47 protein-coding genes and 1 pseudogene are annotated in these 57,345 nt (G+C 72.6%); 33 read left to right on the top strand and 15 right to left on the bottom strand.

The features are described from left to right. Positions 1–19 precede the first annotated feature (19 nt). Positions 20–418, bottom strand: a complete 399-nt coding sequence (locus tag ACWGSR_RS18505) for a DnaJ family domain-containing protein (RefSeq protein WP_453567524.1) — start codon at positions 416–418, stop codon at positions 20–22. A 154-nt stretch (positions 419–572) separates the two neighbouring features. On the opposite strand from ACWGSR_RS18505, the gene ACWGSR_RS18500 reads away from it, so the two are divergent. After that, positions 573–1,406 (top strand): M23 family metallopeptidase, encoded by an 834-nt coding sequence (locus ACWGSR_RS18500; protein WP_453567522.1) that lies wholly within the window; start codon positions 573–575, stop codon positions 1,404–1,406. Positions 1,407–1,533: 127 nt separating this feature from the next. On the opposite strand, the gene ACWGSR_RS18495 is transcribed toward ACWGSR_RS18500, so the two are convergent. Beyond that, the gene (locus ACWGSR_RS18495) at positions 1,534–1,737 is read right to left on the bottom strand and encodes a cold-shock protein (RefSeq protein WP_015035453.1); all 204 of its coding nucleotides are present in this window, start codon (positions 1,735–1,737) and stop codon (positions 1,534–1,536) included. A 260-nt stretch (positions 1,738–1,997) separates the two neighbouring features. Between ACWGSR_RS18495 and ACWGSR_RS18490 the strand changes: the two genes are divergently transcribed. From ACWGSR_RS18490 to ACWGSR_RS18470, 5 genes are all read left to right on the top strand, one after another. Next, positions 1,998–2,867, top strand: a complete 870-nt coding sequence (locus ACWGSR_RS18490) for a menaquinone biosynthetic enzyme MqnA/MqnD family protein (protein WP_366376340.1) — start codon at positions 1,998–2,000, stop codon at positions 2,865–2,867. Positions 2,868–3,157: 290 nt separating this feature from the next. Continuing rightward, entirely contained in the window at positions 3,158–4,357 is a 1,200-nt protein-coding gene (mqnC, locus tag ACWGSR_RS18485) for a cyclic dehypoxanthinyl futalosine synthase (protein WP_376232473.1), read from the top strand. 5 nt (positions 4,358–4,362) lie between these two features. Next, entirely contained in the window at positions 4,363–4,962 is a 600-nt protein-coding gene (locus ACWGSR_RS18480; protein ID WP_366376343.1) for a hypothetical protein, read from the top strand. Between the two features lie 110 nt (positions 4,963–5,072). Next, on the top strand, positions 5,073–5,765 hold the full coding sequence (locus ACWGSR_RS18475; RefSeq protein WP_376232472.1) for a demethylmenaquinone methyltransferase: 693 nt from the start codon (positions 5,073–5,075) through the stop codon (positions 5,763–5,765). A gap of 71 nt (positions 5,766–5,836) precedes the next feature. After that, positions 5,837–7,123 carry a geranylgeranyl reductase family protein gene (locus ACWGSR_RS18470; protein WP_376232470.1) on the top strand — a complete coding sequence of 429 codons (1,287 nt, stop codon included), beginning with the start codon at positions 5,837–5,839 and terminating at the stop codon, positions 7,121–7,123. 79 nt (positions 7,124–7,202) lie between these two features. Here the strand turns inward: ACWGSR_RS18470 and ACWGSR_RS18465 are convergent, their stop codons facing one another. Continuing rightward, on the bottom strand, positions 7,203–8,090 hold the full coding sequence (locus tag ACWGSR_RS18465) for a C40 family peptidase (protein ID WP_453567518.1): 888 nt from the start codon (positions 8,088–8,090) through the stop codon (positions 7,203–7,205). A 659-nt stretch (positions 8,091–8,749) separates the two neighbouring features. Here ACWGSR_RS18465 and ACWGSR_RS18460 point away from each other — a divergent pair. From ACWGSR_RS18460 to ACWGSR_RS18385, 16 genes are all read left to right on the top strand, one after another. Beyond that, positions 8,750–9,109 carry an NADH-quinone oxidoreductase subunit A gene (locus ACWGSR_RS18460; RefSeq protein WP_019888619.1) on the top strand — a complete coding sequence of 120 codons (360 nt, stop codon included), beginning with the start codon at positions 8,750–8,752 and terminating at the stop codon, positions 9,107–9,109. A 17-nt stretch (positions 9,110–9,126) separates the two neighbouring features. Then, a complete protein-coding gene (locus tag ACWGSR_RS18455) occupies positions 9,127–9,681 on the top strand; it encodes a NuoB/complex I 20 kDa subunit family protein (protein ID WP_365543107.1) in 555 nt (184 codons plus the stop codon). Next, positions 9,678–10,409, top strand: coding sequence for an NADH-quinone oxidoreductase subunit C (locus ACWGSR_RS18450; RefSeq protein WP_376232466.1), 732 nt, complete (start codon positions 9,678–9,680; stop codon positions 10,407–10,409). Before ACWGSR_RS18455 ends, ACWGSR_RS18450 begins: the two co-directional genes overlap by 4 nt. Next, the gene (locus ACWGSR_RS18445) at positions 10,406–11,728 is read left to right on the top strand and encodes an NADH-quinone oxidoreductase subunit D (protein WP_376232464.1); all 1,323 of its coding nucleotides are present in this window, start codon (positions 10,406–10,408) and stop codon (positions 11,726–11,728) included. The genes ACWGSR_RS18450 and ACWGSR_RS18445 overlap by 4 nt, the downstream gene beginning before the upstream one ends. Then, positions 11,725–12,465 carry an NADH-quinone oxidoreductase subunit NuoE gene (gene nuoE / locus ACWGSR_RS18440; protein WP_366376359.1) on the top strand — a complete coding sequence of 247 codons (741 nt, stop codon included), beginning with the start codon at positions 11,725–11,727 and terminating at the stop codon, positions 12,463–12,465. Before ACWGSR_RS18445 ends, nuoE begins: the two co-directional genes overlap by 4 nt. Next, positions 12,462–13,814 (top strand): NADH-quinone oxidoreductase subunit NuoF, encoded by a 1,353-nt coding sequence (gene nuoF, locus ACWGSR_RS18435; RefSeq protein WP_376232462.1) that lies wholly within the window; start codon positions 12,462–12,464, stop codon positions 13,812–13,814. The genes nuoE and nuoF overlap by 4 nt, the downstream gene beginning before the upstream one ends. Beyond that, positions 13,811–16,309: an NADH-quinone oxidoreductase subunit G gene (locus ACWGSR_RS18430; protein ID WP_453567516.1), complete on the top strand. Its 2,499-nt coding sequence runs from the start codon at positions 13,811–13,813 to the stop codon at positions 16,307–16,309. Before nuoF ends, ACWGSR_RS18430 begins: the two co-directional genes overlap by 4 nt. Then, positions 16,306–17,670 carry an NADH-quinone oxidoreductase subunit NuoH gene (nuoH, locus tag ACWGSR_RS18425; RefSeq protein WP_376232460.1) on the top strand — a complete coding sequence of 455 codons (1,365 nt, stop codon included), beginning with the start codon at positions 16,306–16,308 and terminating at the stop codon, positions 17,668–17,670. Before ACWGSR_RS18430 ends, nuoH begins: the two co-directional genes overlap by 4 nt. Continuing rightward, positions 17,645–18,244 carry an NADH-quinone oxidoreductase subunit NuoI gene (gene nuoI / locus ACWGSR_RS18420; RefSeq protein ID WP_376232459.1) on the top strand — a complete coding sequence of 200 codons (600 nt, stop codon included), beginning with the start codon at positions 17,645–17,647 and terminating at the stop codon, positions 18,242–18,244. Before nuoH ends, nuoI begins: the two co-directional genes overlap by 26 nt. Continuing rightward, positions 18,241–19,155 carry an NADH-quinone oxidoreductase subunit J gene (locus ACWGSR_RS18415; protein ID WP_376232458.1) on the top strand — a complete coding sequence of 305 codons (915 nt, stop codon included), beginning with the start codon at positions 18,241–18,243 and terminating at the stop codon, positions 19,153–19,155. The genes nuoI and ACWGSR_RS18415 overlap by 4 nt, the downstream gene beginning before the upstream one ends. After that, positions 19,152–19,451 (top strand): NADH-quinone oxidoreductase subunit NuoK, encoded by a 300-nt coding sequence (nuoK, locus tag ACWGSR_RS18410; RefSeq protein WP_030208826.1) that lies wholly within the window; start codon positions 19,152–19,154, stop codon positions 19,449–19,451. The genes ACWGSR_RS18415 and nuoK overlap by 4 nt, the downstream gene beginning before the upstream one ends. 10 nt (positions 19,452–19,461) lie before the next feature. Next, complete coding sequence (gene nuoL, locus ACWGSR_RS18405) at positions 19,462–21,354, top strand: NADH-quinone oxidoreductase subunit L (RefSeq protein ID WP_453567513.1); 1,893 nt, start codon at positions 19,462–19,464, stop codon at positions 21,352–21,354. A gap of 5 nt (positions 21,355–21,359) precedes the next feature. Beyond that, entirely contained in the window at positions 21,360–22,931 is a 1,572-nt protein-coding gene (locus tag ACWGSR_RS18400; RefSeq protein WP_453567511.1) for an NADH-quinone oxidoreductase subunit M, read from the top strand. Further along, entirely contained in the window at positions 22,928–24,589 is a 1,662-nt protein-coding gene (gene nuoN / locus ACWGSR_RS18395) for an NADH-quinone oxidoreductase subunit NuoN (RefSeq protein ID WP_453567509.1), read from the top strand. Before ACWGSR_RS18400 ends, nuoN begins: the two co-directional genes overlap by 4 nt. A 138-nt stretch (positions 24,590–24,727) precedes the next feature. Continuing rightward, entirely contained in the window at positions 24,728–25,651 is a 924-nt protein-coding gene (locus ACWGSR_RS18390) for an AraC family transcriptional regulator (RefSeq protein ID WP_453567507.1), read from the top strand. A 42-nt stretch (positions 25,652–25,693) separates the two neighbouring features. Next, the gene (locus tag ACWGSR_RS18385; protein ID WP_453567505.1) at positions 25,694–26,524 is read left to right on the top strand and encodes a dioxygenase family protein; all 831 of its coding nucleotides are present in this window, start codon (positions 25,694–25,696) and stop codon (positions 26,522–26,524) included. A 3-nt stretch (positions 26,525–26,527) separates the two neighbouring features. Here the strand turns inward: ACWGSR_RS18385 and fahA are convergent, their stop codons facing one another. Then, positions 26,528–27,754, bottom strand: coding sequence for a fumarylacetoacetase (gene fahA / locus ACWGSR_RS18380; protein ID WP_376232449.1), 1,227 nt, complete (start codon positions 27,752–27,754; stop codon positions 26,528–26,530). Between the two features lie 287 nt (positions 27,755–28,041). Between fahA and ACWGSR_RS18375 the strand changes: the two genes are divergently transcribed. After that, positions 28,042–29,352 (top strand): LAETG motif-containing sortase-dependent surface protein, encoded by a 1,311-nt coding sequence (locus ACWGSR_RS18375; protein ID WP_453567503.1) that lies wholly within the window; start codon positions 28,042–28,044, stop codon positions 29,350–29,352. A gap of 29 nt (positions 29,353–29,381) precedes the next feature. Here ACWGSR_RS18375 and ACWGSR_RS18370 read toward each other — a convergent pair whose 3' ends face one another. Next, the gene (locus ACWGSR_RS18370; protein WP_453567501.1) at positions 29,382–31,382 is read right to left on the bottom strand and encodes a CocE/NonD family hydrolase; all 2,001 of its coding nucleotides are present in this window, start codon (positions 31,380–31,382) and stop codon (positions 29,382–29,384) included. A gap of 35 nt (positions 31,383–31,417) precedes the next feature. Then, positions 31,418–32,923, bottom strand: coding sequence for a peptide MFS transporter (locus ACWGSR_RS18365; RefSeq protein ID WP_376232445.1), 1,506 nt, complete (start codon positions 32,921–32,923; stop codon positions 31,418–31,420). A gap of 197 nt (positions 32,924–33,120) precedes the next feature. Between ACWGSR_RS18365 and ACWGSR_RS18360 the strand changes: the two genes are divergently transcribed. Next, positions 33,121–34,131, top strand: coding sequence for a polyprenyl synthetase family protein (locus ACWGSR_RS18360; RefSeq protein WP_062752885.1), 1,011 nt, complete (start codon positions 33,121–33,123; stop codon positions 34,129–34,131). Here the strand turns inward: ACWGSR_RS18360 and ACWGSR_RS18355 are convergent. Beyond that, positions 34,128–36,389 (bottom strand): FUSC family protein, encoded by a 2,262-nt coding sequence (locus tag ACWGSR_RS18355; RefSeq protein WP_453567499.1) that lies wholly within the window; start codon positions 36,387–36,389, stop codon positions 34,128–34,130. The genes ACWGSR_RS18360 and ACWGSR_RS18355 overlap by 4 nt on opposite strands. A gap of 245 nt (positions 36,390–36,634) precedes the next feature. Between ACWGSR_RS18355 and ACWGSR_RS18350 the strand changes: the two genes are divergently transcribed. Continuing rightward, positions 36,635–37,861 carry a LolA family protein gene (locus ACWGSR_RS18350; protein WP_453567497.1) on the top strand — a complete coding sequence of 409 codons (1,227 nt, stop codon included), beginning with the start codon at positions 36,635–36,637 and terminating at the stop codon, positions 37,859–37,861. 96 nt (positions 37,862–37,957) lie between these two features. Here ACWGSR_RS18350 and ACWGSR_RS18345 read toward each other — a convergent pair whose 3' ends face one another. Continuing rightward, positions 37,958–39,274 carry a M28 family metallopeptidase gene (locus ACWGSR_RS18345; RefSeq protein ID WP_376232440.1) on the bottom strand — a complete coding sequence of 439 codons (1,317 nt, stop codon included), beginning with the start codon at positions 39,272–39,274 and terminating at the stop codon, positions 37,958–37,960. 423 nt (positions 39,275–39,697) lie between these two features. Between ACWGSR_RS18345 and ACWGSR_RS18340 the strand changes: the two genes are divergently transcribed. The 3 genes from ACWGSR_RS18340 to pcaB all read left to right on the top strand — a co-directional run bounded on the left by ACWGSR_RS18340 (position 39,698) and on the right by pcaB (position 44,024). Next, entirely contained in the window at positions 39,698–40,207 is a 510-nt protein-coding gene (locus ACWGSR_RS18340) for a DUF1203 domain-containing protein (protein WP_376232438.1), read from the top strand. Between the two features lie 365 nt (positions 40,208–40,572). Beyond that, positions 40,573–42,540, top strand: coding sequence for an FAD/NAD(P)-binding protein (locus ACWGSR_RS18335; RefSeq protein WP_453567494.1), 1,968 nt, complete (start codon positions 40,573–40,575; stop codon positions 42,538–42,540). After that, positions 42,537–44,024 carry a 3-carboxy-cis,cis-muconate cycloisomerase gene (gene pcaB, locus ACWGSR_RS18330; RefSeq protein WP_453567492.1) on the top strand — a complete coding sequence of 496 codons (1,488 nt, stop codon included), beginning with the start codon at positions 42,537–42,539 and terminating at the stop codon, positions 44,022–44,024. Before ACWGSR_RS18335 ends, pcaB begins: the two co-directional genes overlap by 4 nt. Before the next feature lie 161 nt (positions 44,025–44,185). Here pcaB and ACWGSR_RS18325 read toward each other — a convergent pair whose 3' ends face one another. From ACWGSR_RS18325 to ACWGSR_RS18315, 3 genes are read right to left on the bottom strand one after another with little or no spacing between them, the layout of a single operon-like run. Next, positions 44,186–44,653: a VOC family protein gene (locus ACWGSR_RS18325; protein ID WP_453567490.1), complete on the bottom strand. Its 468-nt coding sequence runs from the start codon at positions 44,651–44,653 to the stop codon at positions 44,186–44,188. Between the two features lie 10 nt (positions 44,654–44,663). Beyond that, entirely contained in the window at positions 44,664–45,317 is a 654-nt protein-coding gene (locus ACWGSR_RS18320) for a DUF4291 domain-containing protein (RefSeq protein WP_453567488.1), read from the bottom strand. Between the two features lie 51 nt (positions 45,318–45,368). Continuing rightward, positions 45,369–46,181 carry a nucleotidyltransferase domain-containing protein gene (locus ACWGSR_RS18315; RefSeq protein ID WP_376232430.1) on the bottom strand — a complete coding sequence of 271 codons (813 nt, stop codon included), beginning with the start codon at positions 46,179–46,181 and terminating at the stop codon, positions 45,369–45,371. 193 nt (positions 46,182–46,374) lie between these two features. Between ACWGSR_RS18315 and ACWGSR_RS18310 the strand changes: the two genes are divergently transcribed. Further along, complete coding sequence (locus ACWGSR_RS18310; protein ID WP_453567486.1) at positions 46,375–46,956, top strand: dihydrofolate reductase family protein; 582 nt, start codon at positions 46,375–46,377, stop codon at positions 46,954–46,956. Positions 46,957–47,015: 59 nt separating this feature from the next. On the opposite strand, the gene rarD is transcribed toward ACWGSR_RS18310, so the two are convergent. Further along, on the bottom strand, positions 47,016–48,044 hold the full coding sequence (rarD, locus tag ACWGSR_RS18305) for an EamA family transporter RarD (protein ID WP_453567484.1): 1,029 nt from the start codon (positions 48,042–48,044) through the stop codon (positions 47,016–47,018). A 147-nt stretch (positions 48,045–48,191) separates the two neighbouring features. Continuing rightward, a complete protein-coding gene (locus tag ACWGSR_RS18300) occupies positions 48,192–49,058 on the bottom strand; it encodes an NAD(P)H-binding protein (protein ID WP_453567482.1) in 867 nt (288 codons plus the stop codon). A 96-nt stretch (positions 49,059–49,154) separates the two neighbouring features. Here ACWGSR_RS18300 and ACWGSR_RS18295 point away from each other — a divergent pair, with 96 nt between their 5' ends. The 4 genes from ACWGSR_RS18295 (at position 49,155) to ACWGSR_RS18280 (ending at position 55,522) form a co-directional block, all read left to right on the top strand. Beyond that, positions 49,155–49,571 (top strand): winged helix-turn-helix transcriptional regulator, encoded by a 417-nt coding sequence (locus ACWGSR_RS18295; RefSeq protein ID WP_453567480.1) that lies wholly within the window; start codon positions 49,155–49,157, stop codon positions 49,569–49,571. 132 nt (positions 49,572–49,703) lie between these two features. Then, positions 49,704–50,510, top strand: a complete 807-nt coding sequence (locus ACWGSR_RS18290; RefSeq protein WP_453567478.1) for a hypothetical protein — start codon at positions 49,704–49,706, stop codon at positions 50,508–50,510. Between the two features lie 620 nt (positions 50,511–51,130). After that, positions 51,131–53,314: a protein kinase domain-containing protein gene (locus tag ACWGSR_RS18285; RefSeq protein ID WP_453567675.1), complete on the top strand. Its 2,184-nt coding sequence runs from the start codon at positions 51,131–51,133 to the stop codon at positions 53,312–53,314. Positions 53,315–53,320: 6 nt separating this feature from the next. Then, complete coding sequence (locus ACWGSR_RS18280) at positions 53,321–55,522, top strand: bifunctional serine/threonine-protein kinase/ABC transporter substrate-binding protein (protein WP_376232421.1); 2,202 nt, start codon at positions 53,321–53,323, stop codon at positions 55,520–55,522. A 46-nt stretch (positions 55,523–55,568) separates the two neighbouring features. Here the strand turns inward: ACWGSR_RS18280 and ACWGSR_RS18275 are convergent, their stop codons facing one another. Continuing rightward, positions 55,569–56,630, bottom strand: a complete 1,062-nt coding sequence (locus tag ACWGSR_RS18275; protein ID WP_453567476.1) for a 2-oxoacid:ferredoxin oxidoreductase subunit beta — start codon at positions 56,628–56,630, stop codon at positions 55,569–55,571. Then, positions 56,623–57,345: pseudogene (locus tag ACWGSR_RS18270) on the bottom strand (2-oxoacid:acceptor oxidoreductase subunit alpha); the annotation flags it as partial. The pseudogene ACWGSR_RS18270 and the gene ACWGSR_RS18275, both read right to left, overlap by 8 nt.

Raw genomic sequence — 57,345 nt, 5'->3', positions numbered from 1 at the left:
TGAGGGGTCGCGGCGGGGATCAGGAACGGCCCGCCCGCCACCGTTCCACCATCGCCTCCACGTCGAACGGCCGCAGGTTCAGCGGCGGCCCGGGCGGCGGGCGCAGCAGGGCCTCGGCGATCTTGGTGTTGACCTCGCCGAGGACGCGGCGGACCTGGCTCTCGGAGACGGCCCCGGCCACCGCCGCCTCCGCGTCCTCGGCCTCCTTGCGCAGGGCGAGCGCCGGCGGCAGCACGGACGCGCCCTCGCGGTGCATCTTGCCCTTGATCCACCACAGCTCGTCGTACGGCGCCGAGTCGTCGGGGAGGGGCTTCCCGAAGCCCGGCAGGCTCCGGAACTCGCCCCGTTCCGCCGCCTCGCGGATCTGCTTGTCCACGAACGACTCGAAGCTCACTCCCGGCGGCTTGCGTTCGGTCATGTGTCCAGACTACGTAACCGGCCCGGTCCGGGTGTGGCCCACGCGGTCTACTGCGACACGCGATCTTCCGGCACGCTGAGGTCCGTTCAACGCGCGTCGACCCTTGTCCCACCACGCTCCACCACGTCCCGCCACCCCACGTACCGGAGGACGCATGCGTGCACGGATCACCCCCCTCGGCACCCTGCTCGCGCTCGTCGCGGGCCTGCTCACCGCGCTCGTCACCACGACCCCGGCCCAGGCCGCGCCGCTCTTCAAGGCGCCCTTCGCCTGCGGCCAGAAATGGACCTACAGCCACCACTCGGCCGAGGTCCGCCAGGCGCTCGACTTCGTCCGCTCCGACGGCGGCGGCACCGCCGGGGCCCCGGTCCTCGCCTCGGCGTCCGGCACCGCCTACCGCTACTCCCAGCCGTCCGGCGCCGGGAACTACATCGTGATCGAGCACGGCGGCGGCTGGAAGACGTACTACTTCCACCTCAACGCCTACTCGGTCGCCCACGGCGCCGCCGTCTCCCAGGGCCAGCAGATCGGCACCACCGGCTCCACCGGCAACAGCTCCGGTGCCCACATCCACTACGAGCAGCTCTACAACGGCGTCGGCCAGCCCATCGTGATCAACGGCGCCTCCCTCGCGCCCTACCCCGGCTCCTACGGCTCCCGGCACCTGACCAGCGACAACGGCTGCTCCGGCGGGGGCGGGAAGTACTGGGTCGACACCTTCGCCAACGCCGTCGGCTACGCCCAGGCCAACACGGGCGACGCCCAGGGCGTGCTGAACGCCGGCACGAACTACGTCTACTGCAAGGTCTGGGGCCAGGAGATCCGCGACGCCTCCGGCAACTACAACCACTGGTGGCTGCGGACCGACCTCGACACGGTGTACGCGGGGAAGAACGGGCGGAACGCCCACGTCTCCGCCTACTACCTGTCCCGCTGGGGCAACGACGAGGCCCGCGACAACAACGGGACCGTGATCCCCACCTGCTGATCCGCCCGGCGGGCCCGGAGAGCCGGCGGGCCCCGGAAAAGGGCAGGAGCCCCGCTCGTGCCGCGAGGCACGGAGCGGGGCTCCTTGGGTACTGCTCTAGTCGTGCGCGATCGCCGACCCGGGCAACTTAGGCCGGGGAGACGTTCTCCGCCTGCGGGCCCTTCGGGCCCTGCGTGACGTCGAAGGTCACGAGCTGGTTCTCCTCGAGCGAACGGAAGCCGTTCGCGTTGATCGCGGAGTAGTGGACGAAGACATCCGGGCCGCCGCCGTCCTGGGCGATGAAGCCGAAGCCCTTTTCAGCGTTGAACCACTTGACGGTTCCGGTAGCCATAAGCCCTCCTTGGGCCAAAGGGTTGCCCTGCTCCAGAACCTGCAAACAAGTCTGAAAACTACAAAAGCCTGCGGGTCACATGCTCCGCAGGCTCTGTACTGCAAGGGAAACCAAACTGCAACTTGCGTTGAGCGTAGCACGCAGAACCCTCGGGGGGGTAGAGGGAAAGATCACGTCACCCGAGTGTTTGAACGTCTCTTCCGTGCTGACGCGCGTGCCCCGGCGATGCCCGGTCCGTGAGACGGGTCTAGCCTCACGATGTGGACAAAGCAACCGACGACCAGCGCAGCCGGCCCCGCGTCGGGCACATCCAGTTCCTGAACTGCCTCCCCCTCTACTGGGGCCTGGCGCGCACGGGGACGCTCCTGGACCTGGAGCTCACCAAGGACACCCCGGAGAAGCTCAGCGAGCGGCTCGTCCGGGGCGACCTGGACATCGGCCCCGTCACCCTCGTCGAGTTCCTCCGCAACGCGGACGGCCTGGTGGCCCTCCCCGACATCGCCGTCGGCTGCGACGGCCCCGTGATGTCCTGCGTGATCGTGTCCCAGCGGCCCCTGGAGGAGCTCGACGGCGCCCGCGTGGCGCTCGGCTCCACCTCCCGCACCTCCGTGCGCCTCGCCCAGCTCCTCCTGGCCGAGCGGTACGGGGTGTCGCCCGACTACTACACCTGCCCGCCGGACCTCGGCCTGATGATGCAGGAGGCCGAGGCGGCCGTCCTCATCGGCGACGCCGCGCTCCGGGCCTCGCTGCACGACGCGCCCCGGCTCGGCCTCCAGGTCCACGACCTGGGCCTGATGTGGAAGGAGTGGACGGGCCTGCCGTTCGTCTTCGCCGTGTGGGCGGTGCGGAAGGACTACCTGGCGCGCGAGCCGGAGACCGTCCACGAGGTCCACCAGGCGTTCCTGGCCTCCCGTGACCTCTCCCTGGAAGAGGTCACCAAGGTGGCCGAGCAGGCGGCCCGCTGGGAGGCCTTCGACGCCGAACTCCTGGAGCGGTACTTCCGCACCCTCGACTTCCGCTTCGGCCCCGAACAACTCGCGGGAGCCCGTGAGTTCGCCCGCCGCACCGGCCCCTCGACCGGTTTTCCGGCGGACGTCGAGGTGGAACTCCTCCGGCCCCCGCGCGGCTGACCGCGCGGCCCCCGGACGGGCGCCCGGATATTCACACGAATGCAATTCCCGTCGTGCCCCGGTCCCATTCCGGAGGCGCGCGCAAACGGCCGGACGGAATGCGGACGCCCCGAAGACGCCCCGAAGACGTCCGAAAGGGGAGAACGGTTTCCCGCCCGTTCATTCCGCCGTCCGCTTCCCGGGCCGTCCGCTTCCCGGCGACTCCCCGGCCGCTCCCCGCCGGAGGCGCCCCGGGCCCCTGGCGTACGCTGGTTCGGTCTGTCAGTACCCCTCCGAAAGGGACGAACCCGGTGACCGAGAAGGCCGAACTGCAGTCCGTTCTGGACCGCGCCGCCGCGGGCGGCCGGATCACCCCCGAGGAGGCGCTCGACCTCTACCGCTCGGCGCCCCTGCACGCCCTCGGCGCCGCCGCCGACGCCGTGCGCCGCCGCCGGTACGCGGGGACCGAGCACATCGCGACGTACATCATCGAGCGGAACATCAACTACACGAACGTCTGCGTGACAGCGTGCCGGTTCTGCGCGTTCTACGCCGCGCCGAAGGACACCGAGAAGGGCTGGACCCGGGACCTCGACGACATCCTGCGCCGCTGCGCGGAGACCGTGGAGCTCGGCGGCACCCAGATCATGTTCCAGGGCGGCCACCACCCGGACTACGGCGTCGAGTACTACGAGAAGCACTTCGCCGCGATCAAGGCCGAGTTCCCGCAGCTGGTCATCCACTCCCTCGGCGCCTCCGAGATCGAGCACATGGCCCGCATCTCCGGCGTCCCCGTCGAGGAGGCGATCGGCCGCATCCACGCCGCCGGTCTCGACTCCTTCGCCGGCGCGGGCGCCGAGCTGCTGCCCGCGCGCCCCCGCAAGGCCATCGCGCCCCTGAAGGAGTCCGGCGAGCGCTGGCTGGAGATCATGGAGATCGCGCACGGCCTGGGAGTGGAGTCCACCTCCACCATGCTCATGGGCACCGGCGAGACCAACGCCGAGCGCATCGAGCACCTGCGCATGATCCGCGACACGCAGGACCGGACGGGCGGCTTCCGGGCCTTCATCCCGTACACGTACCAGCCCGAGAACAACCACCTCAAGGGCCGCACGCAGGCCACGCTCTTCGAGTACCTGCGCATGATCGCGATCGCCCGGCTGTTCCTGGACAACGTCGCCCACATCCAGGGCTCCTGGCTGACCACGGGCAAGGAGGTCGGCCAGCTCTCCCTGCACTACGGCGCCGACGACCTCGGCTCGATCATGCTGGAGGAGAACGTCGTCTCCTCCGCCGGCGCCAGGCACCGCTCCAACCGCCTGGAGATCATCGACCTGATCCGCAAGGCGGGCCGGGTCCCGGCGCAGCGCTCCACCACGTACGAGCACCTGGTCGTCCACGACGACCCGGCGAACGACCCGGTCGACGAGCGCGTCGCCTCCCACATCTCGTCCATCGCGATCGAGGGCGGCACGGCCCACCCGGAGCTGAAGCTCCTCGACGCGAACTGAGATCCGTGCTGACGATCCACGTCGCCGAGGCGACTCCCGAGAGCGCCGTCCTGGTCGACGGCGCCCTCGTCGCCGCCGTCGGCCCCTACGAGGACCTGGCCGCCGTCCGCCCCGGGGCACGGGTGCGGCGGTGGCCCGGCATCCTCACCCCGGGCCTGCTCAACCCCTACGCCCCCGAGCTGCTCGAAGGCATGTACCACCCGGACCCCCGGGAGGCCGAGGGGTTCGGCACCGAGCCGATCACCGGGGAGCGGGCGCAGCGGATCTTCCGGGCCGACCCCGCGCGGCGCGGCGCCTCCGCGCGCCGGGGCGTGCAGCGGCTCCTGGCCCACGGGACGGTCGCGGTCGCGGGCGAGCTGCGCGGCCGGGCCGCCGCGGACGCCGTGCGCCGGGCCGGTCTCGCCGTCGGCCGCCGCCCGGAGCGGCTGCCCGGCCCGCCGTCGTTCTCCCCGGTCCCGCTGGTGCTGCTGCCCGCGCCGGTCCCGGGCGGCCCCGCCCGCTTCGCCGTCTTCGACGTCCCCGACCGGGCCTCCCTGGTCCGCCTCGGCGCGTCGACCTGCGTTGCCACCGTCCTCGGCGGGCGCCTGGTCCACCGGGCCCGCTGAACGCCCGGCGCGCCCCGGCGCCGTCGTGCGCGCCCTGCCGACCGGGGCGCGAGGGGCCCTGAGACAATGGGACCGCCCGCCCGTCTCCGATTCTGCGAGGCCGAACACCCGTGACCCGCGCCACCCTGGACAAGCAGCCGCACGAAGTCGCGTCGATGTTCGACGACGTGGCGGCCAACTACGACCTCACCAACGACGTGCTCTCGCTCGGCCAGGACCGCCGCTGGCGCAAGGAGGTCGCGAAGGCGGTCGACGCCCGCCCCGCGCAGAAGATCCTCGACCTCGCCGCCGGCACGGCCACCTCCTCGCAGCCCTTCGCGCGGGCGGGCGCGTACGTCGTCCCGTGCGACTTCTCCCTCGGGATGCTGCGGGTCGGCAAGAAGAACCACCCGTGGATGCCGTTCACGGCCGGCGACGGCACGAAGCTGCCCTTCCGCGACGACGTGTTCGACGCCGTCACGATCTCCTTCGGGCTGCGGAACATCCAGGACACCGAGCAGGCGCTGCGCGAGCTGTACCGGGTGACGAAGCCCGGCGGCCGGGTCGTCATCTGCGAGTTCTCGCACCCGACCTGGACGCCGTTCCGCACGGTGTACGAGGAGTACCTGATGCGCGCGCTGCCGCCGGTGGCCCGCGCCGTCTCCTCCAACCCCGACGCGTACGTGTACCTGGCCGAGTCCATCCAGTCCTGGCCGGACCAGCCGACCCTGGCGGGCCTGCTCCAGAAGGCCGGCTGGTCGAAGGTCGCCTGGCGGAACCTGTCGGGCGGCATCGTCGCCCTGCACCGGGGCTTCAAGCCGTAACCACCCGCCGCCCGCGCCCCCACCCCTAGACTCCCCTCCATCCTTCCCTCGACCCCTTAGGGAGATCCGTCGTGACCGAGCAGCCCCTCTCCGAGCACAGCGCAGATGTGATCGTCGTCGGAGCGGGCCCGGCCGGCTCGACCACCGCCTACTACCTGGCGAAGGCGGGCCTGGACGTCCTCCTCCTGGAGAAGACCGCGTTCCCGCGCGAGAAGGTCTGCGGCGACGGCCTCACCCCCCGCGCCACCAAGCAGCTCGTCGCCATGGGCATTGACATCTCCGAAGAGGCCGGCTGGCTGCGGAACAAGGGCCTGCGGATCATCGGCGGCGGCGTCCGCCTGGAGCTGGACTGGCCGGAGCTCGCCTCGTACCCGGACTACGGACTCGTCCGCAAGCGCGACGACTTCGACGAGCAGCTCGCCCGGCAGGCGCAGAAGGCCGGCGCCCGCCTGTACGAGCGCTGCAACGTCGGCGCCCCGATCCTCGACGACCGCACGGGCCGGATCACCGGCGTCCACGCCAAGCTGGGCGAGGAGAAGCGCGAGGTCACCTTCCACGCCCCGCTGGTCGTCGCCGCCGACGGCAACTCCAGCCGCATCTCCCTCGCCATGGGCCTGCACCGGCGTGACGACCGGCCGATGGGCGTCGCGGTCCGCACGTACTTCACCACCCCCCGGCACGAGGACGACTACCTGGAGTCCTGGCTGGAGCTGTGGGACCGGCGCGGCCCGCAGGACCGGCTGCTGCCCGGCTACGGCTGGATCTTCGGCATGGGCGACGGCACCTCGAACGTCGGCCTCGGCATCCTCGACTCCTCCTCCGCGTTCAAGGAGCTGGACTGGCGCGAGGTGCTCAAGGCCTGGTGCGCCTCGATGCCGGAGGACTGGGGCTTCACCCCGGAGAACATGACGACCACCATCCGGGGCGCCGCCCTGCCGATGGCGTTCAACCGGCAGCCGCACTACACCAAGGGCCTGCTGCTCGTCGGCGACGCGGGCGGCCTGGTCAACCCGTTCAACGGCGAGGGCATCGCGTACGCCATGGAGTCGGGCCAGATCGCGGCCGACGTCATCGTCCAGGCGCACGCCCGCGCGACCCCGGCCCAGCGCGAACTGGCCCTGCGGAACTACCCGCAGGTCCTCAAGGACACCTACGGCGGCTACTACACGCTCGGCCGCGCCTTCGTGAAGCTCATCGGCAACCCGAAGGTCATGAAGATCGCGACCCAGCGCGGCCTGACCCACCCGCTCCTGATGAAGTTCACCCTGAAGATGCTGGCGAACCTGACCGACCCGACGGGCGGCGACGCGATGGACCGCATCATCAACGGCCTGTCGAAGGTGGCCCCGAAGGCCTGACGGGCCCCGCGCACGGCGAAGGGCCGTCACTCCCCCGAGGAGTGACGGCCCTTCCGCGTGAGCGCCCGGGCGGGAGCGCTCAGAGGATGCGCACGGCGCCCGACGGCGGGTCCCAGTCCAGGGAGCGCTCGACGACGCCGGTGGAGGAGTTCTGCGCGCCGACGTACTTGCCGCCGCCGACGTAGATGGCGACGTGGTACGAGCCGCTGCGGCTGCCCCAGTACAGGATGTCGCCCGGCTGGAGGTCGCTCAGGGAGACGGAGCTGCCCCGGCTCGACTGCTGGTACGAGATGCGGGGCAGGTCGATGCCGGCCGCGCGGTAGGCGGCCTGGACGAGGCCGGAGCAGTCCCAGGCGTTGGGGCCGGTGCTGCCGCTGATGTAGGCGTCGCCGACCTGGGCGCGGGCGAAGGCCACGATCGAGGCGGCGGAGCCGCTGGGGGCCTCCGTGCGGCTGCCGCTGTCCGAGGCGCGCGAACCGCTGTCGGACGACGAGGACGAGCCGCCGTCGTTCGAGGAGTCCGGGGCGAGCTGGGTGCGCGTGCTGGTGCGGGAGGCGCGCTCGGCGGCCTCCGCGGCCTCCTTACGCTCCTTCTCGGCCTTCAGGCGGGCCTTCTCGGCGCGCTCGGCCGCGGCCTTGCGGTCCGCTTCGGCCTTGGCCTTCTTGGCCTCCTGGGAGGCCTTCTGGAAGGCGGTCTGCTCCAGGCTCTGGAGGCTCTGGTCGAGGGCCTCCTGCTGGGACGCCTCGGCGGAGGCGGCGACCGCGCTCGCGAGGTTCGTACCGACGTCGAGCGAGCCCAGGGTGGGCATTTCGATGGTCTCGGTCACCGGCTCGGCGTTCGCCGGTCCGGCGGCACCGGCCACCGCGATGGTGCCGAGGACGCCACCGGCGACTCCGGCGCGGAGCGCGAGCTTCGAAGCGCTGCGGCGGGGCTTCCGGTGGCTGGGTATGTGAGCGGTCTGGGACATGGGAACAACCGCTATCAGGGCTTGACGGTTTCCTTCAAGAAACGTGGGTTGCGCCACAGTTACGTTCGGAACCTGCGAATCCGCTTCTGTAGCGCCCTTATTGACGCCGTAACGGGCAAATCGGTCATGGGTCATCCGGGCCTTGATCAAGGGTTTTCATTGAAACGCCCGAATTGCCCGACGCTTACCACTCCTTGACACCCTTGGCCAAGCCCCCTTCTTTTCGAACCGTGACGCTGTGACGCAGCTCACGTTCGAGCTCGTGAAAACGCGCACGTGTCCACCTCCGTACGTGGGACCCCTCGACCGGGCGACGGGCGGGCCCTTTATCACCCGTCCGCATCCACCGCCAATTTGCTTGTAGGGGCCAACACTTGATAGTGCGACACCCCCTCCGAGCAGCGATTTCCGGTACGGATGTCACATCTGGTGATCACCTGGGCGCTTCGCGCGACAAGATCACCGCTCATCCGACTTCATGATCCTTCGTCAGGTGGTGGAGATCACAAACTACGTGCTGCACCCCGTGTCGCAGATCACAGAGGGGCAGGCATAAGATGCGGGGCAGCCGGGCTTGTGAACTGCCTCACATGGGGGCGATCTTTCACGGCGCGGCGGTGCGGTCCAACGGTCAAGGACGACTGGAAGGAGCGAGGAGCGTGAATGCGTACGCGCCCGTCCTCGTGCTCGGTGCCCTGGGTGCGGGGTTTGCGATCTTCTCCGTGGTCATGGCCACGCTCATCGGGCCAAAGCGGTACAACAGGGCGAAACTGGAAGCGTATGAGTGCGGCATCGAGCCCACCCCCACGCCCGCCGGAGGCGGCCGCTTCCCGATCAAGTACTACCTGACGGCGATGCTCTTCATCGTCTTCGACATCGAGATCGTCTTCCTCTACCCCTGGGCCGTCACCTTCGACGCCCTGGGGCTTTTCGGGCTCGTGGAGATGTTGCTCTTCGTGCTCACCGTCTTCGTCGCCTACGCCTACGTGTGGCGGCGCGGCGGCCTGGAATGGGACTGAGGGGCTGAGGGGCACCTATGGGACTCGAAGAGAAACTCCCGAGCGGCTTTCTGCTGACGACGGTCGAACAGGCCGCGGGCTGGGTGCGCAAGGCGTCCGTCTTCCCCGCGACCTTCGGCCTCGCCTGCTGCGCCATCGAGATGATGACCACCGGAGCCGGCCGGTACGACCTGGCCCGCTTCGGCATGGAGGTCTTCCGCGGCTCGCCGCGCCAGGCCGACCTGATGATCGTCGCCGGCCGGGTCAGCCAGAAGATGGCGCCCGTCCTGCGACAGGTCTACGACCAGATGCCCAACCCCAAGTGGGTCATCTCCATGGGCGTCTGCGCCTCCTCGGGCGGCATGTTCAACAACTACGCGATCGTCCAGGGCGTCGACCACATCGTGCCGGTCGACATCTACCTGCCCGGCTGCCCGCCGCGCCCCGAGATGCTGATCGACGCGATCCTCAAGCTCCACCAGAAGATCCAGGCCTCCAAGCTCGGCGTGAACGCCGAGGAGGCGGCGCGCGAGGCGGAGGAGGCGGCGCTCAAGGCACTGCCGACCATCGAATTGAAGGGTCTGCTCCGGTGAGCGACGAGACACCCAACCCCGAGAAGGACCTCAGCGCGCAGAACCTGCCGGGCCAGCGCGGGGACCACGGCGAGGAGGTCCGCGTCCAGCGCGGCATGTTCGGCGCCCAGAGCGGCGGCGACACCTCCGGCTACGGCGGCCTCGTCCGCTCGATCCGGCTCCCCGGCCCGGCCGCCCGCCCCTACGGCGGCTGGTTCGACGAGGTCGCCGACGAGCTGGAGGGCGCCCTGGAGGAGCAGGGGCTCCTCCCCGAGAACGCGATCGAGAAGACGGTCGTCGACCGCGGCGAGCTCACCTTCCACGTCGAGCGCGAGCACCTGGTCCGCACGGCCCGCACCCTGCGCGACGACCCGGCGCTCCGCTTCGAGCTCTGTACCGGCGTCTCCGGCGTGCACTACCCGCACGACAAGGGCCGCGAGCTGCACGCCGTCTACCACCTGCGCTCGCTCACCCACGGCCGGCTGATCCGCCTGGAGGTCTCGGCCCCGGACACCGACCCGAGGATCCCGTCCCTCGTCGCCGTCTATCCGACGAACGACTGGCACGAGCGCGAGACGTACGACTTCTTCGGCATCGTCTTCGACGGCCACCCCGCCCTCACCCGGATCATGATGCCGGACGACTGGCAGGGCCACCCGCAGCGCAAGGACTACCCCCTCGGCGGCATCGCCGTCGAGTACAAGGGCGCCCAGATCCCGGCTCCGGACCAGCGGAGGTCCTACTCGTGACCACTCCCCACGCGTCTCCGCGAGAGACGACAGAAGGCTCCGTCTACACGGTGACCGGCGGCGACTGGGACGAGGTCGTCCGGTCCGCCGCCAAGGCCGACGACGAGCGGATCGTCGTCAACATGGGGCCCCAGCACCCGTCCACCCACGGAGTGCTCCGCCTCATCCTGGAGATCGACGGCGAGACCGTCACCGAGGCCCGCTGCGGCATCGGCTACCTCCACACCGGCATCGAGAAGAACCTCGAATACCGGACCTGGACGCAGGGCACCACCTTCGTCACGCGCATGGACTACCTCACCTCGTTCTACAACGAGACGGCGTACTGCCTCGGCGTGGAGAAGCTCCTCGGCATCACCGACCAGATCCCGGACCGGGCCAGCGTCGTCCGCGTCCTGCTCATGGAGCTCAACCGGCTCTCCTCCCACCTGGTCTGCATCGCCACCGGCGGCATGGAGCTCGGCGCCACCACGATCATGATCTACGGCTTCCGGGACCGCGAGATGATCCTGGACCTGTACGAGCTGATCACCGGCCTGCGCATGAACCACGCGTACATCCGCCCCGGCGGCCTCGCCCAGGACCTCCCGCCCGGCGCCGTCGACGCCGTGCGCGAGTTCGTGAAGACCATGAAGAAGAACCTGCCGGAGTACGACAAGCTCGCCACCGGCAACCCCATCTTCAAGGCCCGCATGCAGGACGTCGGCTACCTCGACCTCACCGGCTGCATGGCCCTCGGCGCCACCGGACCGATCCTGCGCTCCGCGGGCCTCCCCCACGACCTGCGCAAGACCGACCCGTACTGCGGCTACGAGGACTACGACTTCGAGGTCCCCACCGCCGACACCTGCGACTCCTACGGGCGGTTCCTGATCCGCCTGGAGGAGATGCGCCAGTCGCTGCGGATCGTCGAGCAGTGCCTCGACCGCCTGGAGCCCGGCGAGGTCATGGTCGCCGACAAGAAGATCGCCTGGCCCGCGCAGCTCGCGCTCGGCACCGACGGCCTCGGCAACTCCCTCGAACACATCAAGAAGATCATGGGCACCTCCATGGAGGCCCTGATCCACCACTTCAAGCTGGTCACCGAGGGCTTCCGGGTCCCGCCCGGCCAGGCCTACGCGGCCGTCGAGTCCCCCAAGGGCGAGCTCGGCGCGCACGTCGTCTCCGACGGCGGCACCCGCCCCTACCGGGTCCACTTCCGCGACCCGTCCTTCACCAACCTCCAGGCCATGGCCGCGATGTGCGAGGGCGGCCAGGTCGCCGACGTCATCGTCGCCGTCGCCTCCATCGACCCCGTGATGGGAGGCGTCGACCGATGACCGAGCAGATCAGCCTGGGCATGCCCCAGCTCCCCGCCCCCGGCTACCCGGCGGACGTCCGCGCCCGCCTGGAGGAGGACGCGCGGGCCGTCGTCGCCCGCTACCCGGACTCCCGCTCCGCGCTCCTGCCGCTGCTGCACCTCGTGCAGGCGGAGGAGGGCCACGTCACCCGCACCGGCATGGCGTTCTGCGCCGACGTCCTCGGCCTCACCACCGCCGAGGTCACCGCCGTCGCCACCTTCTACACCATGTACCGGCGCAAGCCCTCCGGCGACTACCAGGTCGGCGTCTGCACCAACACGCTGTGCGCGGTCATGGGCGGCGACGCGATCTTCGACGAGCTGAAGGAGCACCTCGGCGTCGGCAACGGCGAGACCACCGAGGACGGCAAGGTCACCCTCGAACACATCGAGTGCAACGCGGCCTGCGACTTCGCGCCCGTCGTGATGGTCAACTGGGAGTTCTTCGACAACCAGACCCCCGAGTCCGCCAAGAAGATGGTGGACGACCTGCGGGCCGGCCGGACCGTCGAACCCACCCGCGGCGCCCCGCTCTGCACCTTCAAGGAGACCGCCCGCATCCTCGCCGGCTTCCCCGACGAGCGCCCCGGCGCCGTCGAGGCCACCGGCGGCGCGGGCCCCGCCTCCCTCGTCGGCCTCCGACTGGCCAAGGGCGAGCAGCCGCACCGTCGAATCGTCCACCCGCGCGGTGAGACCTCCGGTCAGGAGGGGGAGTGATGACCTTGGCCACCGAGATCAACCACAGCAGCCCGGAGAAGCTCCTCGCCCCCGTCCTCTCGGCCTTCTGGGACCAGCCCGACTCCTGGACCCTGGAGACCTACGAGCGCCACGAGGGCTACCGGGGACTCCGCAAGGCCCTCGCGATGAGCCCCGACGACCTCATCGCGTACGTCAAGGAGTCCGGCCTCCGCGGCCGCGGCGGCGCCGGCTTCCCCACCGGCATGAAGTGGCAGTTCATCCCGCAGGGCGACGGCAAGCCGCACTACCTCGTCGTCAACGCCGACGAGTCCGAGCCCGGCACCTGCAAGGACATCCCGCTCCTCTTCGCCAACCCGCACTCCCTCATCGAGGGCATCGTGATCGCCTGCTACGCGATCCGCTCCAGCCACGCCTTCATCTACCTGCGCGGCGAGGTCGTCCCCGTCCTGCGCCGCCTCCACGAGGCCGTCCGCGAGGCCTACGCCGCCGGCTACCTCGGCCGGAACGTCCTCGGCAGCGGACTCGACCTCGAACTCACCGTGCACGCCGGCGCCGGCGCGTACATCTGCGGCGAGGAGACCGCGCTCCTCGACTCGCTCGAAGGCCGCCGCGGCCAGCCCCGGCTGCGGCCCCCCTTCCCCGCGGTCGCCGGCCTCTACGCCTGCCCCACCGTGGTGAACAACGTCGAGTCCATCGCGTCCGTTCCCGCGATCCTCAACAAGGGCAAGGACTGGTTCACCTCCATGGGCAGCGAGAAGTCCCCGGGCTTCACGCTGTACTCGCTCTCCGGGCACGTCGCCTCGCCCGGACAGTACGAGGCCCCCCTCGGGATCACCCTGCGCCAGCTCCTCGACATGAGCGGCGGGATGCGCCCCGGCCACCGCCTCAAGTTCTGGACCCCCGGCGGCTCCTCCACCCCGATGTTCACCGACGAGCACCTCGACGTGCCCCTCGACTACGAGGGCGTCGGCGCCGCCGGCTCCATGCTCGGCACCAAGGCGCTCCAGTGCTTCGACGAGACCACCTGCGTGGTCCGGGCCGTCACCCGCTGGACCGAGTTCTACGCCCACGAGTCCTGCGGCAAGTGCACCCCCTGCCGCGAGGGCACGTACTGGCTCGTCCAGCTCCTCCGCGACATCGAGGCGGGCAAGGGCCGGATGTCCGACCTCGACAAGCTCAACGACATCGCCGACAACATCAACGGCAAGTCGTTCTGCGCCCTCGGCGACGGCGCCGCCTCGCCGATCTTCTCCTCCCTCAAGTACTTCCGCGAGGAGTACGAGCAGCACATCACGGGCAAGGGCTGCCCCTTCGACCCGGCCAAGTCGACCGCCTGGGCGGACAACCACAAGGAGGTGACCGCATGACCGTCACCCAGTCCGGACCGGCGGGAGGCGGCAGCCCGGCCGTGCCGCCGGAGGACCTCGTCACGCTGACCATCGACGGCATCGAGGTCTCCGTCCCCAAGGGGACCCTGGTCATCCGCGCCGCCGAACAGCTCGGCATCGAGATCCCGCGCTTCTGCGACCACCCGCTCCTCGACCCCGCCGGCGCCTGCCGCCAGTGCATCGTCGAGGTCGAGGGCCAGCGCAAGCCCATGGCCTCCTGCACCATCACGTGCACCGACGGCATGGTGGTGAAGTCGCAGCTCACCAGCCCCGTCGCCGAGAAGGCCCAGCACGGCGTGATGGAGCTGCTGCTCGTCAACCACCCGCTCGACTGCCCCGTCTGCGACAAGGGCGGCGAGTGCCCCCTGCAGAACCAGGCCATGTCCCACGGACAGGCCGAGTCCCGCTTCGAGGGCGTCAAGCGCACCTACGAGAAGCCGATCCCGATCTCCACCCAGGTCCTCCTCGACCGCGAGCGCTGCGTGCTCTGCGCCCGCTGCACCCGCTTCTCCAACCAGGTCGCGGGCGACCCGATGATCGAGCTGATCGAGCGCGGCGCGCTCCAGCAGGTCGGCACCGGCGAGGGCGACCCCTTCGAGTCGTACTTCTCCGGCAACACCATCCAGATCTGCCCGGTCGGCGCCCTCACCTCCGCCGCCTACCGCTTCCGCTCCCGCCCCTTCGACCTGGTCTCCTCGCCGTCGGTGTGCGAGCAGTGCGCGGGCGGCTGCGCCACCCGCACCGACCACCGGCGCGGCAAGGTCATGCGGCGGCTCGCCGCCGACGATCCGGAGGTCAACGAGGAGTGGATCTGCGACAAGGGCCGCTTCGGCTTCCGGTACGCGCAGCAGCGCGACCGGCTCACCACCCCGCTCGTGCGGAACCAGGCGACCGGTGAGCTGGAGCCCGCCTCCTGGCCCGAGGCCCTGGAGGCCGCCGCCCGCGGACTCGTCCGCGGCCGCACCGGCGTCCTGGCCGGCGGCCGGCTGACCGTCGAGGACTCCTACGCGTACGCCAAGTTCGCCCGGGTCGCCCTCGACACCAACGACGTCGACTTCCGGGCCCGGGTCCACTCCGGCGAGGAGACCGACTTCCTGGCCTCCGCCGTCGCCGGACACGGCCGTGACCTGGACGGCAGCGGTGTCACGTACACCTCGCTCGAAGCCGCCCCGGCCGTCCTCCTCGTCGGCCTGGAGTCCGAGGAGGAGGTCCCCGGCGTCTTCCTGCGGCTGCGCAAGGCCTGGCGCAAGCGCGGCCAGCGGACCTTCGCCGTCGCCGCCTTCGCCACCCGGGGCCTGGAGAAGACCGGCGGCACCCTGCTGCCCGCCGCCCCCGGCACCGAGACCGAGTGGCTCGACGCCCTCACCTCCCGGGTCGGCCTCACCGGCGACGGACTCGCCGCCGCCGAGGCCCTCCGCCAGGAGGGCGCCGTCCTCGCCGTCGGCGAGCGCCTCGCGGGCGTGCCCGGCGCGCTCACCGCCGCCCTGCGCGCCGCCACCGCCACCGGCGCCCGGCTCGTCTGGATCCCGCGCCGCTCCGGCGAACGCGGCGCCGTCGAGGCCGGCGCGCTCCCGGCGCTCCTCCCCGGCGGCCGGCCCGCGACCCACCCCCGCGCCCGCGAGGAGGTCGCCGCCGCCTGGGGCGTCCGGGAACTCCCCGCCCGCTACGGCCGCGACACCGGCCAGATCGTCGAGGCCGCCGCCACCGGCGAGATCGCCGCCCTGCTCGTCGGCGGCGTCGAGGTCGCCGACCTGCCGGACCCGGCACGCGCGCGCGAGGCGCTCGACGCGGCCTTCGTGGTCTCCCTGGAGCTGCGGCCCGGCGAGGTCACCGACCGCGCCGACGTCGTCCTGCCGGTCGCCGCCGTCGCCGAGAAGTCCGGCACCTTCCTCAACTGGGAGGGCAGGGCCCGGATGTTCGAGGCCGCGCTCAAGCCGGAGCAGATGACCCGGCCGCTCGCCCCGACCGACGCCCGCGTCCTGCACATGCTGGCCGACGCCCTGGACGTCCACCTGGCCCTGCCCGACCTCAGGGCCGTACGGCGGGAGCTGGACCGGCTCGGCGGATGGCGCCACGAGCGGGCCACCGAGCCCGCCGAGCCCGGCCGGCCCGCGCCCCGCACCGGCGACGGCGAGGCCGTCCTCGCCGGACACCGGCTCCTGCTCGACCTCGGACGCCTCCAGGAGGGCGACACCGCCCTCGCCGGCACCCGGCACGCGGCCGTCGCCCGGCTCTCCGCCGACACCGCCGCCGACACCGGGGTCAAGGACGGCGACCTCCTGGAGGTCACCGGCCCGGCCGGCTCGGTCGCCCTCCCGCTCCTGGTCACCGAGATGCCCGACCGCGTCGTCTGGCTCCCGCTGAACTCGACCGGGCACGGCGTCCTCTCCGACACCGGCGCCCGCCCGGGCGACCTGGTCCGCATCGGCCCGGCGGCCCCGCGCCCCGCCGACGTCACGGAGGTGCAGGCATGAGTGTGCCGCTCGCCGCTGAAGACCTGTCCATGTTCGGCACGGACCCCTGGTGGCTCGTGGCGGTCAAGGCCGTCTTCTGCTTCGCCTTCCTGATGGTGACCGTGCTCTTCTCCATCGTGTGGGAGCGCAAGGTCGTCGCCTGGATGCAGCTGCGCGTCGGCCCCAACCGGCACGGCCCCTGGGGCCTCCTCCAGTCCCTCGCGGACGGCGTCAAGCTGATGCTCAAGGAGGACGTGATCGTCAAGAAGGCCGACAAGGTCGTCTACGTCCTCGCCCCGGTCGTCGCCGCGATCCCCGCCTTCATGGCGATCGCCGTGATCCCCTTCGGCCCGGCGGGCAACGAGGTCTCGATCTTCGGCCACCGCACCACGATGCAGCTCACCGACCTGCCGATCGCGATGCTGTACGTCCTCGCGGTCGCCTCCGTCGGCATCTACGGCATCGTCCTCGCCGGCTGGTCCTCCGGCTCCACGTACCCGCTCCTCGGCGGACTGCGCTCCTGCGCGCAGATGATCTCCTACGAGATCGCCATGGGCGCGGCCTTCGCCTCCGTCTTCCTCTACTCCGGGTCGATGTCGACCTCGGCGATCGTCGAGGCGCAGGCGGACCGCTGGTTCGTGATCCTGCTGCCGGTCTCGTTCATCATCTACGTCGTCACGATGGTCGGCGAGACCAACCGCGCCCCCTTCGACATGCCGGAGTCCGAGGGCGACCTCGTCGGCGGCTTCAACACCGAGTACTCGTCCATCAAGTTCGCGCTGTTCATGCTCGCCGAGTACGTGAACATGGTGACGGTCTCGGCCGTGACGGTGACCCTCTTCCTGGGCGGCTGGCGGGCCCCGTACCCCGTCTCCACCTTCTGGGAGGGCGCGAACCACGGCTGGTGGCCGATGCTCTGGTTCGTGATCAAGGTGCAGCTGCTGCTGTTCTTCTTCATCTGGCTGCGCGGCACCCTGCCCCGCGTCCGCTACGACCAGCTGATGAAGCTCGGCTGGAAGGTCCTCATCCCGGTCTCCGTGGTCTGGCTGATGCTGGTCGCCACCGTCCGGGCGCTGCGCAACGAGAACATCGCGTTCACGAACATCGTCCTGTACGTGGCCGGGGCGGTGCTCGCCCTGCTCCTCCTCTCCTTCGTGGTGGACCTCTTCCGCGACCGGAAGGGGAAGGCCGGGGCCGCGACCGCCCCCGGGGACGAGCCCGCCTTCGACCCGATGGCCGGAGGCTTCCCCGTACCGCCCAAGCCCGGACAGTCCCTGCCGCCCGTGCCCCGGCGCGGGTCCCGGCGCGACCGGGACCTCGTTGTCAGTGGCGCCCCCGATACTGCTACTGCGAGTGATGGAAAGGAGACGGACGGTGTCTGACTTCCAGAATCCGGTGGCCGGCTTCGGCGTGACCTTCAAGGCCATGTTCAAGAAGCGGCTGACCGAGCAGTACCCGGAGCAGCAGAAGACGACGGCGCCCCGCTTCCACGGCCGGCACCAGCTCAACCGTCACCCCGACGGCCTGGAGAAGTGCGTCGGCTGCGAGCTGTGCGCCTGGGCCTGTCCCGCCGACGCCATCTACGTGGAGGGCGCGGACAACACGGACGAGGAGCGCTACTCGCCCGGCGAGCGCTACGGCCGCGTCTACCAGATCAACTACGCCCGCTGCATCCTGTGCGGCCTGTGCATCGAGGCCTGCCCCACGCGCGCGCTGACGATGACCAACGAGTTCGAACTGGCCGACTCCTCCCGGGCGAACCTGATCTACACCAAGGAGCAGCTCCTCGCCGGCCTGGAGGAGGAGATGGTCGACACCCCGCACGCCATCTTCCCGGGCATGGACGAGCAGGACTACTACCGGGGCCTGGTCACCGGAGCCGCGCCCGGCACCGTCCGCCAGGCCGCCGTGTCCAAGGGCGAGAAGGACGACGCCGACGAGGAGGTGGACGCGTGAGCGCCCCCCTCGCCCCCCTCGCCGCCGAGACCCTCGCGGCGTACACCACCTCCACCGGCGAGGCCGTCCAGTTCTGGGTCCTCGGCACGGTCGCCGTCGTCGGCGCGCTGTGCACGATCCTGATGCGCAGGGCCGTCCACTCCGCGCTCTGCCTCGCCGGAACCATGATCGTCCTGGCGGTCTTCTACCTGGCCAACGGCGCGTACTTCCTCGGCGTCGTCCAGATCGTCGTCTACACCGGCGCGATCATGATGCTCTTCCTCTTCGTCGTCATGCTGGTCGGCGTCACGGCCGCGGACTCGCTGAAGGAGACGCTCAAGGGCCAGCGCTGGTGGGCCGCCGCCTGCGGCCTCGGCTTCGGCGTCCTGCTCTCCGCCGGCATCGGGAACGCCTCGATCACCGAGTTCGCCGGCCTCGGCGCCGCGAACAGCGCGCGCGGCGGAAACGTCGAGGGCCTCGCCGCCCTCATCTTCACCAAGTACGTCTTCGCCTTCGAGATCACCGGCGCGCTCCTCATCACCGCCTCCGTCGGCGCGATGGTCCTCACCCACCGCGAGCGCACCGAACGCGCCCGCACCCAGCGCGAGCTCGCCGAGCAGCGCGTCCGGGAGGGGAAGCACGTGCCGCCGCTGCCCGCGCCCGGCGTTTACGCCCGGCACAACGCCGTGGACGTCCCGGGCCTGCTGCCCGACGGCACCCCGGCGGAGCTCACCGTCATGGGGACCCTGCGCAAGCGGGGCCAGATCCGGGACGTGTCCACCGAGGCCATGGCCGACCTCAAGGCCCTGGAGCAGCGCTCCGAGGAGCGGCTCGGCCGGGACCGGGACGCATCCGGCCGTGGGCGGGACGCATCCGGCCGGGACAGCGACCCGTTCGGCCGGGACCGGGACGAAGAGGAGGCCAACCGGTGAATCCCGTCAACTACCTGTACCTCTCCGCCCTGCTGTTCACCATCGGCGCGGCCGGGGTGCTGATCCGGCGCAACGCGATCGTGGTCTTCATGTGCGTGGAGCTGATGCTCAACGCCTGCAACCTCGCGTTCGTCACCTTCTCCCGCATGCACGGCAACCTCGACGGCCAGATCGTCGCCTTCTTCACGATGGTCGTCGCCGCCGCGGAGGTCGTCGTCGGGCTCGCGATCATCGTGTCCGTCTTCCGTGCCCGCCACTCGGCCTCGGTCGACGACGCAAGCCTGATGAAGCTGTGAGGGGCTGACCGTGGAAAATCTCATCGCTCTGCTCGTCGGGGCGCCCCTGCTCGGCGCGGCCGTGCTGCTCTGCGGCGGCCGGCGGCTCGACCGGGTCGGCCACTGGATCGGCACGCTCCTCGCGGCCGTCTCCTTCGCGATCGGCCTGGCGCTCTTCGCCGACATGCTCGGCAAGGGGGCCGAGGAGCGGGCCCTGCACCAGCGGCTCTTCACCTGGATCCCCGTCGAGGGCTTCCAGGCGGACGTCGCCTTCCAGCTCGACCAGCTCTCCATGACGTTCGTCCTGCTGATCAGCGGGGTCGGCACCCTCATCCACGTGTACTCCATCGGATACATGGAGCACGACGAGCGGCGCCGCCGGTTCTTCGGCTATCTGAACCTGTTCGTCGCGGCGATGCTGCTGCTCGTCCTCGCCGACAACTACCTGCTCCTGTACTTCGGCTGGGAGGGCGTCGGCCTCGCCTCGTACCTCCTCATCGGGTTCTGGCAGCACAAGCCCAGCGCGGCCACCGCCGCGAAGAAGGCGTTCCTGGTCAACCGGGTCGGTGACATCGGCCTCTCGATCGCCATCATGATCATGTTCACCACCTTCGGGACCTTCGCCTTCGGGCCGGTCCTGGAGGCGACCGGCCAGGTCTCGCAGGGGACGCTGACCGCGATCGGCCTGATGCTGCTCCTCGCGGCCTGCGGCAAGTCGGCCCAGGTGCCGCTGCAGTCCTGGCTCGGGGACGCGATGGAGGGCCCGACCCCGGTCTCGGCCCTCATCCACGCGGCCACGATGGTGACCGCCGGTGTCTATCTGATCGTCCGCTCCGCCGACATCTTCAACGCGGCCCCGGACGCGCAGCTCGTCGTCACGATCGTCGGCGCCGTCACGCTCCTGTTCGGTGCGATCGTCGGTTGCGCCAAGGACGACATCAAGAAGGCGCTGGCCGGCTCGACGATGTCGCAGATCGGCTACATGATCCTGGCGGCCGGCCTCGGCCCCATCGGCTACGTCTTCGCGATCATGCACCTGGTGACGCACGGCTTCTTCAAGGCCGGGCTCTTCCTCGGGGCCGGTTCGGTCATGCACGGCATGAACGACGAGGTCGACATGAGGAAGTACGGCGGCCTGCGGAAGTACATGCCGGTCACCTTCGTCACCTTCGGCCTCGGCTACCTCGCGATCATCGGCTTCCCCGGTCTGTCCGGCTTCTTCTCCAAGGACAAGATCATCGAGGCGGCGTTCGCGAAGGGCGGCGCCGAGGGCTGGATCCTCGGCGCGGTCACCCTGCTCGGCGCGGCCATCACCGCGTACTACATGACCCGCGTGATGCTGATGACCTTCTTCGGCGAGAAGCGCTGGCAGCCCGACGAGAACGGCAACGCGCCGCACCCGCACGAGTCGCCGAAGTCCATGGTGATCCCGATGGTGCTGCTCGCCGTCGGCTCGGTCGCCGGAGGCGCGGTCTTCGAGTTCGCCGGGTTCGTCGAGTGGCTGGAGCCGGTCACCGGCTACGAGCACGGGCACCCGCCGATCGGCGCCGCGGCCGTCACCGCCGCCACCGTCGCCGTCATGGTGATCGGCGTCGGCCTGGCCTACCTCCAGTACGGGCGCCGGCCCGTCCCGGTGGTCGCCCCGCGCGGCTCGCTGCTCACCCGGGCGGCCCGCCGCGACCTGCTCCAGGACGACTTCAACCACGCCGTCTTCGTCACGGGCGGCACGCACCTCACCCGCTCGCTCGTCTACGTCGACCACTCCCTGGTGGACGGCGTGGTCAACGGCACCGCGGCGAGCGTCGGCGGGCTCTCCGGCCGGCTGCGCAAGCTCCAGAACGGCTACGCCCGCTCGTACGCGGTCTCCATGTTCGGAGGTACGGCGGTGCTGATCGCCGCGACCCTGCTGATGAGGGCGGTGTAACTGTCATGTCCTTCCCGCTCCTTACGGTGACGGCAGCGGTGCCGGCGGTCGGTGCGATCCTGACCGCCGCCGTGCCCGCCGCCCGCCGCACCGCCGCCAAGTGGCTGGCGCTGCTCGTCTCGCTCGCCACGCTCGTCCTCGCCGGGATCGTCTTCGTACGCTTCGAGCCCGGCGGCGAGCGCTACCAGCTCACCGAGTCGTACGCCTGGATCAAGGACTTCGGGGTCCGGTACGAGCTGGGCGTGGACGGCATCGGGGTGGCGCTGATCGCGCTCACCGCGCTGCTCATCCCGTTCGTCATCCTGGCCGGCTGGCACGACGCCGACCCCCTGGAGACCTCGTCGAAGAGGTGGCGCCCGACCCAGGGCTTCTTCGCCCTGATCCTCATGGTCGAGGCGATGGTGATCCTCTCCTTCGAGGCCACCGACGTCTTCCTCTTCTACATCCTGTTCGAAGCCATGCTCATCCCGATGTACTTCCTCATCGGCGGCTTCGGCGACCGGGCCCACGCGGGCTCCGACGAGAACGCGGCGGCCCAGCGCTCCTACGCGGCCGTCAAGTTCCTCCTCTACAACCTGGTCGGCGGCCTGATCATGCTGGCCGCCGTCATCGGCCTGTACGTGGTCGCGGGGAACTTCTCGCTCACCGAGATCGCCGGGGCCCGGGCCAACGGCTCCCTGGAGATCGCGACCAGCACCGAGCGCTGGCTGTTCCTCGGCTTCTTCTTCGCCTTCGCGGTGAAGGCGCCGCTGTGGCCGCTGCACACCTGGCTGCCGAACGCGATGGGGGAGGCCACCGCCCCGGTCGCCGTCCTCATCACCGCCGTCGTCGACAAGGTCGGCACCTTCGCGATGCTCCGCTTCTGCCTCGGGCTCTTCCCCGAGGCCTCGAAGTGGGCCACGCCCGCGATCGTCGTCCTCGCCCTGATCAGCATCGTCTACGGCGCGCTCGTCGCCGTCGGCCAGCGGGACATCAAGCGCCTGGTCGCCTACGCGTCCATCTCGCACTTCGGCTTCATCATCCTGGGCATCTTCGCGATGACCAGCCAGGGCCAGTCCGGCGCCACGCTCTACATGGTCAACCACGGCATCTCGACCGCCGCCCTGATGCTCGTCGCCGGGTTCCTGATCTCCCGGCGCGGCTCGCGGCTCATCGCCGACTACGGCGGCGTGCAGAAGGTCGCGCCGGTGCTCGCCGGCACCTTCCTGATCGGCGGCCTCGCGACCCTGTCGCTGCCCGGACTCGCTCCGTTCGTCAGCGAGTTCCTGGTCCTGGTCGGCACCTTCGCCCGCTACCCGGTGGCCGGCGTCATCGCCACCACCGGCATCGTCCTCGCCGCGCTCTACACCCTCGTCCTGTACCAGCGGACGATGACCGGGCCGGTGAAGGAGGAGGTCCGGAAGCTGCCGGACCTGCGGCCGCGCGAGCTGGCCGTGGTCGTCCCGCTGATCGCCCTCCTGATCTTCCTCGGGGTCTTCCCGAAGCCGCTGACGGACGTCGTCAACCCGGCGGTGCGGCACACCATGTCCGACGTCCAGCAGAAGGACCCCCAGCCAGAAGTGGAGGCGGCCAAGTGAGCACTCCCGCTGTCGCATCCTCCGTCCACACCCTGTGGACGACCGCCGCCGAGCCGCTGGAGAAGATCCCGGCGCCCCACATCGAGTACACGCAGCTCGCGCCCGTGCTCATCGTGGTCGGCGCCGCGGTCCTCAGCGTCCTCGTCGAGGCCTTCGTGCCCCGCAGGGGCCGCTACACCGCCCAGGTCTTCCTGAGCGTCCTCGCGCTCGCCGCCTCCTTCGCCGCCGTCGTCGGCCTGGCGGCCGGCGGCTACGGCTCCACCAAGGCCCACATCGCGGCCATGGGCGCCATCGCGGTCGACGGACCCGCCCTCTTCCTCCAGGGCACCATCCTGCTCGCCTCGATCGTGGCGGTCTTCACCTTCGCCGAGCGCAGGCTCGACCCGGCCGACCACGGCCACCGGGTCGACTCCTTCGCCGCCGAGGCCGCCGCCGTGCCCGGCAGCGACCACGAGAAGGCGGCGGTCAAGGCCGGGTTCACCACCACCGAGGTGTTCCCGTTCGCCCTCTTCGCCGTCGCGGGCATGCTGGTCTTCCCGGCGGCCAACGACCTCCTGACGCTCTTCATCGCCCTGGAGGTCTTCTCCCTCCCGCTGTACCTGCTGTGCGCCGTCGCCCGCCGCAAGCGGCTGATGTCGCAGGAGGCGGCCGTCAAGTACTTCCTGCTCGGCGCCTTCTCCTCGGCCTTCCTGCTCTTCGGGATCGCCCTGCTCTACGGCTACGCGGGCTCCGTCTCGTACGCCACGATCGCCGACGTCGTCGACGGGGCGGTCGCCTCGGTGAACCCGGCGCTCGCCGACACCATGGGGAACGACGCGCTGCTCCTCATCGGCTTCGCCATGGTCCTCATGGGCCTCCTCTTCAAGGTCGGCGCCGTGCCGTTCCACATGTGGACCCCGGACGTCTACCAGGGCGCCCCGACCCCGGTCACCGGCTTCATGGCCGCCGCGACCAAGGTCGCCGCCTTCGGCGCGCTGCTCCGCCTGCTCTACGTGGTCCTGCCGGGCCTCACCTGGGACTGGCGGCCGGTCATGTGGGGCGTCGCGATCCTCACCATGCTGGGCGGCGCGATCGTCGCCATCACCCAGACCGACATCAAGCGGCTCCTGGCGTACTCGTCCATCGCGCACGCGGGCTTCCTGCTCGCGGGCGTCATCGCCGCCACCCCCGACGGCATCTCCTCCGTCCTCTTCTACCTGGGCGCGTACTCCTTCGTGACGATCGGCGCCTTCGCCGTCGTCACCCTGGTCAGGGACGCGGGCGGCGAGGCCACCCACCTCTCCAAGTGGGCCGGTCTCGGGCGCCGTTCGCCGCTCGTCGCGGCGGTCTTCGCGGTCTTCCTCCTCGCCTTCGCCGGCATCCCGCTGACCTCCGGATTCTCCGGGAAGTTCGCGGTCTTCAAGGCGGCGGCGGAGGGCGGCGCGGGCGCCCTCGTGGTGGTCGGCGTGCTCTCCTCGGCGATCGCGGCCTTCTTCTACATCCGGGTCATCGTGCTCATGTTCTTCAGCGAGCCCAAGGCGGACGGCCCCACGGTCGCCGTCCCCTCGGCCTTCACCACCGTCGCCATCACGGCGGGCGTGGCGGTCACCCTGGTCCTCGGCCTCGCGCCGCAGTACTTCCTGGACCTGGCGAACCAGGCCAGCGTGTTCGTGCGGTAGCCCCGGACGGACGCGCACGAAGGGCCCGGCTCCTCCAGGAGCCGGGCCCTTCGGCGTACTTCACCCCCGGCAGGTGCCGTGCCATCGTGGAAGCCGCCCCGAATGGTCTGTACCAGTCGTCGGAAGGGAAGCGTCACGATGCGCGGCACCACCGTCTTACCAGGCACCCCCTGCGACGCCCCGAGGGCCGGCGACCCGCCCGTGCACCGGCTCGAACTGCGGCTGCCCGACCAGGTGCCCTTCGCTGCCGGAGGGTTCGACGCGATGGGGCCGATGTCGCGGGCCGCGTACCCGCACCGGCACACCTTCTACGAGATCGTGCACGTCACCGAGGGCAGCGGCGTCCACGTGCTCGACCTGGAGCGGTACGAGGTGCGGCCGCCGCAGCTCGGGGTGATCCTGCCCGGACAGGTGCACCACTGGGAGGGCGTGCGCGGGCTCGAAGGGTCGCTCGCCCTCTTCACGCCCGAGTTCCTGGTCGGCGGGCCCGACGACGAGGAGCTGCTGCGACGGCTCGGGGAGCGGCCCTGGGCGGACCTCGACGCCGCCGGCCACGAGCGCACGGCCCGGCTGATGGGCGACCTGGCCGAGGAGTACCGGTACGGGGCCGACGGGTTCGCCGGGGTGCTGCGGTCCCTGCTCCACGTGCTCCTCGTGCGGGCCGTCCGGCTGCCCGGCGGCGGGGGCGGGGACCTGCCGCCGCCGCGCGGCCTGGCCGAGGAGTTCCTGCGGCTCGCCCGCACCGCCGGGACCACCGGGCTCTCCGTGCGGGAGTGCGCCGAGCGGATCGGGGTGACCCCCGGACACCTCACCGAGGTGGTGCGGGCGGCCACCGGCCGCACGCCCGCCGCGCTCCTGCGCCAGGAGCGGGTGCGGGAGGCGCAGCGGCTGCTCGTCGCCACCGGGCTGCCCGTGCGGCAGGTGGCCGCCCGGGTCGGGTTCGACGACGCCGCCTACTTCTGCCGGTTCTTCCGGAGGGAGGTCGGCCGCAGCCCCGGGCGCTTCCGAAAAGACCACGACCGCCGCGTTCCGTCCATCGAACCCGGTGCCGCGGGCCCCTAGGTTCGTTGCCGATCCCAGCCCCCCACCCGAGGAGCCAGGCACATGGACAACGAGACCAGCACCGGCCACGTGACCCGCAAGACCGTCCTGCGGGCCGCGCTCGCGGCCGGCATGGCGGCCCCCGCGGTGCTCATGGGCGTCCCCGCGCTCGCCCGCACCCTGACCGGCGGCCAGGAGGCACCCGCCCTCACCCCCGCGTGCGACGACGGCGACGACCCCACCCCGGCGCAGATGGAGGGCCCGTACTTCAAGCCCAACTCCCCGCTGCGCTCCAGCCTGCTGGAGTCCAACACCCCCGGCGTCCGGCTCACCGTCGGCGGATACGTCTTCGGGCGCGCCTGCCGGCCGATATCCGGCGTCCTGCTCGACTTCTGGCAGGCCGACACCAACGGCGCCTACGACAACACCGGGTTCCGCTTCCGCGGCCACCAGTTCACCGGCGCCGACGGCTCCTTCAAGCTCACCACGATCGTGCCCGGCCTCTACCCCGGCCGCACCCGGCACCTCCACGTCAAGGTCCAGGCCCCCGGCCGCCCGGTGCTCACCACGCAGCTGTACTTCCCGGGCGAGCCCCGCAACAACACCGACGCCCTCTTCGACCCGCGGCTGCTCATGACCGTGCGGGACGCGGGCGGGGCGCGCGAGGCCGCCTTCGACTTCGTCCTCGACGTGCCGCAGAACCCCGGCCCGACGCCGACGCCCACGCCCACCCCGACCACCCAGCCGCCGGGGGGCAGCTGGGCGGTCGGCACCGCCTACCGGGCCGGGGACGCCGTCACCTACGGCGGAGCGGGCTACGTGTGCCTCCAGGCGCACACCGCCCAGCCCGGCTGGCAGCCGCCGAACGTCCCCGCCCTCTGGCGGGCCGCCTGACGGTCAGACGGCGGGGGCGATCCGGCCCCGGACCTCGCCCAGGGCGACCCGGGTGCCGTCCGGGCCCGGAGCCCACGCCGTCAGGACGACCTCGTCGCCGTCCTCCAGGAACGTCCGCTTCCCGCCGGACAGTTCGAGCGCGTCACGGCCGTTCCAGGTCAGCTCCAGGAGCGAACCGCGCTGGTTCACCTCGGGCCCGGAGACCGTCCCGGAGCCGTACAGGTCGCCCGTGCGCAGCGACGCGCCGTTCACCGTCATGTGGGCGAGCTGCTGGGCCGCCGTCCAGTACATCGAGGAGAACGGCGGCTCGGCCACCACCTCGCCGTTGATCTCGACGGTGATCCGCAGGTCGAAGCCGCCCTGCTCCTCCTCGTCCGCGTCGTCCAGGTACGGCAGGAGCGGGAAGTCCCGCGCGGGCGGGGCGGTGCGGGCCGCGTCCAGGGCCTCCAGGGGCGTCACCCACGCCGAGACCGACGTCTGGAACGACTTGCCGAGGAACGGGCCGAGCGGCACGTACTCCCAGGCCTGCACGTCCCGCGCCGACCAGTCGTTGAGCAGCGTCAGGCCGAAGACGTGCTCCCGGAAGTCGGCGAGCGGCACCGGCCGGCCCAGCTCCGACGGGGTGCCGACCAGGAAGCCGACCTCCGCCTCGATGTCCAGCTTCACCGACGGCCCGAAGACCGGTGCCGGGTCGGCGGGCGCCTTGCGCTGCCCGGAGGGGCGCACGACGTCGGTGCCGGAGACCACGACCGTGCCCGCGCGCCCGTGGTAACCGATCGGCAGGTGCTTCCAGTTGGGGGTGAGCGCGTCGCCGTCGGGGCGGAAGATCCGGCCCACGTTGGTCGCGTGGTGCTCGCTCGCGTAGAAGTCGACGTAGTCCGCGACCTCGTACGGCAGGTGCAGCGTCACCGCGTCCAGCGGGTGGAGGAGCGGCTCGACGTCGGCCCGGTGCGCGGGGACCGTCACCCAGGCCGTGAGCGCCCGGCGGACGTCGCGCCAGGCGGTCCGCCCGGCGGCGAGGAGCGGGTTCAGGCTGGGCTGCGCAAGGAGTGACGCGTAGGGGGAGCCGAGCGCGTGCGCCGCGGCCCCCGCGTCCAGCACGTACCCGCCGATCCGGACGCCGAGCCGGCGCCGGTCGGGCTCCTCGGCGGTGGAGAAGACGCCGTACGGGAGGTTGTGCGGGCCGAAGGGATCGCCCTCGGCCAGGTCGAGCGGGCTGTGCTCGGACATCGGTGCTTGCCTCGCTTTCCACGGGTGTTGGGGGACACGTTACGGGTCGGGCCGCCGGGCGCTGATGACATGGATCACACGGAAAGTGCGGCCTCCGTGGGCAACTGTCCGCGTTCGCTCCCTTTGGGTGCCCGGCGGTCGTTCCCGCCCGCCCGGGGCCGTGGAAACGGGTCTCCCGGGGCGGGGCGCCGGGACCTACGATCGCGGTGGCGTCGCGCCGCGTGAGGCAGCCGCAGGAGCACGCCCCGCTCTTCTTTCGACCCCCTGACCAGGAAAAGGTCCACAACGTGAAGATCCGCCGCATTCTCGCGACCGCAGTGGCCGCCGCCGTCACCACGCCGGTCGTGTTCCTGTCCGCCGCTCCCGCCTTCGCCGACACCAAGCCGTCGCCCGCCTCCACGCAGAAGCCTGCGGCCGGCGACGACACGCTGTCGACGCACAAGGAGCTGAAGGCCGCCGTCGTCAAGGCGCAGGCGAAGCTCGACGCCTTGGAGGCGGAGCGCGAGCAGGTCCTGTACGACCTCAAGAACAACGTGCTGGACCCGGCCCTGGAGGCCAAGCTCAAGGCGGCCGAGGAGGCCGCCAGGGTGGCCAAGGAGACCAAGGAGGCCGCCGACCGGAAGCTGATCGCGGCGCAGGAGACGCTGGACAAACTTCCCGAGACCGCCGGCGCGGAGGAGAAGGAGCTCGCCGAGAAGGGCCTCGCCGACGCGAAGAAGGCCGTCGAGGAGGCCGTCACCGCCAAGACCGCCGCAGACCTCAGCCTCAAGGAGGTCCAGACCGCTTGCTCCGACGCCCGTGTCGCCCTCTCGCGCAGGGCCCAGATCCTCAACGAGGAGATCGAGCTGGCCGAGAAGGAGCTCGCCAAGGCGAAGAAGGCCCTCGAAGACTTCGAGACGATCGGTCAGGAGTGCGCCGAAGACAAGACCGTCAAGGTCTCCCTCGACGGTCCGGAGAAGATCACCGCCGGCACCAGCGCCCTCTTCTCGCTGCGCGTCTCCAACACCTCGCAGAGGACCCTCGACGAGGTCGAGGCCTACGCCTTCGCCGCCGCGATGCCCGACAGCATCGAGGACGAGGACTTCTTCGAGGAGTACATCACCGTCGAGTGGTCCTCCGCCGACGTCCTGGAGTGGACGCCGCTCACCGAGAACGGGAACGCCATCGAGGTCGGTGAGCTGCTCAAGGGCGGCCATTACGACGTGAAGCTGCGCCTCACGGTCGCCCCCAAGACCCCGGCGGGCCCCGGCGTCGTCTTCGCCATGGGCGCGTACGAGAACAACGACGGCTCCTGCGGAATCGGTGAGGAGCCCGGGACCGCCGAGTTCGACATCCTCGCCGCCAAGGGCGACAAGCCGAAGCCGACCCCGACCCCGTCGCCGTCGACCACGACGCCCGCCCCGGTGCCCACCACCGGCAACACCGGCACCACCCAGCAGGGCGGTTCGTCCAGCACCCCGGTGACCAACGGCAACCTCGCCGCCACCGGCTCGAACGACGCCCTGCCGATGATCGGCCTCGCCGCCGCCGGGGCCGTCGTCCTCGGCGCCGGCGCGGTGTTCGTCGTCCGCCGCCGCAAGGCCGGTTCGCAGGCGTAAGCAGGTCCGGATCCCCCGTACGGCGGCGCTCAGCCCGCCGTGCGGGGGATCCGCTTCTCCCAGGTGCGGTGGAAGACGACCTCGTCGCCCTCCCGGCACACCACCTCGTTCGAGGTGTGGAAGGCCTCCGCGTCGCAGGTGATCTCCGAGCGGGTCTCCACGCCGACGTCCCAGTCCCGGTCGGGGCGGTGCAGCCGGATCGTCCAGTCCGAGCGGGTGCGGGCGGTCAACGGGCCGCTCTCCTCGATCGTGTAGGTCTCCAGGGCGTCCTCGGTGAACTCCAGGCCGTCCGGGTACACGCGCGTGCCGCCGTACTTGGGGTCCACCTCCAGGCGCCACTCGCCCTTGGCCACGTCCCGGACCACCACCCGCTCCGGGCGCCGCTCCTCCGGTGAGGCCGGGTACACGACCTTCAGCGGTGCGGCCTGCTCCGGCTCCTCCCACGCGACCGCGTCCTCGGTGCGGCGGCGGACCGGCAGGGTGAGGGAGGAGCCCGCCGGGTCGAGCGTGAAGCCCGCCGCGTCGGGCCGGGGCCAGATCCACGGCCAGTACGTGGAGGAGACCGCGAGCCGCACCCGGTGGCCGGGCGCGAAGGCGTGGCCGATGCCGTTCAGTTCGAAGGTGAAGCCCTCCGTCTCACCGATCCTGGCCGGCTCGGTCCGGTCGCGGCCGTGGCGGGCGGAGAAGTTCAGGGCGCCCCGGGTGACGAGGGTGGAGGAGCCGTCCGGGGCGATGTCGCAGAGCCGGGCGATCACCTGCCCGGTGGGCGCGGCCACGCGCAGGGACAGGGTCACGGACGGGCGGCCCAGGATCTCGACGGGATCGCCGTCCTCGGGCACGGGGAAGTCGAAGCAGGCCGAGTGGGCGTCCTCCTCGCGCTGGTCGGGCGGCAGGTCGGCGTCGTTGCCGAAGGGGAAGAAGCGGCCCGCGTCGATCCCGGTCTGCTGGGGCGAGTCGACGACCACCGGGGAGCCCTGGAAGCCGTACGCGACGGGGGTGACGTTCGGGGACGGCCAGGCGGGGTCGGCGACCCAGCGGCCCGGCAGCTCCTCGTAGACGGTGGCCGGCGGGTGCGAGTCGCTGATCCAGGAGCGCAGCAGCGGCTCGTCCATGACGCCGTTCGCGGCCCCCTTGAGGTGGTGGTCCCACCAGCGCAGGGTCTCCTGGAGGAAGCCGATCGCGGGCCCGGGCGGAAGCCCCCGGTCCGGGTACTGGTGCGACCAGGGCCCGACGATCCCGCGCACCCGGTCCGCCGGCAGGTGCCGGACGAGCCGCAGCACGGTGTCCCGGTACGGGTCGTGCCAGCCGCCCACGGCGAGGACGGCGGCCCCGATCGCGCCGTAGTCCTCGCAGACGCTGCCGTGCTTCCAGTACGCGTCCCGGGTCTGGTGGGAGAGCCAGGTGTCGACGAGCGGCTCCACGGCCTCCAGGCGCCGCAGCCACATCGCCCGCCACTCGTCGCCGACGTGCTCCGGGTCCGGCGGCCGGCAGGAGAAGGCGAGCATGGTGGCGCCCCAGGCGTGCATGTCGACGCCGAGGACCGAGCCGCCCATGTAGTGCACGTCGTTGTCGTACCGGTCGTCGGTGGAGCAGACGGTGACGACCGCCTTCAGCGGCTCGGGGGCGAGGGCGGCGATCTGGAGCGAGTTGAAGCCGCCCCAGGAGATCCCGAACATGCCGACCCTCCCCGTGCACCAGGGCTGCTCGGCGAGCCAGTTCACCACGGCCACGCCGTCCGCCAGCTCGGTCGCGTCGTACTCGTCGCCCGGCAGGCCCCCGCTGTTGCCGTGGCCGCGCACGTCCACCCGTACGGAGGCGTAGCCGTGGCCCGCGTACCAGGGGTGGCGCTGGTGGTCGCGGGGCGCGGTCCAGTCGCTCAGGCGGTACGGCAGGTACTCCAGGAGGGCCGGTACGGGCTCCTCGGTGACCGGGCGCCACACGCGCGCGTACAGCGGGGTGCCGTCCGGCATCGGGATGCGGACGTCCTCGCGGCGGGTCTCGTACGGGAAGTCGGTGCGGATCTTCGGCATCGGGTCACCTCGGGGACGGACGGCGGGCGCGGCGCTCAGTGGACGGGGTGCATGGTGCGGCGCAACCAGGGCGCCAGGGCGATCACGACGAGGCCGACGGCGACGGCCACCGCGCCGTTCACACCGAAGTACGCGGGCTTGGAGACGTCGTCGTAGAGCTTCACGGTCTGGGCCTGGATCCCGTTGGCGAGCGCCAGGGAGAGGAACCAGAGCGACATCGTCTGGCTGGAGAAGGCCTTCGGGGCGAGCTTGCTGGTGGCGGACATCCCGGAGGTCTCCACGAGGACGTCGCCGAGGCCGAGCAGCACGTACGAGCCGACGATCCACCACGCGGCCATCCGGTAGGTGTCGTCGGCGTGCCCGGAGGTCGGCAGGACCATCAGGAGGAACGACAGGCCGCCCAGGATCACCCCGAACGCGATCTTGTTCGAGACGTGCGGCTGGCGGTGGCCCATCCGGGACCAGGCGGTGGCCACCACGGGCGCCAGGGCCACCTCGAAGGCGCCGAGGGCGGAGGCGTACCAGCTCGCGGGGAAGTCGAAGCCGAGGAGGGTGGTGCGGGCGTTGGTGGAGGCCAGCAGGATCATCGTCGAGTACGCCTGGAAGAGGATGAAGTTGAACACCACCGAGGCCAGGAAGAGCACGACGTACGGCCGCAGGCGGCCGCGCTCCTCGGGCGTGACCCGGGGGCTGGTGAACATCACCCAGAAGTAGACGGCCGGCGCGACCACCGAGATCAGGGTCAGCACGTCCACGAACCGGTCGATCGTCAGCCACCCGACCAGGGCCAGGACCGTGGCGGCGACCGCCACGACGACCGCGCCCGCGACCATCAGCCGGACCGCCCGGCGCAGGGCGTCCGGGGCGAGCGCGAATTCGGCGGAGTGCTTGCGCCCGGCCAGGTGACGCCGGCCCGCCACGTACTGGACCAGGCCGAAGGTCATGCCGATCGCGGCGGCCGAGAAGCCCCAGTGGTAGCCCTCGTGGTCGGCGAGCCAGCCGGTGATCAGCGGACCGGCGAAGGCGCCGATGTTGATCGCCATGTAGTAGAGCGCGAAACCGGCGTCGCGGCGGTCGTCGTCGGTGCGGTAGAGCTTGCCCACCATGGTCGCCACGTTCGGCTTGAGCAGGCCGGTCCCGGCGCTGATCAGACCGAGCCCCACCCAGGTCATGGCGGCCGTGGGGACCGCCATGGCGTAGTGCCCGCAGGCGATCAGGATCCCGCCCCAGAGGACCGCGCGGTACGAGCCGAGGACGCGGTCCGCGAGCCAGCCGCCGGCCACCGAGACCAGGTAGACCAGCGTGCCGTAGGCGGCGGAGACCGAGGCGGCGGTGCCCGGTGCCATGCCGAGTCCGCCGTCGGAGACGGCCGCGGCGAAGTAGAGGACGAGGATCGCCTGCATGCCGAGGAACGAGAACCGCTCCCAGACCTCCAGGCCCGAGAGGGTCAGCAGGCCCTTCGGGTGCCCGAGGAAGGCGCGGTCGTCCTCCGGCGGGGGCTGCTCGCCGTCCGGGTCGGTGTCGATGTTCGTTCGGGACAAAACGCCTACTCCTGGTGGTATCGGCTGATCACGAACATACCGGGGGTGACGGGAAGGCGCCCACGGTGATCGAAAGGTGACCGGATACGCTGGCTTGAGTGAATCCGGCGACACATCGACAATCCGCCTGATCGTTCCGTGTGATCGCTGCCGACCATGTGATCGACAGCAGGCGTCAGCAGACAGGAGACCCCTTCGTGACCGTCGTCGGGCCGTTCGGCCTCAGCGTGCGGGACCAGGCTCTTGAGGCCGATGTCCAGACCGGTCTGGCGGCCGTGGAGGCGGGCCTCCTGGACGCCACCAAGAGCGACGTCCCCTTCATCACGGAGGCCGCGCAGCACCTCGTCCTGGCCGGCGGGAAGCGCTTCCGCCCGCTGCTCGTGATGCTCGCCGCCCAGTTCGGCGACCCCTACGCGCCCGGCATCGTGCCCGCCGCCGTGGTCGTCGAGCTGACCCACCTCGCCACGCTCTACCACGACGACGTCATGGACGAGGCCGACGTCCGGCGCGGCGTCCCCAGCGCCAACACCCGCTGGGGCAACTCGATCGCCGTCCTCACCGGCGACTTCCTCTTCGCCCGCGCCTCCCACACGCTCGCGGACCTCGGCCCGGAGGCCGTCCGCATCCAGTCCGAGGCGTTCGAGCGCCTGGTGACCGGCCAGATCCTGGAGACCGCCGGACCCACCGACGGCCGCGACCCCGTCGACCACTACCTCGACGTCCTCGGCGGCAAGACCGGCTCCCTCGTCGCCGTCGCCTGCCGCTTCGGCGCCATGATGGCCGGCGCCGACGAGAGCGTCGTCGACACCCTCACCCAGTACGGCGAGCGGCTCGGCGTCGCCTTCCAGCTCGCCGACGACGTCCTCGACATCGCCTCCGACTCCCACGAGTCCGGCAAGACCCCCGGCACCGACCTGCGCGAGGGCATCCCGACCCTGCCCGTCCTGCACCTGCGGGCCGCGGCCGCCGCACACGGGCGCCCCGAGGACGTCGAACTCGTCGCCCTCGTCGACGGCGACCTCACCGACGACGCCCGGCACGCCGAGGTCCTGCGCCGGCTGCGCGCCCACCCGGCCCTGGAGCAGGCCCGCCGGGACACCGTGCGCTACGCGGAGGAGGCCCGCGCGATGCTGGCCCCGCTGCCCGACGGCTACGCCAAGTCGGCGCTCGCGGAGCTGTGCGACGCGGTGGTGTACCGGGCGGGTTAGGGCTTGTCCTGTGCCTGTGGGGCCTGTGGGGCCTGTGGGGCCTGTGGGGCCTGTGGGGCCTGTGGGGCCTGTGGTGCTTGTGGGGCCTGAGGGGTCTGCGGGGACGCGCCCGCCTCCAGGTCCCGGGCGAGTGCCCGGAGCCAGACCTCCACGTCCGTGAGCGGGGCGAGGAGCGGTGCGGGGACCCGCTCCGCCACCTCCGGCGGCAGGGGCGCGGGCCCGGCCCGTACGCCGTCCGGGGGGAACCCCGCCGCCCGTACGGTCGCCGCGGCCACCTCCTCGGCCGCCTCCCGCGCCCAGCGCCGGGCCTCCGGCGGCAGCCCCGGCATGCCGTCCGTACGGGGCAGCCAGTAGGCGCCGACCAGCGTGCGCGACCCGTGGTCGAGCACCGCGAGCCAGTCGTGGGCGGTCCCGGCGGCGGACGCGGCGGGCTCCGTCCGGTACTGCGCGTAGGCCGCCTCGGCGATCCGGAGCCGGTGCAGGGTGAGCCGTACGCCGGGGGAGGGGGGCCCGGGGTTCCCGGGATCCCCGGGGGACGCGGACGGTCCGGCCAGGGCCAGGGCCGGGGCAGGGGCTGCGACCCGCCCGCTCCCGTCCGTCACCGCCGCCGCCGTGGCCCGCACCAACGGCGCGGCGGACCGCAGCAGGGCCGACATGGCGTACCGGATCTCGGCGCGGGCCCCGGCGGGCCAGGCGAGGAGGCCGCACAGCAGGCCGATCGCGCTGCCGGTGAGCACGTCGACCAGCCGGGCCTCCGCGAGCCGCCAGGTCACCGGCGCGATCTGGGCGAAGGCCGTGGCGACGACCAGCGTGAAGAGCCCCTGGCCCCGCGCCGGGCCGCCCAGCGGGCCCAGCGTGAAGGCCACCAGCATCATCGGCACCAGCAGCGCCGCGTACACGTCGGATGCGCCCCCGGCCCCCACGATCAGCAGCCCGGCCGCGAACGCCCCCGCCAGCGTCCCGGCGGCGGCCGACCGCACGGCCGACCAGGTGGCGCCCGCCGTGGTCCGTCCCAGCGTCAGGACGGCGAGCAGCACCCAGAAGCCGTGCGACAGGTCGAGCGAACCGGCCACCAGACGGGCAAGCGCCAGGCCGAGCGCGGTGCGCAGGGCGTTCTGGAAGACGACGGAGCGCCGGGTCAGATTGCCCCTGATCCGGACGGCCAGCAGCCGGGCCGGTCCCGCCGCCGCGTACCAGAACTGCTCGCGGGGCAGCCCGTGGAGCCGCTCGCGCCCGCCGAGCGCGAGGGAGGCGGCCGTGCGGACGGTCACCGCCGACACCGCCGCCGTCAGGACCGTCGACCGCCGGACCAGGACGGCGCGCGGGGCGGGCTCCGGCCCGGCGGCGGCCCCGCCGCGCGCCTTCAGGAAGTCCGCGACCATCTCTTCGAGGAGCTGCGGCCCGGCGAGGACCCGGCCCCGGCGCCCCCGGTCACCCCTCCGCAGGGCCCCGGCCGTCTCCGTGCAGCTCGCCGCGATCCCCCGCAGCAGGTCCGCCGAGACCGTGTCCCCGGGCGCCGGGACGTGCGCGGCGAGCAGGGCGAGCTGGTCGAGGAGCCGGCGGGTCGCGGCCCCCGCCTGGGCCAGGGCCCGGTCCGTCCGGCCCGCGCCCGTCGGCCGGGCCCCGGCGGGCAGCCGCGACAGGCGCAGCTCCCGCCCGGCCGCCCCGAGCCGCCCGGCGGTCTCCGGATCCGGCCCCTCCCCGCGTACGACCCCGGAGGCGGCACGGGCCGCCGCGTCCAGGGCGTCCGCGATCCGCCCGCGGTACGAGGGCTCCGGCGCGTCCGGGAAGAGGAACGCCTCGGCCAGGGCCAGGAGCGCCCCGCCGACGGCGAGTCCGACGAGGCGCTGGGGCAGGGTCTCCGGCTCGTACGGCGGGAAGCAGGCAAGGATGTAGAAGAGCTGGAGCCCGGGGGCGGCGCCCGCGGTCCGGGGCCCGCAGGCCGCCCCGAAGGCCAGTGCGAACCCGACCGCCAGCATGCCCGCGACGGCCGGCCAGGTCCCGACCGCGAGCACGGTCCCGAGGACGACGAGCACGGCGGCGGCCGGCACCGCCCGCAGCACGGTCGCGGCGCGGTCCCGGCCCGCGCCGGGCAGCGGGGAGAGGATGCCGAACGCGATGGGGGTGAACAGGGCGTAGATCCCGGCCACCGGCCGGTCAAGGAGGTAGAGCGCCGGATAGAACCCGGCGGCCGTCGCGGCCGTGACGTGCGCGGCGTGGCGCCCGGTGCGCGCCACCGCGGAGAGCCCCTCGGCCATGACGGCTCCTCTCGCCCCGTCCCCCTCCAGCCAGTCTCGCCCGGGAGCACGGGCCCCGCCTTCGCGGAACCGGGAGTTCCGCGTGTGCGGGTCCCCGCCGGTCTCGGGGTCGGGTCATCCCCAAGGGGTAGGCGAGGTTGATCCCGGGGGCTGACGCGTTCCGTTCCCCCGTTTGGTGAGATGGGGTACATCGACCACATGAGGCCGTTCGGGGCCTCTCAGGGCGCACGGAGGTAGCGGAGACCATGGCAGCGAACGAAGTCCCCGGCGAGACCGTCGACGAGATCCGCGACGAGGCCCGCGGCGGGGTCCGTCGCAAGGCGAGCCGGTACGTCGTCCCCGTCGCGGTGGCCGGTGTGGCCGCGGCGACCATCGGCCTGGTCCCGGCGCTCGCGGCGTCCGGCGACCCGGACCTTCCCGGGATCACGGCCCAGCAGCTCATCGAGAAGATCGCGGGCTCGGAGACCCAGACCATCTCCGGCACCTTCAAGGTCTCCACCGACCTGGGCCTGCCGGCCCTCGGCGGCCTGGCGTCCGGCCTCGGGGGCCTGGGCGGCGGGGCGGCCTCCTCCACGGCGGACCCCTCGCAGAAGCTCACCGAACTCGCCTCGGGCACCCACACGCTGCGCCTGGCGGCGGACGGCCCCGAGCGCCAGAGGCTCACCCTGCTCGACGGCTCCGACGAGTACAGCCTGATCCACAACGGCGACGACGTCTGGGCCTACGACAGCAAGTCGAACGAGGTCTTCCACGAGAAGGGCGCGTCCGGGGGTCCGGAGGCCGGGGAGAAGGAGCTGCCCGCGACGCCCAAGGAGCTCGCGGACGAGGTCCTGAAGGCGGCCGGCGACACCACGTCGATCACGGTCGACGGCACGGCGAAGGTGGCGGGCCGGGACGCGTACCAGCTCCTGATCAAGCCGAAGCAGGCCGGTTCGACGGTCGCGTCGGTGAAGATCGCGGTGGACGCGGCGAACGGCACCCCGCTGAAGTTCACGCTCTCCTCGGTGGAGGGCGGCAAGCCGGTCGTGGACGCCGGCTTCACGAAGGTCGACTTCGCCCGGCCGGACGCGTCGGTCTTCGCCTTCGAGGCGCCGAAGGGCGCGAAGGTGACGGAGGGCGCGGCGGAGGAGGCGGGGAAGCCGGAGAAGCTGCCCGAGGACTTCGGGAAGGACTTCGAGAAGGAGTTCGGGAAGGGCTTCGAGGACTTCGGCAAGGGCCTGAACGTCATCGGCGAGGGCTGGACGACCATCGCGAGGTTCGACACCGGCGCCCCCGCGCCCGAGACGGACGAGGCGCCGAAGGAGATCCAGGGCTTCCTGGACTCCTTCGGCGACGAGGTCACCGGGAAGTTCGGCTCGGGCACCGTCTTCAGGACGAAGCTGGTGAACGCGCTGCTCACCGACGACGGCAAGGTCTACGTCGGCGCGGTGACGAAGGACGCGCTGGTGGACGCGGCGAACGCCGGCAAGTAGCGACACGGCCGGGAGCCGGCCCGGTTGGGACCCCGGGCGGGTCGGGGGCTGTGGTCACCGACCCGCCCGGGCGTTTCTCCGCCTTCCCCGTGACGGTTACGGGAAGGTCAGCTTGACGGCGTTGATGTAGCCGACGTCGGCCGGGCCCTTGTCCTGGACGCGGAGCTTCCAGGCGCCGTTGGCGACCTCGGAGGAGGCGTTCACGGTGTAGGTCTGGACGATGTTGTCGGCGCTGCCGCCGGTCTGGTTGTGCAGGTTGTAGACCGAGCCGTCCGGGGCGACGAGGTCCACGACGAGGTCGCCCTTGTAGGGGTGGACGATGTCCACGCCGACGGAGAGGTTGCTGGGCGCGTTGCCGGTGACGCCGGTGACGTTGACCGTCGAGGTGACCGCGGCGCCGTTGTCCGGGATGGACACGTCGGCGGTGTTCTCGAAGACCTTGCCGGTGGGCGGGTTCGTGGAACCGGCGGACAGCGTCCAGATCGCGTGGGCGACGGCGTCGCTGTTGCGGTCCAGGGCGGTGTCGTTGATGTTCGACGTGGTGTCGCAGGAGGAGTGGTAGCAGCGGTCGAACGCCGTCGCCGTACCGCCCCACTTGGAGACCTGCGCGCTGGTCTTCACGCGGCTCGCGCCGGTGAAGAGGCCGCCGACGGGGACGCCCGCGCTCTTGAAGGGGGCGTGGTCGGAGCGGCCGTCGCCCTCGGTCTCGATCTCGGTCGGGACGCCGAGGCCGGCGAAGTAGCTCTTGAAGGTCTGCTCGATCGTCGGGTCGTCGTCGTAGACGAAGTAGCCCGGGTTCGGCGAGCCGATCATGTCGAAGTTCAGGTAGCCCTTGATCTTCGAACGCTCGGCCGTCGGAAGGTTGTTGACGTAGTACTTCGAGCCGACGAGGCCCAGCTCCTCGGCGCCCCACCAGGCGAACCGCAGGTGCTTGGAGGGCTGGTAGCCCGCACGGGACACGGCGAGGGCGGTCTCCAGGATCGCGGCGGAGCCGGAGCCGTTGTCGTTGATGCCGGCGCCCGAGGACACCGAGTCGAGGTGCGAGCCGGCGAACAGGACCTGGTTCGGGTCACCGCCCGGCCAGTCGGCTATCAGGTTGTAGCCGGTGGCGCCGCTGGAGGTGAACGTCTGGAGGCTGGTGGTGTATCCGGCGGCGTCCAGCTTCGCCTTCACGAAGTCGATGGACGCCTTGTAGCCGGTGCGGCCGTGGGCCCGGTTGCCGCCGTTGGCGGTGGCGATGGACTGGAGGTCCGTCAAGTGCTGCTTGACGGCGGTGAGCGAGATGTCGGGCGCGGCGGCGGCACCGGCGGCCTCGGCGGGCCGGGCGGTGGCGCTGGTCCCGGTGAGGCCACCGAGGGCGAGCGCCGCGAGGGCGGCGACCGCGGTGACGCGTCTGGGCACGGAGATGTTCATGTGTGGGGGCTCCGGATTCCGAACGGGGATGGGACGGAACGTGCGAGACGCCCCGGGCTCGGCGGGCCGCGAGGCGTTGGAGCTGTACGTGTGCGTGTGCGGTGTTCAGTTGTGCGGTGCACGGGTGTTCCGCCGTGCGGGCGTTGCGTTGTGCACGCGTTCACTTGTGCGTGTGTTCCGTTGCGCAGGTGTTCTGGTGCACGTGCGTTCTGTTGTGCGTGCTGAATGTTCAGTGACGCGATGTGTTCACGTCAAGAGCGGAAACCGGTCAGGAGCGTTCGCTCACCGGACGGGGACCTCTGTCGCGCCCTTCCGCAACTCCGTTCCGCACGCCGCCTCTTGAGGTCCCGCCCGCCGTCGAGGTCCGGCCGTCACGTCCGAATGCCGCCAGCGGGCGGGCCGGGCCGGAACGACGCTGGAGGCATGCGTATCCCCACCACCACCCACGCCCCCCGGGCCGTCCCGCCCGCCGCCCTCGCCGAACTGCGCGCCGTCGACGACGCCGGACGCCCCTGCGCCCCGTACCCGGCCACCGAGGGCGGGGAGCCCCTCCGCTGCTGTCTGCGCCCCGCCGCCCCCGGCGAGCGGATCGCCCTCGTCTCGTACGCGCCGCTGCGGCGCTGGGCGGCGGAGACGGGGGCCGAACCCGGCGCGTACGACGAGCAGGGCCCCGTCTTCGTGCACGCCGGGGAGTGCGGAGGGCCCGCGCCCTCGGAGGAGTACCCCTTCGCACGGCCCGGGGCCCTGCGCGCCCTCCGCCGGTACGACGCGGAGGGCCGGATCGTCGGCGGCCGGCTCCTGGAACTCCCCGAGAACCCCGCGGAGGGCTTCGACCGGGCCCTCGACGAGGCCTTCGCCGACCCCGCCGTCGCCCTGGTCCACGTCCGGGCCGTCGAGTACGGCTGCTTCCACTTCGAGGTCCGGCGCCCCTGACGGAGGGACCGCGGGCCCGGCGGCCGGGGCGCGCCGGTCACGGTTCCCGTCGGTCGCGCAACAGCGCCTTCTCGGTCATTGCGGGTGCCGAATCGGGCATGCCGGGGCTCCGGAGGCGGACCGCGCGCCGTACCGATCGATGATCGGCGGTAGCGGGATCCGACGGCGGTCCCGGCAGGGGGAGGCAACCGGTGTCGGTGACCGAGCTGTTCGTCGCGGACGGGACCACGTCCCACCTGTCGGAGCAGGCTCGTCGGAAGGCGGCGTGCCACGGGCGTGACCCGTGGCGGGCCGCTTCTCCGCGAGGGCGGGGACGCCTCGTCCCCCCGCCCCTCTCCCTTCCCCCTGCTCCGGAGGTCCTTTCCATGGCATTCGCTGCCAGTGAGACACACCTGTGCGTCATCGGCGCCGGGCCGCGCGGCCTGTCCGTCCTCGAACGGATCTGCGCCAACGAGCGCGTCGCGCCCCGCCACGCGGCGGTGACCGTCCACGTCGTCGACCCGTACCCGGCGGGTGCCGGCCGGGTGTGGCGCACCGACCAGCCCCGGCACCTGCTCATGAACACCGTGGCCTCGCAGGTGACGGTGTACACCGACGAGAGCGTCGACGTCGCGGGCCCGATCGAGACCGGCCCCAGCCTCTACGAGTGGGCGCGCGCGCTCGCCCACGGCGCGGGCGGAGACGCCGTCGAGGATCCGATACGGGAGGAGGCGGCGGCCCTCGGCCCCGACAGCTACCCGACACGGGCGCTGTACGGGGCTTATTTATGCGAGGCGTTCGACCGCGTCGTCGCCCGCGCGCCCGGCCACGTGACCGTGCGGGTGCACCGCTGCCTGGCGCTGTCCCTGGACGACGCCGTGGTGCCGGGCGGCCCGCAGCGCGTGTGGCTGGAGGACGGCACCGTCCTCGACGGCCTGGACGCCGTGATCAGCGCCCAGGGACACGTGGAGGCGCGTCCCTCCCGGGAGGAGGACGACACGGCACGGGCGGCGGAGCGGCACGGGCTGCGCTACCTGCGGCCCGCGAACCCGGCGGACGTCGACCTGACGGGCGTCGCGCCCGGTTCGGCGGTGGTCCTGCGCGGCCTCGGCCTCAACTTCTTCGACTACACGGCCCTGTTCACGACCGGCCGGGGCGGACGCTTCGTCCGTGACGCGACGGACTCCCTGGTGTACGTGCCCTCCGGCGACGAGCCGCGGCTGTACGCCGGCTCCCGGCGCGGCGTCCCGTACTCGGCGCGGGGCGAGAACCAGAAGGGGGCCCACGGCCGGTACATGCCCCGCCTGCTCACCGAACAGATGATCAAGCAGTTGCGCAAGGAGAGCGGCGACCGGGGCCTGGACTTCCGCCGGCAGCTCTGGCCCCTGATCGCGAAGGAGGTGGAGAGCGTCTACTACGGCGCGCTGATCGCGACCCTCGGACGCGCCGGCGAGCGGGCGGCGCTGACCGACGCCTACCTGGCCGCGAGCGGCCCCGGCGAGGAGGCCGGCGTCCTGGACCGCCACGCCGTCCCCGAGGACCTGCGCTGGGACTGGGACCGCGTGGCCAGACCCTACGGGCGGGCGGCGTTCGCCGACCGGGACGCCTTCAGGACCTGGCTACTCGGACACCTGGCCGACGACCTGGCGTCGGCCCGGCAGGGCAACGTCGACGGCCCGGTGAAGGCCGCGCTGGACGTCCTGCGCGACCTGCGCAACGAGATCCGGCTGGCCGTCGACCACCGCGGCCTGGACGGCGCCTCGCACCGCGACGACCTGGACGGCTGGTACACGCCGCTCAACGCCTTCCTGTCGATCGGGCCGCCGCCCTCCCGGATCGAGGAGATGCGCGCCCTGATGGAGGCGGGCGTCCTCGACGTGCTCGGCCCGCGGCTGCGGGTGGAGCTGGACGACGCGGGCCCCGAACCGGCCTTCACGGCCTGGTCGGACGCGGTGCCCGGACCCGTGGTGCGGGCCGCGACGCTGGTCGAGGCCCGGCTCCCCGAACACGACCTGCGGCGCACCGCCGACCCGCTGCTGCGCCGGCTCCTCGCCGTCGGCCAGATCCGGGCGCACCGGGTGCCCTCCGCCTCCGGCGACCACGAGACGGGCGGGCTCGCCGTGACGGACCGGCCCTACCGGGTGGTGGACCTCCGGGGCGCGGCCCATCCGCGCCGCTTCGCGTACGGCGTGCCGACGGAGGGCGTCCACTGGGTGACCGCCGCCGGGATCAGGCCCGGCGTGGACTCGGTGACGCTGGGCGACTCCGACGCCATCGCCCGCGCGGCGCTGACCCTGGGGCATGCCCGCACCCACGACCCCTCGGACGACGCACTGATGGAGGTGCCGGCGTGACGCCGGACGAGGCCACCCACGGGGTGGCGGATCTGGGACTGCTCTCGCCCGTGCGGGCGGGCAGCGCGGTGGAGGCCGTCGTCGGCGACGTGGCCTGGCTGCAGGCGATGCTGGACGCGGAGGCCGCGCTCGCGCGGGCGCAGGCGCGGCTCGGCACCGTGCCCCACGGCGCGGCGTCCGTCATCACGCGCCTGGCGCGCGCGGAGGAGCTCGACGTGCGGGCCGTCGCGCTGGCGGCGCGGGAGACCGCGAACCCCGTGGTGGCCCTGGTGTCGGCGTTCACCGCGGTGGTGGCGCGGCAGGACCCGGCGGCCGCCGAGTACGTCCACCGGGGATCGACCAGCCAGGACGTCTTCGACACGGGGGCGATGCTGGTGGCCCGGCGCGCGCTGACCGTGGTCTGCGACGATCTGGACGCCTGCGCCGGCGCGCTGGCGCGGCTGGCGGGCGAGCACCGGGACACGCCGATGGCGGGACGGACCCTGGCGCTCCAGGCGGTCCCGACGACGTTCGGCCTGAAGGCGGCCGGCTGGCGAAGGCTGGTCCTGGACGCCCGCGACCGCCTCGGGCGGGTGCGGGACCAGGGGCTGCCCGTCGCACTGGGCGGCGCCGCGGGCACCCTGGCCGGATACCTCGAATACGCCGCCGTGGACGCCCGGGTGACCGACGTGGAGGAGTACGTGCGGCGGTTGGTGGCCGCGTACGCGGAGGAGACGGGACTCGCCGAGCCCGCCCTCCCGTGGCACGTGCTGCGGACGCCGCTCGCGGACCTGGCGGCGGCCCTCGGCTTCGCCGCCGGCGCGCTCGGCAAGTTCGCCGTGGACGTCCAGCTGCTCGCCAGGACCGAGACCGGAGAGGTGGCCGAGCCGGCCCCGGCGGGACGCGGGGTCTCCTCGGCGATGCCGCACAAGGCCAACCCGGTGCTGGCCACGCTGATGCGCAGCGCGGCGCTCCAGGTCCCGCACCTGGCGGCCGGTCTCACCCAGTCCCTGGTGTCGGAGGACGAGCGGTCGGCCGGGGCGTGGCACGCCGAGTGGCAGCCGCTCCGCGAGGCGCTGCGGCTGGTCGGCGGGGCCGCGGAGTGCGCCGTGGAACTGGCCGGCGGGCTGCGGCCCGACCCGGAGCGGATGCGGGCGAACCTCGCGCTGACCGGGGGCCAGCTCGTCACCGAACGCCTCACCGCCCACCTGGCCGGCGCGCTGGGCAAGGCGGTGGCCAAGGAGGTGCTGACCGAGGCCGCGAAGACGGCCCGGACCGGCGGACGCCCGCTGGTCGCCGTCCTGGCGGCGGACGACCGGGTCGTGTCGGCGGGCCTGGGCGAGGAGCGGCTGACCCGCCTGCTCGACCCGGCGGCCTACACCGGGGCCGCGGGCGTCCTCACCGACCGGGCGCTGGCCTCTCCCGGGGGTTCTTCCGGGGGTTCTCCCAAGGGCTCTCCCAAGGGCTCTCCCGAGGGTTCTCCCAGGGGAGGAGCGGGCCGGTGAGCCCGGCGCGCCGTCGCGCCTGACGGAGAAGCCCGTTCACGACGGAACGGCCCTCGGGCCGGTCCTCGCGCACCCCGGTGGCACGGCGACGTCCCCGGGGTGCGCGGGGCACCCCGGGGACGGTCACGCACGGCGCGGGCCGGGCCGGGACGGAAGGGCCCTCACTGCACGCAGAACTCGTTCTGCTCCGGGTCCGCCATGACCACCCACGACCCCGACGGCTCGTCCACCTCGCGCAGGACCGTCGCGCCGAGGTCGATCAGGCGGGCGACCTCCTTCTCCCGGTCGCCCTCCTCCGCGTGGAGGTCCAGGTGGACGCGGTTCTTGACGGTCTTCGCCTCCGGGACCCGCTGGAAGAGGATCCGGTGGCCCAGGCCCGCGTCGGTGTCCTCGTCGTACGGCTCGTCCGGGTGCCGCACGGCGGCGAGGTCGCGCCAGCCGAGCCGCTCGTCCTCCGTGCCCCCGTGCACGGTGGTCGTCACCTCCTCGGGCACGGCCCCCGTCCCGAGCAGCCGCCGCACGAGCGGGCTGTGGTCCTCCTCCCGGTAGCGCAGGGCGGCGGCCCAGAAGGCGGCCTGCGCGTGCGGGTCCGCGGCGTCGACGACGAGCTTCCAGTGAAGGGGTCTCATGCCACCGGTTCTAACGCTCCCGCTCCCCCCGTGCCACCGGAACGGACCTTTCCGCCGGAACGACGTTCTTTTCCGCCCGCAGGTGGTCCAGGAGCCCTTCCGGCTCCGGGTACGGCTCCTCCCGGGGCAGCAGGGCCCGGGCGCCGTCCGTGTCGCCGGCCCGGACCAGGGCGTGGACGCGGCGGGCGAGCGGGGTCGCGTCGGTGATCGAGACCGTCCATTCGTCCGCGTACCGGCGGGACGCCTCGCCCGACAGGCCGAGCTGGAGCGAGCGGTACGGGAGGGGGTTCAGGCGCGGGTCGCGCTCCGGGTCCCACTGGACCCGGGCCGGGGACCCGCGCAACTCCCGCTTCCACGCGTCCCGGTCGGGGTGGAAGCCGCGCGCGTAGTGGGAGAGGCAGGCGTTCCGCAGGGCCCACTCGAAGCCCTCGCGGGTGATCTCCACGGCGAGGACGGTCTCCTGGCCCTCCTTCAGGCCCCAGCCCGAGCGGTACATCATCCACAGGAACGACGGCTTGATCCACGTCATCCGCTCCCGCTTCCAGGCGGCCGGAAACCGGCCCTCGCGCGCCGCCGGCAGCCCGATCGCGGGCCGGTACGCCTGGTAGACGGTGACCGTGCGCTCCGTGTGGAGCGCCCGGATGCGGTACTTCGGTTCTTCCATGGGGCCCAGGGTGAGGGAGGCGCCCGCCGCACCACCACCGGTTATCTCCCGTTACCTCAGCGCCCCGCACACCTCGGCGGTCAGGGCGTCCGCCGCGTCCAGCGCCGCCGCCAGCGTGTCCGGGGCGGTGCCGAGGGCGGCGAGGAGGGAGTGGGCCCGGTCCGCGAAGTCCGGCGGCGACGAGGGCAGTCCGCCCGCCTCCCGCACCGCCCCCTTCTCGTTCAGCACCCAGCTCCCCGCGTGCGCGTGCAGGGCCTGGACGAGGAGGCCGACCGCGCGGAAGAGGCAGCCCGCCACGTAGAAGGAGTCCCCGCGCGCCGCTCCCTTCCGGGCGCAGGCCAGGATGAACGGCGCCTCCCAGCGCGCGTTCTCGACGAGCGCCCCGCGCAGCGCGTCCGGGTAGGCGCGGCACCGCTCCTGGAGGCCCCGGAGCTCGCCGGAGGGATCGGCCAGGACGCGGCCGAGCGCCAGCTCGCCCACGTAGGAGGGCGAGTAGACGCCCAGGGGGTGGCCGGGCTGGGTGCCGATCTCGAAGCGGCCCTCCTCGCACTCCCGCCGGATCCGGTCCACCCGGTCCACGTCGCGGTAGAGCCAGTCCACGTGGTGGCCGTCGACGGTCAGCCAGCCGCCGCCGTCCACCCACGGCCCCCAGCCGCCCGGCTCGGTCACCTCCACCGGGCCGCCGGTCAGCTCGGCCGCCAGCAGGCGCAGGGCGGCGGTGTCCAGCGGCGCCCGGTAGTACAGGCCGAGGTCGTAGTCGGACGTCGGGGTGTGCGTCCCCCGCGCCCGGCTGCCGCCCAGGCACACCCCGACGACCCCCTCGACCTCGGACAGACGGGCGGCAATCTCCTGCAAGCGTTCCATCCGGCCCATTCTGCGGAGACCGCCCGCCGCCCGCGAACCGATTGCGGTCGCCTCCGTCTCGGCGACGACCGATGAGTTTCCCCGTACTCCACGGTCATGTATCGCGGCAGGTGCGCGATGGCCGTGAACGAGGACGGGGCGCGCACCGAAGGAACCCCTGCCGGCCGGACACGAGAGACCGAGGAAGCCTCCCATGCGCACTCTGATCAGCACCGCCTTCGTCTCGCTCGACGGCGTCGTCGAGGCCCCGGGCGGCGAGCCCGGCTACCGGAACTCCGGATGGACGTTCAAGGACGTCGCGTTCCTCCCCGAGGCGTTCGAGATCAAGGACCGGGAGCAGAAGGAGGCCGCGGCGATGCTCCTCGGCCGCGTCAGCTACGAGGCGTTCAGCCCGGTGTGGCCGGACATGGAGGACTTCGCCGGCTACAGGGCGATGCCGAAGTACGTCGTCTCCACCACCCTCGCCGAGGACGACCTCGTCCCGAACTGGGGAGAGACCACGATCCTGCGCTCGCTCGACGAGGTCGCCGCCCTCAAGGAGACCGAGGGCGGCCCGGTCATCGTGCACGGCAGCGCCGCGCTGAACCGGGCCCTGTCGGACGCCGGCCTGATCGACCGGTACCACCTGCTCGTCTTCCCGCTCCTGCTCGGGGCGGGCAAGCGGCTCTTCAGCGCCACGGACAAGGACGCCCAGAAGCTGGAGCTGGTCGAGCACGAGGTCTACGCCAACGGCCTCCAGAAGCAGGTCTTCGACGTCGTCCGGCCGGGCGCCTGACCCTCCGGCCGCGCCTCGCCCCGCCCCGCCCCGTGCACGCGTGCGCGTGCGACGCGCCGTCAGCGTCCGGCGGTGGGCGCGGTCCCGGCGGGACCCGCGACCTCGGCCGCCCCCGCCGGACCCGCAGTCTCGGCCGCTCCCGCAGTCTCGGCCGCCCCCGCCGCCTCGGCCGCTCCCGCCGTCGCCGCCGCGATCGCCGCCCGGCTGCGCCGGTTCGTCCGCAGGGCGTCCCAGGTGAGGATCGTCAGGGCCAGCCAGACGAGGGAGAAGCCCGCCCAGCGCTCCGGCGGCATCGCCTCGTGGAAGTAGAGGATGCCCAGGAGGAACTGGAAGGTCGGCGCGAGGTACTGGAGCAGGCCGAGCGTCGACAGCGGGACGCGGATCGCCGCCGCGCCGAAGCAGACCAGCGGGATCGCCGTGACCAGGCCGGTGGCGGCGAGCAGCGCGGTGTGGCCGGCGCCGTGCGAGCCGAACGCCAGGGTCCCCTGCCCGCCGAGCCAGACCAGGTACGCGAGGGCGGGCAGGAACTGGACGGCGGTCTCGGCGGCCAGCGACTCCAGGCCCCCGATGTTGACCTTCTTCTTCACCAGGCCGTAGAGCGCGAAGGAGAAGGCGAGGACGAGCGAGATCCAGGGCGGCTGCCCGTACCCGACCGCGAGGACGAGCACGGCCGCGAAGCCGATGCCGACCGCCGCCCACTGCGCCGGGCGCAGCCGCTCCTGGAGGACGAGGACGCCGAGGGCGATGGTGACGAGCGGGTTGATGAAGTAGCCGAGGGAGGCCTCGACCACGTGGCCCGTGTTCACGGACCAGATGTAGAGGCCCCAGTTCACGGTGATGACGGTGGCGGCGAGGGTGATCAGGCCGAGCTTGCGCGGGCTGCGCACCAGCTCCCGTATCCAGCCCCAGCGGCGCAGGACGAGCAGGGCGAGCCCCACGAAGGCCAGGGACCACACCATCCGGTGGGCGAGGATCTCGATCGCCCCGGCGGGTTTGAGGAGCGGCCAGAAGAGGGGGACGAGCCCCCACATGGCATAGGCGCCGATCCCGTAGAGCAGGCCTGCTCGTCCCTCGTTCTCCGTCTTCACCGGACCTCCCGCCCTGTGCCGCGCCGTTCTGCCGGCCGTTCCGTCGACGGTAGCGCCGCACGGGGCGGGTTGTCATGTCCGTACCGCTATACGGTCATGACGGTCACGCGCTGTTCCGTGCGGGGCCCGGGAGGCGCCCTCCGGCGTTCAGGAAGCGTCCAGGGCTTCCTGGACCGAGACGCCGACCGGGGTGGTCGGGCGGCCGATCAGCCGGGCCAGGTCACCGGTCCGCAGGGCGAGCGCGCCGTGCTCGGCGGCCCGGTCGACGTCGACCAGGATCTCGGCGAAGGGGCGCGGGAGCCCGGCGCCGGTGAGGATCTCCAGGTGCGCCTCGGCGGAGACGGGGGTGTACGCGACCTCCCGGCCGGACCGGGCGGCGACCTCGGCCGCGTACTCGGCGAAGGACCAGGCGGTGTCGCCGCTCAGCTCGTACGCCTTGTTCAGGTGCTCCTCGGCCGGGCCGGTCAGGACGGCGGCCGCGGCGGCGGCGTAGTCGGCGCGGGAGGCGGAGGCGATCCGGCCCTCGCCCGCGTTGGAGACGACGGCGCCGTGGGCGAGGACGGGGGCGAGGTTGGCGGTGTAGTTCTCGCTGTACCAGCCGTTGCGGAGGAGGGTGTACGGCAGGCCCGAGGCGAGGATCAGCTTCTCGGTCTCCTTGTGCTCGGCGGCCAGCTCGAAGTCGGCGTCGTCGCCGCCGAGGACGCCGGTGTACGCGAGCTGGGCCACGCCCGCCGCCTTGGCCGCGTCGATCACTGCGGCGTGCTGGGCGACGCGCTGCCCGACCTCGCTGCCGGAGATCAGCAGCACCCGGTCACCGGCCCCGAAGGCGTCCGCGAGGGTCTCGGGGCGGCCGTAGTCGGCGATCCGCAGCTCGACCCCGCGCTCGGCCAGGTCCGCGGCCTTCTCCTCGTTCCGGACGACGGCGACGATCCGCTCGGCGGGGACGGAGCCGAGGAGGGCGTCGACGACGAGGCGGCCGAGCTGTCCGGTGGCTCCGGTGACGACGATGCTCATGGTGCTTCCTTCTGCGTGGGGTGCGGTGGGCTACGTACTCACCGTACGGGGGGCACTAACTTTTCGACAGTGCCCACTTTGAAGTAAGGTACTGACATGGGAGTAAGTGAAGAAGTGGGCGTGGTGCCCCCGCTGCCCGACGTGTTCGCGCAGATGTGCCCCTCGCGCGCCGTCCTGGAGCACGTCACCAGCCGCTGGGGCGTGCTCGTCCTCGCGTCCCTCCTGGAGCGGCCCTACCGCTTCAGCGAGCTGCGCCGCCGCATCGGGGGCGTCAGCGAGAAGATGCTCGCCCAGACCCTCCGGACCCTGGAGCGGGACGGCTTCGTCCACCGCGACGCCAAGCCCGTCATCCCGCCCCGCGTCGACTACGCCCTCACCCCGCTCGGCGCCGAGGCCGCCCGCCAGGTCTGGGAGCTCGCCCACTGGAGCGAGCGGCAGGTCGCCGCGGTCGAGGAGGCCCGCGAGCGGTACGACGAGGCGCGTCGCGAGAGTGCCACCGCTCTGTCCCAATGAGGTTGTAGCCACGGTGGGTTGACCCGTCAGGTCGTACGATCTGATCGCCGTTCGGGCAATCCGTGTAGGGACCGTGGGGGAACTGTGGCGTACGGGGACCGAAGACTGCTGCGTGCCTGCTGTGCCGTGCTGGTGAGCGGGCTGATCGCGACCGGGTGCGCCGACGGAGGCGACGACGGGGCGAAACCCGACGGCAAGGGGAGTACGAGCGGGACGCCGGCCCCGGGCGGTACGGCCCCGGCCCCCACGCCCACCCCCACCCCCACCCCGACCGCGCTCGACTTCACCCCCGACCCGAAGCGCGCGCCGAAGAACGCCGCCGACGCCCGGCGGCTGGCCCTCGCCGTCGTCGCGGGGCCGGACGCCTGGGGCCCGGACTACGTGAAGCGCACCCCGCACCTCAGCGACCCCGACTACTGGCCCGTGCTCGGGGACGGCTGCTCGTGGGAGGCCGGCACCCGGCCCGCCACCGTCCTGCACAGCGTCACCGCCTACAGCGAGGTCCCCGCCACCGGCGGCCGGGGGACCCTCCGGGTCGCCGCCACCGTCACCGTCCACCGCACCGAGGACGACGCCGACTGGGAGATGGCCGGGACCCTGGAGGAGGCGCTCCGCTGCCCGGACCAGAAGCTGCGCGACGGCGAACGCATCGAAGGGCTCATCTCCCTCGGCAACCCCTTCGGCCTCGGCGGCAACTACACCGCCGCCGACTCCCTCGGCGAGCGCGGCGGCTACCACAACGACGAGTTCCCCGGGAAGCAGTTCTACGGCTGGTACCAGTCGAGGATCGGCCAGGTCACCGTCGCCACCGTCGTCAAGGGCGCCCCGGGCTACAGCGAGGAGACGACCGACACGACGGTCGGCACCGTCACCGCCCAGGTCCAGGCCCTCGTCACCATGCTCGAACGCGTCAAGGACGAGCTGGAGGTCCAGTCATGAACCCTGTGAACCCGAGGGACGGACGCGAGCCGGAGGACGGGCGGGAGCCGGAGCCGGGTGCCGGGCGTGAGTCGCAGGATGCCCGAGGGCCGGAGACCGACCGCGCGCCGGAGGGCATCCGGGGGCCGGAGGCCGGCCAAGGGTCGGAGCCGACCCGGGAGCCGCAGGACGTCCGAGGACCGGCGGCCGGTCATGGGCCGCAGGACGGCCGTGGGCCGGGGAACGGCGCCGAGCCCCCGTCGCCGCGCGACCCCCGGATCGGCCCCCTGCCGAGCGCCCCGGCCCGGCCGGGGTCCAGGCGGCGGCCCCAGGGCGCGGCCCAGGCCGGACCCGGCCACCAGGCCCCGCCCGCCACCGACCACCGGAACCAGCCCGGGACCGAGGGCGAAGCCCCGTCCGGCGCCGGGCAGCCGACCCCGCCCGGGACCGGGCACCAGGAGCACCAGCCCCCGTATCCGCCCCAGCCCCCGGCAGGGGCACCGGCCGGACCCCCGCTCCCGCCCCAGCCCCCCGCAGGGAACCCGCCCCCACCCCACCCCCCGGCGGAGCCCCCCGCAGGGACCCCCACCAACACCACCCCCGGTGACCTCCACCCCCTCCTCCCCTCCGACCCCTCCCTCATCGCCGGTTACCGGCTGCTCGGGCGGCTCGGAGCCGGTGGCATGGGGGTCGTCTACCTGGGCCGTACGGCCAACGGCGAGCTCGCCGCCGTCAAGGTCACCCACGCCGACCAGGCCGACCAGCCCGACTTCCGGGCCCGGTTCCGCCGCGAGGTCGAGGCCGCCCGCCGGGTCTCCAGCCCCTGGGCCGTCCCCGTCACCGGCGCCGACCCGGACGCCCCCGAGCCCTGGATGGCCACCGCCTTCGTCGCCGGACCCTCCCTCGGCGAGGCCGTCACCGCGCACGGCGCGCTGCCCGAGCGGAGCGTCCGGCTCCTCGGCTGGGCCGTCGCCCGCGCCCTCGCCGCCGTGCACGCGGCCGGGCTCGTCCACCGGGACGTGAAACCGGGGAACGTCCTCCTCGCCGTCGACGGCCCCCGCCTCATCGACTTCGGCATCGCCCGCTCCACCGGCGAGACCGCCCTCACCGCCACCGACATGGTCGTCGGCACCCCCGGCTTCCTCGCCCCCGAGCAGGCCGAGGCCCGCGCCGACGCCATCGGCCCGGCCGCCGACGTCTTCGCCCTCGGCTGCCTCCTCGCGTACGCGGCGACCGGACGCCCGCCCTTCGGCACCGGCGCCCCGGACGCCCTCCTGTACCGGACCGTCCACGACGAGCCCGACCTCACCGGCGTGCCCGAGGGGCTGCTCGACCTCGTCCGGGCCTGCCTCGCCAAGGACCCCGCCGCCCGGCCGACCGCCGCCGGGATCGGCGTACGGCTCGTCGAGGACGCCCCCGGCGACGCCGCCGAGTGGCTGCCCGCCCCCGTCGTCCGGACCATCGCCGAGCGCTCCGCCCGGATGCTCGCCCTGCCCGAGATCGACGCGACCGCGGCCGGCACGGGAACGGCCCAGCCGCCGAAGCGCAGCAGACGCGGCTTCCTGCTCCTCGCCTCCGGCGCCGCCGTCCTCGCCGTCGGCGGCGGCTCCGTCGCCGCCTGGTCGGCCCTCCGGGGCGACGAGGGCGAGGACGACGCCAAGAACCCCCCTCCCCGCACCTCCTGGAAGATCGGCGTCCTCGCCGACCTCTCCGGCCCCGCCAAGGAGATCGGACAGGCCCAGGAGCGCGGCGCCCGCCTCGCGGTCGAGCAGTTCAACGCCCGCGAGGACAAGCCGTTCACCCTCGAACTCGCGGTCTCCGACGACCGGGGCGACCGGAACGCCGCCCTCGCAGCGGCCCGCAGGCTCACCACCGACCCCGGCGTCGTCGCCGTCCTCGGCCCCACCTCCGATGCCACCGGACAGGCCGCGCTCCCCGCCTTCGAGGAGGCCGGACTCCCGCTGCTCACCACCTCGGCCGGGTTCAACCTGTTCACCCTGCGGGACAAGCAGAGCCCGCCCAACGCCACGGTCCTCCGGGCCATCCCCAACCACCCCATGGGCGGCGCGCACCTCGCGTTCTCCGTCACGCTCCTGCCCACCGTCAAGAAGCCCGGCGTCCTCCAGGAGCGCACGGACGACCAGTACAGCTGGCTCCTCGTGCGCGGCGTCCAGTTCGGCTTCGGACAGGCGAAGATCGACCCGCTCTACCGGGTCGTCCCCGCCCGCGCGCGGGACTACCGCAGGATCCTCGGCGAGATGATCGACGCCGGCATGGACGCGTACGTCCACTGCGGGGTCCGCGAGACCGCCGTCCTCGCCGCCCGCGCCCTCCTCGAACTCGGCTTCACCGGGCCCCGCTTCGGCGGCCAGCACCCCTTCGGCCCCGCCTTCCTGAAGGAGGCCGGACCCGCCGCCGAGAACTGGTTCTTCGGCGCGCCCGTCCTCGACCCCGTGGCCCGCGAGAAGGATCCCCAGCTCAAGGACGCGGACCGGAAGCGGACCACCGGATTCGTCACCGCGTACCGCAAGCGCTACGGCGCCCCTCCCGCGTACTACACGGGCGAGTCGTACGACGTCGTGAACATGGTCCTCGACCAGCTCACGACGAACGCGAAGGCCGGCCGGCCACCGGCCCGCAAGGGCCTCTGGGCCCAGCTCCGGGCCAAGAAGTACGCGGGCGCCATGGGCGGTTACTCCTTCGACAAGGACGGCGACCTCGCCGGCGTCGGCACGTTCGTGCACGGCGTGCAGAACGGCGCCTACAAGTCGCTCGGTGCCGCGCCCGCTCAGCCCGTCCCCCGGCAGAACACACCGAAGGCCTGACCGCCCGTGCAGCCGCTCCGCAAGGCCGACCCGTCCTCGATCGCGGGCCACCGGCTCCTCGGCCGCCTCGGCGCCGGCGGCATGGGCGTGGTCTACCTCGCCCGCACCGCCGGCGGAACGCTCGCCGCGCTCAAGCTCATCCGCGCCGAGCACGCCGCCGACCCCGGCTTCCGGGAGCGGTTCCGCCGCGAGACCCGGATCGCCGGGCGGATCACCGGCCGCTGGGTGGTCCGCGTCCTCGGCGCCGACCCGGAGGCCCGGGAGCCCTGGCTGGCGACCGAGTTCGTCCCCGGGCCCTCGCTCGCCGAGGCCGTCGCCCTGCACGGCGCCCTGCCCGAGCCGACCGTACGGGCCCTGGGCGCCCGGCTCGCCGCCGCGCTCGCCGACGTGCACGCGGCGGGACTCGTCCACCGGGACGTCAAGCCGGGGAACGTCCTCCTCGCCCTCGACGGCCCCCGCCTCATCGACTTCGGCATCGCCCGCTCCGCCGGGGCGACCGCGCTGACCGCCACGGACGCCATGATCGGCACCCCCGGCTTCCTCGCCCCCGAACAGGCCCGCGTCGGCGCCGCGGACGAGGTCGGCCCGGCCGCCGACGTCTTCTCGCTCGGCTGCGTCCTCGCGTACGCCCTCACCGGTGAACGCCCCTTCGGCACGGGCGCGGTGGCCGCCGTCGTCTACCGCACCGTCCACGAGGAGCCGGACCTCCGCGAGGTCCCGGACACGATCATGCCCCTGGTCGCGGCCTGCCTGGCCAAGGACCCGGCGGCCCGCCCCACGGCCGCGCAGGTGCGGGCCGCCCTCGGGGAGGCCGGAGGACCGGCGGGGGACTGGCTGCCGCCCGGCCTGCCCGCGCTCATCGCGCAGCGGTCCTCGCGCGTCCTCGACCTGCCGGTCCCCGAACCGACCCTGCTCGCGGCCCCCGAACCCCCCACGGGGGTCTCGCGCCGCCGCGTCCTGACGGCCGGCTCGGCGGCGGCCGTCGCCGGAGCGGGCGGCCTGACCGCCTGGCTCCTCGGCCGGGGCCCCGCCGGGAAGGGCACGGGGACGGGCGGGGGAGCCGCCCTCCCCGCGTACACGATCGGCGTCCTCACCGATCTGAGCGGCCCCACCAAGGCGGCCGGGCGGGCGCAGGAACGCGGCGCCCGGCTGGCCGTGGAGACCTTCAACGCCCGCCCGGACCGCACCTTCGACGTGGTCCTGCGGACGCTGGACGACGGCGGTCAGGGGGCGCGCGCCACGGCCGCCGCCCGCACCCTCCTCAAGGACGAGGGGCTCGTCGGCGTCGTCGGCCCGACGACCGTCCCGAGCGTCGCCGCCGCCGTGGCCGAACTCGTCGACCACTCCGTCCCCCTGGTGAGCGTCCTCGCCGCCGTCCCGAACGGCACCACGGTGGAGGGCCAGACCACCAAGCGCACCTACTTCGAACCCCGCCCCTCCCCGGACTCGATGGTCGTCCCGTTCGCCCGCTACCTCTCCGAGCGCGGGGTCCTCCGGACCGCCCTCGTGGAGGACCGCGACGGCGGCCGGTCCACCTGGTTCGCGGTCAACAGCCTCAAGAAGACCCCGCCCTCGCAGGCCCAGGGCGGGACGGTGACCTCCCACCCCGTCGAGGCGGACGGCGAGGACTTCGCCTCCGCCGTACGGGCCGCCCTCGCGACGGACCCGCAGGGCGTGATGTACGTGGGGACCTCACCGCGCCGGGCCGCCCTCTGCGCCGCGGCCCTGCGCGACCAGGGCTTCCGGGGCCCCTGCGGCAGCGTGGAACAGCCTTTCGCGCAGGAGTTCCTCGACCTCGCGGGCCCGGCGGCCGAGGGCTGGTACTTCGGCACGTCCCACGTCGACCCGGACGGCCTCCCGAAGGCGAAGGCCTTCACCGCCGCCTACCGGAAGCGCTGGGGACTGTCCGCCACCACCCCCGTCGACCCGTACGCCACGGAGGCGTACGACGTCGTCAACTGGACGCTCCAGGCGCTGGGCACGACGGTCGGCAACCACTCCGAGTCGGTGGCGTCCGGAGTGGCGAACGACCTGCGCCAGACCCCGTACGAGGGCCTCGCCAAGACCTACTCCTCGGCGGGCAGGGAGAGCGTCGCCGCGAGCCTCGTCGGCCTCTTCCTCTGGCAGGTGAGGAACGGGAAGCCGCACTTCCTGGGGGAGTTCGCGGACGCGGCGGTGGCGGAGGCGAAGAGGACGAAGAAGACGTGAGGGAGGGCGGGCCCGTGAGGACCCGCCCTCCCTCCGCGTTCCTGCCTCAGGCGATGACGGTCCAGGTGTCGTTGCCGGTGAGGAGTTGGGTGAGGTCGCCCTTGCCGTGCTGTGCGACGGCGGTGTCGAGCTGGTCGGCCATGAGGGTGTCGTAGACGGGCCGGTCCACCGATCGGAAGACGCCGATGGGGGTGTGGTGGAGGGTGTCGGGGTCGGCGAGGCGGGAGAGGGCGAAGGCGGTGGTGGGGGTGGCGGTGTGGGCGTCGTGGACCAGGACGTCGCTCTCGTTGGCGGGGGTGACGGTGATGACTTCGAGGTCGCCGGTGGCCGGGTTGCGGATCACGCCCTTGGCCTGGTCGGTGCCGAAGCGGATGGGCTGTCCGTGTTCCAGGCGGATGACGGCTTCCTGGGCCTGTTCCTTGTCCTTGAGGGCTTCGAAGGCGCCGTCGTTGAAGATGTTGCAGTTCTGGTAGATCTCCACCAGGGCGGTGCCGTTGTGGTCGGCGGCCCGGCGCAGGACGTCGGTGAGGTGTTTGCGGTCGGAGTCGATGGTGCGGGCGACGAAGGAGGCTTCGGCGCCGAGCGCGAGGGAGACGGGGTTGAAGGGGGCGTCGAGGGAGCCCATGGGGGTGGACTTGGTGATTTTGCCGGTCTCCGAGGTGGGGGAGTACTGGCCTTTGGTGAGGCCGTAGATGCGGTTGTTGAAGAGCAGGATGGTGAGGTTGACGTTGCGGCGCAGGGCGTGGATGAGGTGGTTGCCGCCGATGGACAGGGCGTCGCCGTCGCCGGTGACGACCCAGACGGACAGGTCGCGGCGTGAGGTGGCAAGGCCGGTGGCGATGGCGGGGGCGCGGCCGTGGATGGAGTGCATCCCGTAGGTGTTCATGTAGTAGGGGAAGCGGGAGGAGCAGCCGATCCCGGAGACGAAGACGATGTTCTCCTTCGCCAGTCCGAGTTCGGGCATGAAGCCCTGCACGGCGGCCAGGACCGCGTAGTCACCGCATCCCGGGCACCACCGCACCTCCTGATCCGACTTGAAGTCCTTCATCGACTGGACGGCCTCGGCCTTGGGCACCAGGCTCAGGAGCGACTCGGTGTGCTCAGGCATCGATGGCCTCCTTGAGGACGGCGGCGAGCTGTTCGGCCTTGAACGGCATGCCGTTGACCTGGGTGTGACTGCGCGCATCCACCAGATACCTCGCCCGCAGCAGAGTGGCCAGCTGCCCCAGGTTCATCTCCGGAACGATCACCGTCTCGTAGCTCTGGAGTACGTCGCCGAGGTTCTTCGGGAAGGGGTTGAGGTGGCGCAGGTGGGCCTGGGCGATGGGCCCGCCCTCCCGCCGGATCCGCCGCACCGCGGCCGTGATCGGCCCGTAGGTGGAGCCCCAGCCCAGTACCAGGGTGCGGGCCCCGTCCGGATCGTCCACGGCCAGGTCGGGCACGGTGATGTTGTCGATCTTGGCCTGGCGGACGCGGACCATGAAGTCGTGGTTGGCCGGATCGTAGGAGATGTTCCCCGTCCCGTCCTGCTTCTCGATCCCCCCGATCCGGTGCTCCAGGCCCGGCGTCCCCGGCACCGCCCAGGGCCGGGCCAGGGTCTCGGGATCACGCTTGTAGGGCCAGAACACGTCCGTGCCGTCCGGCAGGGTGTGGTTGGGGCCGGTGGCGAACGCGGTCCGCAGATCGGGCAGTTCCCCGGTGTCCGGGACCCGCCACGGCTCCGAACCGTTGGCCAGGTAGCCGTCGGAGAGCAGGAAGACCGGCGTGCGGTAGGCCAGGGCGATCCGGGCCGCCTCCAAAGCCGCGTCGAAGCAGTCCCCCGG

The organism is Streptomyces sp. NPDC055632 (genome assembly GCF_053618675.1).
This window is presented reverse-complemented; position numbering and strand designations above follow the sequence as displayed.

Bases quoted from the DNA above. Each gene is read 5' to 3' on its own strand.
- ACWGSR_RS18455 (WP_365543107.1), top strand. From the start codon at position 9,127: ATGGGACTCGAAGAGAAACTCCCGAGCGGCTTTCTGCTGACGACGGTC.
- ACWGSR_RS18275 (WP_453567476.1), bottom strand. From the start codon at position 56,630: ATGCCTGAGCACACCGAGTCGCTCCTGAGCCTGGTGCCCAAGGCCGAG.
- ACWGSR_RS18335 (WP_453567494.1), top strand. From the start codon at position 40,573: ATGGCATTCGCTGCCAGTGAGACACACCTGTGCGTCATCGGCGCCGGG.
- ACWGSR_RS18495 (WP_015035453.1), bottom strand. From the start codon at position 1,737: ATGGCTACCGGAACCGTCAAGTGGTTCAACGCTGAAAAGGGCTTCGGC.
- nuoH (WP_376232460.1), top strand. From the start codon at position 16,306: ATGAGTGTGCCGCTCGCCGCTGAAGACCTGTCCATGTTCGGCACGGAC.
- ACWGSR_RS18400 (WP_453567511.1), top strand. From the start codon at position 21,360: ATGTCCTTCCCGCTCCTTACGGTGACGGCAGCGGTGCCGGCGGTCGGT.
- ACWGSR_RS18320 (WP_453567488.1), bottom strand. From the start codon at position 45,317: ATGGAAGAACCGAAGTACCGCATCCGGGCGCTCCACACGGAGCGCACG.
- ACWGSR_RS18465 (WP_453567518.1), bottom strand. From the start codon at position 8,090: ATGTCCCAGACCGCTCACATACCCAGCCACCGGAAGCCCCGCCGCAGC.
- ACWGSR_RS18430 (WP_453567516.1), top strand. From the start codon at position 13,811: ATGACCGTCACCCAGTCCGGACCGGCGGGAGGCGGCAGCCCGGCCGTG.
- ACWGSR_RS18325 (WP_453567490.1), bottom strand. From the start codon at position 44,653: ATGAGACCCCTTCACTGGAAGCTCGTCGTCGACGCCGCGGACCCGCAC.
- ACWGSR_RS18340 (WP_376232438.1), top strand. From the start codon at position 39,698: ATGCGTATCCCCACCACCACCCACGCCCCCCGGGCCGTCCCGCCCGCC.
- ACWGSR_RS18355 (WP_453567499.1), bottom strand. From the start codon at position 36,389: ATGGCCGAGGGGCTCTCCGCGGTGGCGCGCACCGGGCGCCACGCCGCG.
- nuoE (WP_366376359.1), top strand. From the start codon at position 11,725: ATGACCGAGCAGATCAGCCTGGGCATGCCCCAGCTCCCCGCCCCCGGC.
- ACWGSR_RS18370 (WP_453567501.1), bottom strand. From the start codon at position 31,382: ATGCCGAAGATCCGCACCGACTTCCCGTACGAGACCCGCCGCGAGGAC.
- ACWGSR_RS18350 (WP_453567497.1), top strand. From the start codon at position 36,635: ATGGCAGCGAACGAAGTCCCCGGCGAGACCGTCGACGAGATCCGCGAC.
- ACWGSR_RS18345 (WP_376232440.1), bottom strand. From the start codon at position 39,274: ATGAACATCTCCGTGCCCAGACGCGTCACCGCGGTCGCCGCCCTCGCG.
- fahA (WP_376232449.1), bottom strand. From the start codon at position 27,754: ATGTCCGAGCACAGCCCGCTCGACCTGGCCGAGGGCGATCCCTTCGGC.
- ACWGSR_RS18300 (WP_453567482.1), bottom strand. From the start codon at position 49,058: ATGAGCATCGTCGTCACCGGAGCCACCGGACAGCTCGGCCGCCTCGTC.
- ACWGSR_RS18390 (WP_453567507.1), top strand. From the start codon at position 24,728: ATGCGCGGCACCACCGTCTTACCAGGCACCCCCTGCGACGCCCCGAGG.
- ACWGSR_RS18505 (WP_453567524.1), bottom strand. From the start codon at position 418: ATGACCGAACGCAAGCCGCCGGGAGTGAGCTTCGAGTCGTTCGTGGAC.
- ACWGSR_RS18295 (WP_453567480.1), top strand. From the start codon at position 49,155: ATGGGAGTAAGTGAAGAAGTGGGCGTGGTGCCCCCGCTGCCCGACGTG.
- ACWGSR_RS18315 (WP_376232430.1), bottom strand. From the start codon at position 46,181: ATGGAACGCTTGCAGGAGATTGCCGCCCGTCTGTCCGAGGTCGAGGGG.
- nuoI (WP_376232459.1), top strand. From the start codon at position 17,645: ATGGAAAGGAGACGGACGGTGTCTGACTTCCAGAATCCGGTGGCCGGC.
- ACWGSR_RS18385 (WP_453567505.1), top strand. From the start codon at position 25,694: ATGGACAACGAGACCAGCACCGGCCACGTGACCCGCAAGACCGTCCTG.
- ACWGSR_RS18310 (WP_453567486.1), top strand. From the start codon at position 46,375: ATGCGCACTCTGATCAGCACCGCCTTCGTCTCGCTCGACGGCGTCGTC.
- ACWGSR_RS18500 (WP_453567522.1), top strand. From the start codon at position 573: ATGCGTGCACGGATCACCCCCCTCGGCACCCTGCTCGCGCTCGTCGCG.